The sequence below is a fragment of the Niallia sp. HCP3S3_B10 genome (assembly GCF_052064465.1).
Lineage (GTDB): Bacteria > Bacillota > Bacilli > Bacillales > Cytobacillaceae > Niallia > Niallia hominis.
Genome location: NZ_JBQHVO010000022.1, coordinates 1 through 57,671, shown reverse-complemented (window position 1 = coordinate 57,671; position 57,671 = coordinate 1). Strand labels below are relative to the sequence as shown.

At 34.0% G+C, this 57,671-nt stretch carries 49 protein-coding genes, 2 pseudogenes and 1 other annotated feature (1 of these 52 running past the window's edge); of the genes and pseudogenes, 38 read left to right on the top strand and 13 right to left on the bottom strand.

Annotated elements, in window-relative coordinates; genetic code table 11:
* The 6 genes from pepV to ACTNDN_RS11550 form a co-directional block, all read left to right on the top strand.
* A protein-coding gene (pepV, locus tag ACTNDN_RS11575; protein WP_031540499.1) for a dipeptidase PepV crosses the window boundary here: on the top strand, nucleotides 1–174 show its end. Its footprint begins 1,245 nt before the window's first position; 174 of the gene's 1,419 nt are visible here — the last part of the coding sequence; its start codon lies beyond the left edge, outside the window; it ends in the stop codon at nucleotides 172–174.
* A 26-nt stretch (nucleotides 175–200) separates the two neighbouring features.
* Nucleotides 201–1,061, top strand: coding sequence for a D-amino-acid transaminase (gene dat, locus ACTNDN_RS11570; RefSeq protein WP_031540500.1), 861 nt, complete (start codon nucleotides 201–203; stop codon nucleotides 1,059–1,061).
* 236 nt (nucleotides 1,062–1,297) lie between these two features.
* The gene (gene thpR / locus ACTNDN_RS11565) at nucleotides 1,298–1,864 is read left to right on the top strand and encodes an RNA 2',3'-cyclic phosphodiesterase (RefSeq protein WP_235251244.1); all 567 of its coding nucleotides are present in this window, start codon (nucleotides 1,298–1,300) and stop codon (nucleotides 1,862–1,864) included.
* A gap of 27 nt (nucleotides 1,865–1,891) precedes the next feature.
* Nucleotides 1,892–2,860, top strand: coding sequence for a nuclease-related domain-containing protein (locus ACTNDN_RS11560; RefSeq protein ID WP_031540502.1), 969 nt, complete (start codon nucleotides 1,892–1,894; stop codon nucleotides 2,858–2,860).
* Nucleotides 2,861–3,190: 330 nt separating this feature from the next.
* Nucleotides 3,191–5,338, top strand: coding sequence for a type I pullulanase (pulA, locus tag ACTNDN_RS11555; protein WP_268817835.1), 2,148 nt, complete (start codon nucleotides 3,191–3,193; stop codon nucleotides 5,336–5,338).
* A 633-nt stretch (nucleotides 5,339–5,971) separates the two neighbouring features.
* Entirely contained in the window at nucleotides 5,972–6,745 is a 774-nt protein-coding gene (locus tag ACTNDN_RS11550; RefSeq protein WP_031540504.1) for a phosphotransferase family protein, read from the top strand.
* A gap of 27 nt (nucleotides 6,746–6,772) precedes the next feature.
* Here the strand turns inward: ACTNDN_RS11550 and ACTNDN_RS11545 are convergent, their stop codons facing one another.
* On the bottom strand, nucleotides 6,773–7,051 hold the full coding sequence (locus ACTNDN_RS11545) for a YtzH-like family protein (protein WP_031540505.1): 279 nt from the start codon (nucleotides 7,049–7,051) through the stop codon (nucleotides 6,773–6,775).
* A gap of 228 nt (nucleotides 7,052–7,279) precedes the next feature.
* On the opposite strand from ACTNDN_RS11545, the gene trmB reads away from it, so the two are divergent.
* Nucleotides 7,280–7,918: a tRNA (guanosine(46)-N7)-methyltransferase TrmB gene (gene trmB, locus ACTNDN_RS11540; RefSeq protein WP_031540506.1), complete on the top strand. Its 639-nt coding sequence runs from the start codon at nucleotides 7,280–7,282 to the stop codon at nucleotides 7,916–7,918.
* 108 nt (nucleotides 7,919–8,026) lie between these two features.
* On the opposite strand, the gene ACTNDN_RS11535 is transcribed toward trmB, so the two are convergent.
* On the bottom strand, nucleotides 8,027–8,341 hold the full coding sequence (locus ACTNDN_RS11535; RefSeq protein WP_031540507.1) for a hypothetical protein: 315 nt from the start codon (nucleotides 8,339–8,341) through the stop codon (nucleotides 8,027–8,029).
* 409 nt (nucleotides 8,342–8,750) lie between these two features.
* Here ACTNDN_RS11535 and ACTNDN_RS11530 point away from each other — a divergent pair, with 409 nt between their 5' ends.
* Both ACTNDN_RS11530 and ACTNDN_RS11525 read left to right on the top strand, forming a co-directional pair.
* Entirely contained in the window at nucleotides 8,751–9,824 is a 1,074-nt protein-coding gene (locus tag ACTNDN_RS11530; protein ID WP_031540508.1) for a M42 family metallopeptidase, read from the top strand.
* A gap of 127 nt (nucleotides 9,825–9,951) precedes the next feature.
* Entirely contained in the window at nucleotides 9,952–10,470 is a 519-nt protein-coding gene (locus tag ACTNDN_RS11525) for a DUF84 family protein (RefSeq protein WP_031540509.1), read from the top strand.
* Nucleotides 10,471–10,559: 89 nt separating this feature from the next.
* Here the strand turns inward: ACTNDN_RS11525 and ACTNDN_RS11520 are convergent, their stop codons facing one another.
* Nucleotides 10,560–12,560: a methyl-accepting chemotaxis protein gene (locus ACTNDN_RS11520; protein ID WP_031540510.1), complete on the bottom strand. Its 2,001-nt coding sequence runs from the start codon at nucleotides 12,558–12,560 to the stop codon at nucleotides 10,560–10,562.
* 237 nt (nucleotides 12,561–12,797) lie between these two features.
* Between ACTNDN_RS11520 and ACTNDN_RS11515 the strand changes: the two genes are divergently transcribed.
* The 4 genes from ACTNDN_RS11515 (at nucleotide 12,798) to murC (ending at nucleotide 18,813) form a co-directional block, all read left to right on the top strand.
* Entirely contained in the window at nucleotides 12,798–13,112 is a 315-nt protein-coding gene (locus tag ACTNDN_RS11515) for a thioredoxin family protein (protein ID WP_031540511.1), read from the top strand.
* Between the two features lie 250 nt (nucleotides 13,113–13,362).
* Nucleotides 13,363–14,163, top strand: coding sequence for a DUF1444 domain-containing protein (locus tag ACTNDN_RS11510; protein WP_284561554.1), 801 nt, complete (start codon nucleotides 13,363–13,365; stop codon nucleotides 14,161–14,163).
* A gap of 381 nt (nucleotides 14,164–14,544) precedes the next feature.
* Nucleotides 14,545–17,058 carry a DNA translocase FtsK gene (locus tag ACTNDN_RS11505; protein WP_441131273.1) on the top strand — a complete coding sequence of 838 codons (2,514 nt, stop codon included), beginning with the start codon at nucleotides 14,545–14,547 and terminating at the stop codon, nucleotides 17,056–17,058.
* Nucleotides 17,059–17,514: 456 nt separating this feature from the next.
* On the top strand, nucleotides 17,515–18,813 hold the full coding sequence (gene murC, locus ACTNDN_RS11500; protein WP_031540514.1) for a UDP-N-acetylmuramate--L-alanine ligase: 1,299 nt from the start codon (nucleotides 17,515–17,517) through the stop codon (nucleotides 18,811–18,813).
* 124 nt (nucleotides 18,814–18,937) lie between these two features.
* Here the strand turns inward: murC and ACTNDN_RS11495 are convergent, their stop codons facing one another.
* A complete protein-coding gene (locus ACTNDN_RS11495) occupies nucleotides 18,938–20,053 on the bottom strand; it encodes an aminopeptidase (RefSeq protein ID WP_031540515.1) in 1,116 nt (371 codons plus the stop codon).
* Between the two features lie 270 nt (nucleotides 20,054–20,323).
* Here ACTNDN_RS11495 and ACTNDN_RS11490 point away from each other — a divergent pair, with 270 nt between their 5' ends.
* The 3 genes from ACTNDN_RS11490 (at nucleotide 20,324) to ytxJ (ending at nucleotide 21,789) form a co-directional block, all read left to right on the top strand.
* Nucleotides 20,324–20,767, top strand: coding sequence for a DUF948 domain-containing protein (locus tag ACTNDN_RS11490; protein ID WP_035416867.1), 444 nt, complete (start codon nucleotides 20,324–20,326; stop codon nucleotides 20,765–20,767).
* A 17-nt stretch (nucleotides 20,768–20,784) separates the two neighbouring features.
* On the top strand, nucleotides 20,785–21,252 hold the full coding sequence (locus ACTNDN_RS11485) for a YtxH domain-containing protein (protein WP_031540517.1): 468 nt from the start codon (nucleotides 20,785–20,787) through the stop codon (nucleotides 21,250–21,252).
* Between the two features lie 210 nt (nucleotides 21,253–21,462).
* On the top strand, nucleotides 21,463–21,789 hold the full coding sequence (ytxJ, locus tag ACTNDN_RS11480; protein ID WP_031540518.1) for a bacillithiol system redox-active protein YtxJ: 327 nt from the start codon (nucleotides 21,463–21,465) through the stop codon (nucleotides 21,787–21,789).
* A gap of 132 nt (nucleotides 21,790–21,921) precedes the next feature.
* Here the strand turns inward: ytxJ and pilM are convergent, their stop codons facing one another.
* A complete protein-coding gene (pilM, locus tag ACTNDN_RS11475; RefSeq protein WP_031540519.1) occupies nucleotides 21,922–24,081 on the bottom strand; it encodes a cell division protein FtsA in 2,160 nt (719 codons plus the stop codon).
* A 260-nt stretch (nucleotides 24,082–24,341) separates the two neighbouring features.
* Between pilM and ACTNDN_RS11470 the strand changes: the two genes are divergently transcribed.
* Both ACTNDN_RS11470 and ccpA read left to right on the top strand, forming a co-directional pair.
* Nucleotides 24,342–25,418, top strand: a complete 1,077-nt coding sequence (locus ACTNDN_RS11470; protein ID WP_031540520.1) for a bifunctional 3-deoxy-7-phosphoheptulonate synthase/chorismate mutase — start codon at nucleotides 24,342–24,344, stop codon at nucleotides 25,416–25,418.
* A gap of 386 nt (nucleotides 25,419–25,804) precedes the next feature.
* Nucleotides 25,805–26,803 (top strand): catabolite control protein A, encoded by a 999-nt coding sequence (gene ccpA, locus ACTNDN_RS11465; RefSeq protein ID WP_031540521.1) that lies wholly within the window; start codon nucleotides 25,805–25,807, stop codon nucleotides 26,801–26,803.
* A 139-nt stretch (nucleotides 26,804–26,942) separates the two neighbouring features.
* Here the strand turns inward: ccpA and ACTNDN_RS11460 are convergent, their stop codons facing one another.
* Nucleotides 26,943–29,795 (bottom strand): transglycosylase domain-containing protein, encoded by a 2,853-nt coding sequence (locus tag ACTNDN_RS11460; RefSeq protein WP_048718571.1) that lies wholly within the window; start codon nucleotides 29,793–29,795, stop codon nucleotides 26,943–26,945.
* A 146-nt stretch (nucleotides 29,796–29,941) separates the two neighbouring features.
* Nucleotides 29,942–30,173 (top strand) — a binding site (T-box leader).
* Nucleotides 30,174–30,262: 89 nt separating this feature from the next.
* Between ACTNDN_RS11460 and tyrS the strand changes: the two genes are divergently transcribed.
* Nucleotides 30,263–31,519, top strand: a complete 1,257-nt coding sequence (gene tyrS / locus ACTNDN_RS11455; RefSeq protein ID WP_031540523.1) for a tyrosine--tRNA ligase — start codon at nucleotides 30,263–30,265, stop codon at nucleotides 31,517–31,519.
* Nucleotides 31,520–31,881: 362 nt separating this feature from the next.
* On the top strand, nucleotides 31,882–32,574 hold the full coding sequence (locus ACTNDN_RS11450; protein ID WP_031540524.1) for a hypothetical protein: 693 nt from the start codon (nucleotides 31,882–31,884) through the stop codon (nucleotides 32,572–32,574).
* Nucleotides 32,575–32,772: 198 nt separating this feature from the next.
* On the opposite strand, the gene ACTNDN_RS11445 is transcribed toward ACTNDN_RS11450, so the two are convergent.
* Entirely contained in the window at nucleotides 32,773–33,918 is a 1,146-nt protein-coding gene (locus ACTNDN_RS11445) for a tyrosine-type recombinase/integrase (RefSeq protein WP_031540525.1), read from the bottom strand.
* 81 nt (nucleotides 33,919–33,999) lie between these two features.
* A complete protein-coding gene (locus ACTNDN_RS11440) occupies nucleotides 34,000–34,932 on the bottom strand; it encodes a hypothetical protein (protein ID WP_441131272.1) in 933 nt (310 codons plus the stop codon).
* A gap of 297 nt (nucleotides 34,933–35,229) precedes the next feature.
* Between ACTNDN_RS11440 and ACTNDN_RS11435 the strand changes: the two genes are divergently transcribed.
* The 4 genes from ACTNDN_RS11435 (at nucleotide 35,230) to ACTNDN_RS11420 (ending at nucleotide 39,531) form a co-directional block, all read left to right on the top strand.
* Nucleotides 35,230–35,502 carry a hypothetical protein gene (locus ACTNDN_RS11435; protein WP_031540527.1) on the top strand — a complete coding sequence of 91 codons (273 nt, stop codon included), beginning with the start codon at nucleotides 35,230–35,232 and terminating at the stop codon, nucleotides 35,500–35,502.
* Between the two features lie 300 nt (nucleotides 35,503–35,802).
* Entirely contained in the window at nucleotides 35,803–38,511 is a 2,709-nt protein-coding gene (locus ACTNDN_RS11430; RefSeq protein WP_051641038.1) for a DUF927 domain-containing protein, read from the top strand.
* 412 nt (nucleotides 38,512–38,923) lie between these two features.
* Complete coding sequence (locus ACTNDN_RS11425) at nucleotides 38,924–39,292, top strand: hypothetical protein (RefSeq protein ID WP_031540529.1); 369 nt, start codon at nucleotides 38,924–38,926, stop codon at nucleotides 39,290–39,292.
* Between the two features lie 101 nt (nucleotides 39,293–39,393).
* Nucleotides 39,394–39,531, top strand: a complete 138-nt coding sequence (locus ACTNDN_RS11420; protein WP_155986811.1) for a hypothetical protein — start codon at nucleotides 39,394–39,396, stop codon at nucleotides 39,529–39,531.
* 155 nt (nucleotides 39,532–39,686) lie between these two features.
* Here the strand turns inward: ACTNDN_RS11420 and ACTNDN_RS11415 are convergent, their stop codons facing one another.
* The 3 genes from ACTNDN_RS11415 to ACTNDN_RS11405 are packed head-to-tail and all read right to left on the bottom strand — an operon-like array spanning nucleotide 39,687 to nucleotide 41,355.
* Complete coding sequence (locus ACTNDN_RS11415; protein ID WP_311072218.1) at nucleotides 39,687–39,926, bottom strand: thioredoxin family protein; 240 nt, start codon at nucleotides 39,924–39,926, stop codon at nucleotides 39,687–39,689.
* Between the two features lie 39 nt (nucleotides 39,927–39,965).
* Nucleotides 39,966–40,973, bottom strand: a complete 1,008-nt coding sequence (locus ACTNDN_RS11410; RefSeq protein WP_031540531.1) for a permease — start codon at nucleotides 40,971–40,973, stop codon at nucleotides 39,966–39,968.
* A gap of 25 nt (nucleotides 40,974–40,998) precedes the next feature.
* On the bottom strand, nucleotides 40,999–41,355 hold the full coding sequence (locus tag ACTNDN_RS11405) for an ArsR/SmtB family transcription factor (protein ID WP_042354773.1): 357 nt from the start codon (nucleotides 41,353–41,355) through the stop codon (nucleotides 40,999–41,001).
* Between the two features lie 191 nt (nucleotides 41,356–41,546).
* On the opposite strand from ACTNDN_RS11405, the pseudogene merR1 reads away from it, so the two are divergent.
* Nucleotides 41,547–41,941: pseudogene (gene merR1 / locus ACTNDN_RS11400) on the top strand (mercury resistance transcriptional regulator MerR1).
* 56 nt (nucleotides 41,942–41,997) lie between these two features.
* Complete coding sequence (locus ACTNDN_RS11395; RefSeq protein ID WP_031540533.1) at nucleotides 41,998–42,456, top strand: putative iron-sulfur cluster-binding metallochaperone; 459 nt, start codon at nucleotides 41,998–42,000, stop codon at nucleotides 42,454–42,456.
* A gap of 111 nt (nucleotides 42,457–42,567) precedes the next feature.
* On the opposite strand, the gene ACTNDN_RS11390 is transcribed toward ACTNDN_RS11395, so the two are convergent.
* Nucleotides 42,568–43,524, bottom strand: coding sequence for an arsenic resistance protein (locus ACTNDN_RS11390; RefSeq protein ID WP_031540534.1), 957 nt, complete (start codon nucleotides 43,522–43,524; stop codon nucleotides 42,568–42,570).
* Between the two features lie 230 nt (nucleotides 43,525–43,754).
* On the opposite strand from ACTNDN_RS11390, the gene ACTNDN_RS11385 reads away from it, so the two are divergent.
* From ACTNDN_RS11385 to ACTNDN_RS11330, 12 genes and pseudogenes are all read left to right on the top strand, one after another.
* Nucleotides 43,755–44,099 (top strand): ArsR/SmtB family transcription factor, encoded by a 345-nt coding sequence (locus ACTNDN_RS11385; RefSeq protein ID WP_031540535.1) that lies wholly within the window; start codon nucleotides 43,755–43,757, stop codon nucleotides 44,097–44,099.
* Entirely contained in the window at nucleotides 44,099–45,409 is a 1,311-nt protein-coding gene (locus tag ACTNDN_RS11380; protein ID WP_031540536.1) for an arsenic transporter, read from the top strand. The genes ACTNDN_RS11385 and ACTNDN_RS11380 overlap by 1 nt, the downstream gene beginning before the upstream one ends.
* A gap of 15 nt (nucleotides 45,410–45,424) precedes the next feature.
* Nucleotides 45,425–45,844 carry an arsenate reductase (thioredoxin) gene (gene arsC, locus ACTNDN_RS11375; RefSeq protein WP_031540537.1) on the top strand — a complete coding sequence of 140 codons (420 nt, stop codon included), beginning with the start codon at nucleotides 45,425–45,427 and terminating at the stop codon, nucleotides 45,842–45,844.
* Between the two features lie 96 nt (nucleotides 45,845–45,940).
* Entirely contained in the window at nucleotides 45,941–46,303 is a 363-nt protein-coding gene (gene arsD, locus ACTNDN_RS11370; protein WP_031540538.1) for an arsenite efflux transporter metallochaperone ArsD, read from the top strand.
* A gap of 24 nt (nucleotides 46,304–46,327) precedes the next feature.
* The gene (gene arsA / locus ACTNDN_RS11365) at nucleotides 46,328–48,091 is read left to right on the top strand and encodes an arsenical pump-driving ATPase (RefSeq protein ID WP_031540539.1); all 1,764 of its coding nucleotides are present in this window, start codon (nucleotides 46,328–46,330) and stop codon (nucleotides 48,089–48,091) included.
* 18 nt (nucleotides 48,092–48,109) lie between these two features.
* Nucleotides 48,110–49,055 (top strand): annotated as a pseudogene (trxB, locus tag ACTNDN_RS11360) (thioredoxin-disulfide reductase).
* Nucleotides 49,056–49,068: 13 nt separating this feature from the next.
* Complete coding sequence (locus ACTNDN_RS11355) at nucleotides 49,069–49,497, top strand: protein-tyrosine phosphatase family protein (protein ID WP_031540540.1); 429 nt, start codon at nucleotides 49,069–49,071, stop codon at nucleotides 49,495–49,497.
* Between the two features lie 24 nt (nucleotides 49,498–49,521).
* The gene (locus ACTNDN_RS11350) at nucleotides 49,522–49,797 is read left to right on the top strand and encodes an adhesin (protein WP_031540541.1); all 276 of its coding nucleotides are present in this window, start codon (nucleotides 49,522–49,524) and stop codon (nucleotides 49,795–49,797) included.
* A 277-nt stretch (nucleotides 49,798–50,074) separates the two neighbouring features.
* Nucleotides 50,075–50,650 carry a recombinase family protein gene (locus ACTNDN_RS11345; RefSeq protein ID WP_031540542.1) on the top strand — a complete coding sequence of 192 codons (576 nt, stop codon included), beginning with the start codon at nucleotides 50,075–50,077 and terminating at the stop codon, nucleotides 50,648–50,650.
* 45 nt (nucleotides 50,651–50,695) lie between these two features.
* Nucleotides 50,696–52,474, top strand: a complete 1,779-nt coding sequence (locus tag ACTNDN_RS11340; protein WP_042354775.1) for a type I restriction-modification system subunit M — start codon at nucleotides 50,696–50,698, stop codon at nucleotides 52,472–52,474.
* Nucleotides 52,467–53,732 (top strand): restriction endonuclease subunit S, encoded by a 1,266-nt coding sequence (locus ACTNDN_RS11335; RefSeq protein ID WP_031539228.1) that lies wholly within the window; start codon nucleotides 52,467–52,469, stop codon nucleotides 53,730–53,732. Before ACTNDN_RS11340 ends, ACTNDN_RS11335 begins: the two co-directional genes overlap by 8 nt.
* Nucleotides 53,733–56,768, top strand: coding sequence for a type I restriction endonuclease subunit R (locus ACTNDN_RS11330; protein ID WP_031539229.1), 3,036 nt, complete (start codon nucleotides 53,733–53,735; stop codon nucleotides 56,766–56,768).
* A 113-nt stretch (nucleotides 56,769–56,881) separates the two neighbouring features.
* On the opposite strand, the gene ACTNDN_RS11325 is transcribed toward ACTNDN_RS11330, so the two are convergent.
* Nucleotides 56,882–57,592: a hypothetical protein gene (locus ACTNDN_RS11325; protein WP_441131271.1), complete on the bottom strand. Its 711-nt coding sequence runs from the start codon at nucleotides 57,590–57,592 to the stop codon at nucleotides 56,882–56,884.
* Between the last annotated feature and the right edge of the window lie 79 nt (nucleotides 57,593–57,671).

The following is a 57,671-nucleotide window of genomic DNA, read 5'->3' as shown; positions in this document are numbered from 1 at the left end:
TTATCCATAGGTGGAGGCACATATGCTAGGTCGCTAGAAAAAGGGGTTGCATTTGGACCACTATTTCCTGGAAGAGAAGATATTGCTCATAAAAAAGATGAATATATGTATATTGAGGATTTAATGAAAGCAACAGCAATTTATGCACAGGCTATCTATGAATTAGCGAAATAAAGATATAATCCAAAGGAGAAGAGAAAATGAGTACGGTGTTAATGAATGGGGAGTTTATACCAAGAGAAGAAGCAAAAGTAGATATAGAAGACAGAGGATATCAGTTTGGCGATGGAATTTACGAAGTAATCCGTGTGTACAATGGTAAAATGTTTATGGCGAAAGAACATCTTGAGCGTTTATCTGCAAGTAGCGAGAAAATAGGCATAGCTATTTCTTATTCCATCTCAGAATTAACCAATTTATTAGAAACGTTAATTTCGAAAAATTCATTAAGCACCGGTATCCTTTATATGCAATTCACTAGAGGAATAAGTCCGAGAAACCATGGCTTTCCAACAGATGATGTTACTCCAACATTTATAGCTTATACAAAAATAATGCAAAGACCATTAGATAATCTAGAAAATGGTGTGTCTGTCATTACTGTAGAAGATATTAGATGGTCAAGATGTGATATTAAAAGTTTAAATTTACTTGGAAATGTAATGGCAAAACAAAAAGCAGTAGAGGCAAGCTGCTATGAAAGCATTCAGTATAGAGAATTATCTGTAACAGAAGGTAGTTCTTCTAATATTTGGATTGTGAATGGGGAAAAGGTACAAACTCATGAGGCAAATCAATTCATTTTAAATGGAATTACCAGACAAAAAATTATTCAATTATGTAATGAAAATGGAATGGAACTAGAGGAAAAAGCATTTTCAATTGAAGACTTAATTGATGCAGATGAAGTTTTCTTATCCAGTACAACTTCTGAAGTAACACCAATTACTTCTGTCAATAATGTTCCCGTAAAAGAAGGGAAAGTAGGAGAAGTAACGAAAAAGTTACAAGGGTTGTTTATTGATGCAATCATCGCAGAATGCGGACAGTTAGCAAATTAATTTAAGGGAAAAACGCAAAATGGGGTTGTTTCAAACTAGTTATGGTCAATAGCTGGACTTGAGACAGCTCCTTTTCTTTTTTCAAAAGAAAATAGGGTATAGTAATTTATATGGATTTTCTAAAACATAGGTACAGATACGGTTAAAATTGATTCATTAGGTTATATAATAGAAATATAGTTAGAGATTAAGCTAATCATCGATACTGCATTAAAAAAGGTTAAAGGAAAAAGGATATGAATACAAAACCACATTATTTTCTAGGAGTTAAGCCAGATAGTCCTGTTATAAGCAAATTAGAAAAGATTAGGAAAGAGCTACAGTTAAGGTTCCCTTTTAAAAAGTGGGTACATCCTTTCGATTACCATATTACCCTTGCGTTTTTAGGGAGTGCTAATGATGATAAAAGGGAAATGTTACAAAATCTTTTAGAAGAATCATTTTTAGCTAGTAACCAATTTAAGCTACATATTGATCATTTAGGTGTTTTTGGTCAACCCAAAAGCCCTAGGATATTTTGGGCTGGGGTAAAAGAGGAGAAGAAACTATTTGATCTTAGAAATCAAGTCTTTCATATTTGTAGTCAGGCTGGTTTTCAGTTGGAAACTAGGCCGTTTCATCCACATCTAACGTTAGCAAGAAAATGGGATTCCGAAACTATATTTTCGGAGCAATTGCTAAAAGGATCCCTTTTCCCAAACGATTTGATTTTTGATGTGGACAGTATCCACCTATTTCAGACACATATGGAGAAAATACCTAAATATGAAATAATAAAAAGTTATTGCTTTAATGACCAATAGAAACATTGTAATTTAGGGGGAAAAAGCTTGGCGCAGTTAATAAAGTTGCAAGATTATGTGTCGCGTTATGAGCAAAACATTGTCTTGTATCCATCACGTTTTGTTCGGTTGAAGAAACAAAAGTGGCTCGGATTAAAAAGAGCATTTGAAACAAAGGATAGAAGTCTATTTTACCCGGAGAGTCCAATAGAAGAAGACTGGATAGTGGATAAACCTTCTTTTTTAGAACGATTTAAGAAATCAATTTGGCAGCAAAATAATTTTGAAGAAGTAGAATTGGAAAATGAAAGCGAAATAGTCAAAACGGAAGAAGATGATTTGAGTTTTGAGTACGATGCAAAACAATATAGCCGTCCACAAACTGTTGAGGAATTAAAACAGCAATTCCTAAATCAATTATTTGAATTTCAGCTGAAATGGGCCAGTTCAACGCTCACGGAAAAGTCTAACGTGAAAAAGACGCTTTATTATGATGAATTATTAAAGTACTACTTACAAAGATTTCCGGATACTTTCTTGGTACTTTATCAACCATTATTTCAACTGAAAAATGCTCCTGTTGAATTGGACACGATTATGATTACCCCAACTGATGTCTGGTGCATTCATGTGTTAGAAGCAGAGAATTCAGCAGTATATGTTGGTTCGAATGATAAATTTTGGGTCAAAAAAAAGGGGGATAAAGAGCAAAAGATTCTTAGCCCTGTCATATCTATAAATAGAACAGAAAAAATAGTGAAAAGTATTTTAGATAAATATGATATTACATTACCTGTTCAAAAGGTAATTCTTACTCGAAATGGATATATTGATTTTCCATCCGTGCCATATGATTTAAAAATTGTGGAAAAAAGAAATTATGAAGAGTGGTTTCAAAAAATGAGAAGTCATCATTCGCCAATTAAGGCTATTCAATTAAAAGCAGCAGAGAGCTTATTACAATATGGTTTGACGAACTCGAAAAGAAGGTATGAATGGGATACAGAAGAATCATAAAAAAAGGGGAAGAGTAGAAGGAGGGCACTGAAAAAGTCTAGTTCTCCAAATTAAATGAGGTTTTATTTATTTGAAAGCAAATAATAAGTTGGTTTGGAGAGGTGTCCGCTCGACTCCTACGGGAGATGCGAGAAAGTCCGAGACCCTGCAGGAGCGTAGCGACGAAGCGGCTCGGCGCTCGCCCCGTGGAAAGCGAGCGGTAAGCCTCGGAAAACAAAAGCCTACACTAAGTTAGAATGGTTTGGTAACTACCGATTCACCAGGTAATTCACTTTTTCAGTGGCCACGAGTAGAAGAGTTGTGTTTTCAAGAGATGAGGGAGTGAGAAATTTGATATCAATTCGAAGAAGTTTCTTTGCTTATTTAGATGAAATGTCATTAATAACTGTTCTACTTCCCTATTCCTATTATAACGGGGAATCTACTGCGTTTAGATTAAAAGGAGATAGCCATCCTATTAATCTTGTGATTGAGTCGAAGGAAAAAATGCAGCATTTTGTAAAGTACAAATGTCACTTAAACGAAACCATTCAAATCGGCCAAAAATATGAGGTAGAGGATGCAAATAAGGGAGTAACAGATTTACAAATAGGTGCAGTCATTAGAACAGCTTCATTTGATGAAGAATTTTATTATGATGGTCCTCTAGGTGTAGACTATTCATCCGAGAAAAGTATCTTTTATCTATGGGCACCTACTGCACAACAAGTGAAATTGGTACTTAAATCCTCTGATCCAGCTATTGAGGAACGAAGGATTTTGGAGATGGAAAGACAGGAAAAAGGGGTTTGGAAAACAATCTATCTTGAAGATCTAGAAGGATGGTACTACAGCTATTTAGTACTTATAAATTTAGAGTGGAAAGAAGCAATAGACCCATACGCTGTAGCGGTTTCTGTAAATGGAGAAACAGGGGTAATTGTAGATTTAAATAAAACAAAAAGACAAAAGCCGGTTTTACCAGCACTCGAGCATGCGGTAGATAGTGTGATATATGAAACTCATATTAGAGATTTAACGATTCATCCTGATAGTGGAATTCGGCAAAAAGGAAAATATTTAGGTGTAACAGAATTAAATACAAAAACGAAAAAAAACGAGCTATCAGGTCTTTCCTATATAAAAGATTTAGGGATAACACATATAGAGTTTCTCCCTGTTCATGACTTTGAAGAAGTTGATGAGCTAGAGGTGCTAAAAAAATATAATTGGGGATATAATCCTTCCCATTATAACGTGCCAGAGGGCAGTTATTCGACAAATCCTATTGATCCATATGTAAGAATTAACGAACTTAAAGAAATGATTCATGCTGTACAAGAGCAAGGTATCCGTGTCATATTGGATGTTGTATATAATCATGTCTATAAAAAAGAAGATTCTTCTTTTGAAAAAATTGTTCCAGGCTATTTCTTCCGCTATGATAAGTATGGAATGCCATCAAATGGTACAGGAGTAGGGAATGACATAGCTTCAGAAAGATCGATGGTGAGACGATTCATTGTTGATTCTGTCCGTTTTTGGATAAAAGAATATCAAATTGATGGATTGCGCTTTGATTTAATGGGAATTCTTGATTGCCAAACAATGAATGAAGTTCGTTCCGTGTGTAATAGTTTCGATAAGAGCATTTTAATTATTGGGGAAGGTTGGGATTTAGCAACCCCTTTAAACAAAGATAAGAAGGCTATTATTGCTAATCAGCATTTGCTTCCTAGGATCGGTCAGTTTAATGATCAATTTAGAGATAAATTAAAAGGGAGTACCTTTCAGTTATATGATCGAGGTTATGCGCTTGGAAATAAGCTTTATAAAGACGATATTCCTGAACTATTAGCTGGGAGTGTCGGTGTCTATAAGGAAAATGGAATGTTTATTGAACCAGGTCAATCTGTAAATTATGTGGAGTCTCATGATAATCATACGCTATGGGATAAAATTGAAATATGTTTTTCAAATGAATCAGAAGAGTGGAAGCAAAAGAAACAACGACTTGCAACGTCTCTTGTCCTTCTTAGCCAGGGAATCCCTTTTATTCATTCGGGTCAGGAATTTTTCCGCACGAAAAATGGTGTAGAAAATAGTTATCAATCGCCAGATGAAATTAATCAGTTAGACTGGGATAGAAAAGATCAATTTATAGGCAATGTGGAATATATAAAAGGATTAATTTCCCTAAGAAGAAATAACAGAGCGTTCCGATTACCATCAGTGGAAGCTATTCAAAAGCACCTTATCATTAATCAGCAATCGAATGACGTAATACAATATATTTTACATGATCTAAAAGAAATGGGAGAATGGGAATCGATTATCGTATTTATAAATGTGAATGATTCTCCTGAAGAAGGATTTTGTAAAGAAGAATGTTGGAATATTTTAGTTGAAGGCGATACAGTTTATCAGCGGGATTATCCAACCATTCACAGAGATCGGATAATGGTTAAGCCAGTAAGCATAACAATAATTGCCAAGTAATAGGAAACGATAGTAACATTCGAAAGATTTCCGTGATATTTAGCAGGAATGTGTCCTAATGATGGAACCGGAAAATTTTTTTGACAGGAAATCATTATTTTAACGAGAGATTCACTTGACTAAAAAAAGAAATAAGAGATAATATTTAAATGAGAAACTTTCTATAAGAAAAAGTATTTAGGTAAAATTTAATATAAAATGATTGGAAATCTTGGATACATAGTATAATGGTATGGATACTATGTCCTTTTCTTTTTTACAGTTAAGAAAGTATTAGTTTTCTAAAAGTTAATTTGGTGTCTAGCTAAAGCGCCTACTGTCTAGCAAACTTTAGGTCATTTCTTTTGCGTTAGATAACACGAAAAATGCGTGTATCCTTTCTCGAAAGAACAGGTCCTTTCCGGTTATAAGGCGGTGTACAAGGCGCTTGCGCTTTTCTTATATCATTAAACTTTAGGCAAATTTGTGCTAATTAAAGAATGATTGCAGTACGATGAGTATAAGTTTACTATAAATGGATGAATAGCTGATAACCATTTTTGTTTGTTCTTCCTACCAAATTAGGACAAAAAAGACTCAAACAGGAATTTCTCATCTTTTTTTTGGAGCATAATATATAGTAGGTGAACAATTTTGGAACATTTATTAGGGCAAGATTGGGAAATAACCCCTGCAGGTGGAGAAACAGGCGAAGCCTTTTTTGCACAAAATAATGGGCAGAAGCTTTTTTTAAAACGGAATTCTTCTCCGTTTTTAGCTGTGCTGTCAGCAGAAGGAATTGTCCCAAAACTTGTTTGGACAAAAAGATTTGAAAACGGAGATGTTTTTACTGCACAGCAATGGCTCATAGGGAGAGAATTTGGTCATTCGGATATGACGGATGAAAGAGTGACAATGTTGCTTAAAAAAATTCATACCTCGAAGCCTTTATTAGAGATGCTAAAAAGACTAGGTAAGACATCTTTTCATCCTGAGATGATATTGTCAGTCATAAAAGCAGAAATAGACGATGAGCTAAAAGAAAACGAGGATATTACTCGTTATATCCAATTCTTAGAAGATAATCTTCCGTTTATAAAAACAACAGAACATGTGGTATGCCATTGTGATGTTAATCATAACAACTGGCTGCTTTCTGAAGACAACCAGTTGTATCTCATTGATTGGGATGGAGCGATGATAGCAGACCCAGCCATTGATTTAGGAATGCTGCTTTATTGGTATATTCCAAAGGAAAATTGGAAAAATTGGTTACACACTTATGGTTATGAACTCACAGATAATTTATCTTTAAGAATGAAATGGTATGTTATTGCTCAAACCATTAACTCCATCCGCTGGTACAAGAAAAAAGGTCGTTTTAGTGAAATGGAAAGATGGATGAAGTTTTTACATGATATTGAATAACACCCATTTCAAAGTATTTCTGATAAATTATGATAAATTGTTAATGCCATCTACCCACTGAGACAATTGATTTTGATGTGAATGGATATGTGTGTCTAAATTTGAGGCAGTAACACCTTGTTCGCTGTAACGGTGAACTTCCTCCAAAATTGGAAGGATATTCTGATCGATTTGCTCATTGGATCTTAAGGATGTAATCAATCTTTCTATTTGCTCACATTCTGCTACAGATCCACAGCAGTCTGTTTGTTGATTACTGAGAATATCGGCTAGTAATGCTAGTTGATGCTCATGATTTATAGGCATACATAGAACACCCTTTCTATAGGTTCTAGTATGAAAAGAATAATACATTCTTTTCAAATACCAGTTAAGGAATTCACTTATAGGTTGTGAATTCTTTTTTTCTTTATACAATTGTTCCTAATGTAAATTTATCCTTATATAAATTCAAGTTGCCAATAAAAGAGTATTGCATCCATGTATAATGCATGATATTGTTTGAAACGATAGTTATTAATAAGGAGTGTCCACATGCGATTAAGACATAAACCATGGGCGAAAGATAAATTAAGTGCATATCCACAATATATTATCCAAAACCCTGTAGATTGGAAAGGAAAATGGGATCAAGCTTTTAGTCAAAAGGGTCCTATTCATATTGAAATTGGTACAGGTAAAGGTCGATTTATTACAGAAATGGCAAAAGCGAATCCTTCGATTAATTACATCGGCGTAGAACTTCAGGAAAGCGTCATTGTTTCTGCATTAGATCGCTTAATAGAGGCAGAGATTCCTAACTTGAAGTTAATGAATATAAATGCAGAAAAACTAAAGGAATATTTTGAAAAGGGAGAAATTGCAAGAGTTTATCTAAATTTCTCCGATCCTTGGCCAAAGACCAGACATGAAAAACGAAGACTTACTTATAAAACGTTCCTTGATTCGTATCAGTCTGTGCTTGTAAATCAAGGAGAAGTACACTTTAAAACAGATAATCAAGGTTTATTTGAATATTCTTTAAAGAGCTTTTCTGAATATGGCATGCTTTTAAAATATGTGAGTCTTGATTTGCATAATAGTGATTATGAAGGCAATATCATGACAGAGTATGAGGAAAAATTCTCAAATAGAGGAAATAGAATTTATCGTTGCGAAGTACAATTCAGATAATGTAAAAGAGCTGGGATATAAGTATTCCAACTATATAATAACCCGAACTATTTCACGTAGATGTTAAAAAACATGCGTATAATTGTTGTTCGGGTTATTATATAGGTCTCAGGTTAATTGATTCACATCAAGAATAGTTCCAGTCTCACAATCGGAAACAAATTCAAAAACCTCTTGTTTTTCACCATTCATTCGAGTAATACCACCTCTATAGACTGTGAGTGAAGATTCAGGAGTATGAAGTGTTTCTTTTTCCATATTGATCCACGATCCGTTAATCGGCCCCTTTTTTTTAAAGGCTGCTTTTGCTATATGTAAAACTTCATTACTTGATAGGTTATTGTTCTTTGTAATGGTTTTCTTCGCAAGATAACTTGCAGCCACTCCAACAACAACCCCTCCTAAACATTGTTTCCAATTCATAAACTTAGCTCCTTACGTTTTTTTTATTCAAAACAAGAATGTTTATCAAAAAGAAAGCCATCCTTTTAAACAGATAATGTTATTATATCTAATTTATATGCTAGAAGAAATGATAAGGTAATATTCTTCTTGCGAAGGTTGGTTTAATGAAATGGATTAATTGGCAGTAGTTAAAGGAAAGTAGTGGTATGTGTTTAAATATTTCGGTACAATAAATATATTATCCCCTTCTTAACGGACAGAAACTTCACCTGAAGCTTTAAGAGAAAAGCAAGGAAGCAAGGTGGGAGATCAACTATTCGTAAAGGTCTAAGATTGGTTCAACTAATCTTTAGTGGAGAGGAAGGGACCCTTACTGATGGAAGTTTCACTTTATCAAATACATAGTAATTAAAGGAGCTTTGCTATAATGGAACAACAAACTTTGGATATGTTTAGAACTTTAACAGAACTTCCTGGTGTAGCTGGGAATGAACATCAAGTTCGAAATTTTATGAAAGAACAATTAAGTCTTTATACAAATGAGATAGTGCAAGATAATCTTGGCAGTATATTTGGTGTAAAAAGAGGGCAAGAGGATGGCCCGACTGTAATGGTTGCTGGTCATATGGATGAAGTTGGATTTATGGTAACATCCATCACAGATAATGGAATGATTCGTTTTCAGCCAATAGGTGGATGGTGGAGTCAAGTGCTTCTAGCACAAAGAGTACAGATAATTACGAATAATGGTCCTGTAATAGGGGTTATTGGTTCTATTCCTCCACATCTATTGGATGAAGCATTAAGAAGTAAACCAATGGATATAAAAAATATGCTTATTGATATTGGTGCTGATGATAAAGAAGATGCCTTGAAAATTGGAATTAAACCAGGTCAGATGATTGTTCCAATTTGCCCATTTACTCCTCTTGCGAATGAAAAGAAAATTATGGCCAAAGCGTGGGATAATCGTTATGGCTGTGGGTTAGCAATTGAATTGTTGAAAAACCTTCAAGGAGAAGAGATACCAAATATCTTATATTCTGGTGCTACCGTACAAGAAGAAGTAGGTCTTAGAGGGGCTAGAACAGCAGCTAATATGATTAAGCCCGATGTATTCTATGCTTTAGATGCAAGTCCTGCAAATGATGCCTCAGGGGATAAAAATCAATTTGGCCAGCTTGGTAAAGGTGCCTTACTCCGTATTTATGATCGTACAATGGTTATGCATAAAGGAATGAGAGAATTTATTTTAGATACTGCTGAGTCTAATAAAATTGCCTATCAGTATTTTATTTCACCTGGTGGAACAGATGCGGGACAAGTTCATATTTCTAATGACGGGGTTCCAAGTGCTGTTATTGGAATATGTTCTCGATATATTCATACAAGTGCTTCTATTATTCATATCGATGATTATGCAGCTGCAAAGGAATTGCTTACTAAATTAGTAAAAACAACAGATAATACCACAATTGAAACACTGCGTGCTAATCAATAAATATAGTCAGATTTAGCGTAGATTTGCATTGTTTTGAACAAAGAAGAATTTTCTTCATAAAAGGTGTCTCAACTATAATTAGCTGAGATACCTTTTTCTGTAGAAATTTTGTTAGGAGAGAATAATCATGAAAGTTTGTATCGGTACAAATAATATGGCTAAAGTGAATGCCGTCAAAAATTGTCTAGGAAATGACAAACATATGGAATATGCTATGTTCAATGTTAGCTCTGGAGTCAGTGATCAACCATTTTCAGATGAAGAAACTATTAAAGGTGCAATTAATCGAGCCAAAGCTGCTTTACTAGAGGGAGAAGGGGAGATAGGGATTGGATTGGAAGGAGGAGTACATCACACAAATGATATCCTCTTTTTGAATAATTGGGGTGCATTAGTATTAAAGGATGGAACAACCTTTATCGCAAGTGGAGCAAGAATACCGTTACCGAAAGAAATTGAGACGGAGTTAGTTGCAGGGAAAGAATTAGGACCAGTTATGGATGAATATGCCCAAAAAGAAAATGTGCGCCATAACGAAGGTGCTATCGGGATATTTACAAGTGGGAGAATAAATAGAACCTCGATGTTTAAACATGTTGTCGAATTACTCATTGGACAAATGGAATTTCACCAAATAAATAAATAAAGCATAACTCTCATCCGACTTTTTCATAATAGAGGAGATGGCTTAAGTACACCATCTTCTCTATTATCTATATATAAGAGTTATTTTATTTAAAGCTGCTTTTCATCAGGAGGAGATAGCGTGAATTGATTTACTTCACTATGCAGATCTAAGGCGATTTGCTGAAGAAGAGAAGCGGAATCATTTACTTTAATAACAGCCTCTAATTGAACTTCACTAGAAGCAGAAACCTCCTGTGTGGAAGCAGCTGCATTTTGAGAAACATTGTATACCTCAAGAACATCCCCCTTTAAGGACTGATTTGCTTCCTTAATTTTCGTTACTGCTTTGTTGATTGTACCCACTTTTACATTGATATTGGCAATGGATTTCACTATATTTTCAAAAACTAATTTTGTCGTATAAACTGATTTTTCTTGATAACTCCTGTATTCGTTTAACTGTTCAGCATTTTCCTTCAGCTGATTCATTTCCTCTGTCATTTCAGAAACTAAGCAGTGGATGTCTTCTGCTTCCTTTTTTGATTTTTCTGCTAGATGACGAACTTCTGTTGCGACAACCGTAAATCCTTTTCCACTTTCTCCTGCTCTGGCAGCTTCAATAGCAGCATTTAAGGCAAGGAGATTTGTACTGTCTGCAATGGTTTGAATGGTATCAACAATCGAAGCGATTTTTTCCGAATAATAGGTAGCATGTACCACTTTTTTTGTTAGCATTTGTGTTAAGTGAAGAAAATGTGTAGATATATTTTCTAATTCCTTCACTGTTTGCAAGCCTATTTTACTTTCTTCGCTAGCTAAATGAACCTCTTTTGTAACCTGTTTATCAAGTGTCACTGCTTGCTCAATCGCTTCTTCCACATCTTTTATATTATGAAGACTGTTAAATAGACGATTAGACTGTTCTGAAGCTCCTAAAGCAATTTGCTGGATGCTTTGGTCCACTTCATTTGCTTGTGCAGTTGTCTCTTTTGAAATAGTACTTAACTCTTGGGACGAAGCATGTAATTGATCCCCTGAAGTAGAGATAAAGAGTAAACTATTTTGGACTTTTTCTGCCATCTGATTAAAAGCAGTTGCAAGAATACTCATTTCATCTTTAGTTGTTATAGGAACACGATAATAAAAATTTCCCTCACTAATTTTTTTTGCAGCGGAGATAAGTAATTGAATCGATTTATTAATCATTTTTAAAAGAAATAATCCAATGACAAATAGGAGTAAAATGATGAGAATACTGACAGAAAGGATGATGGCAGTATACATTCTATTTTTTTGAAGCAATTCTGTATTTAATCTGTTTTGTTCACTAGATAGGGCGTTTTCAAGTTCTTGAATGTTGGTTTGGATGGATTGAGATTGTGAATCAAAGGCTGTGATAAAATCAGTACTTCCTTCATAAGAACGGTTGATTTCTTTCAAAGCATCAAAATAATTATTGAAACTAGTTGTAATCGCCTGCTTTTGCTCAGCTGAAAGAGCGGTGTTATTATCTAATCTATCTGCATAGCCGGATGAAATCTCGAGGAAATTTTCATAAAATATCTTATTTTGTGTAGTAATATAATGTTCTTCATTAGTATGTAATTCCTCGAGTTCAGAAATAAGAATGCTATCGTTTGTATACTGTATAATCGATTGCAGTTCTTTAACAGAACTTTGAACGTTCCCCTTTAGTCCTTCATATGGTTCGTAACCAATCGTTTCATATTGGTTAGACAATGTATCAAATCCATCTAAATAATTATTCCCATCTGCAGCTATTTGTTTAAATTTTTGTTGTAGTTCTTTTGAAAGATTTTTATCTTCACTGTATTGCTCAGCTAGGTGGACTAATTTTGTCCCCTCAGCTTTTACACTTTCTGCTAATGCGTAGCTTGGTAATTGGAGATATTCCCCTTCGATATTTCGTGTCTCATAAATAATCGCTTTAATCTCTTTTCCATCCCCAATAGTAGATAATAGATGTAGTTCTTGTTGTTTACTTTCTGTTTGAGCATTATTAAGAACGAATATTGCGCCTAAAATAGAAATAAATCCACAAATTGCTAATCCTAAAATAAAATATAATTTCGATTTTATTGTTTTCATTCCATCACCTCTTTTTGAAAATTCTTAAAAAACTGAATATTATATAATTATAGATGGGAATGAAAAATAGGACAATAGTCATTTAAAGAATTTTATGAAATAGTTAAAATGACATGAAAAAAGAGAGGGGATTGGTTGATAAAATCCAATCAATAGGAAAGCATATTAGTAGTTAGGAAAAGGGAATTCTGATACTATTTAAAGAAAGTGGCATGAATTATTTAAGGGGGCTTTACAATGAAAGATTTACAATCAGTAGAAGAATTTACAGAGCTTAAAAATAGTCCGGAAAAACATATTTTTCTTTTTTCAGCACAATGGTGTGGAGACTGTCGATTTATTGAACCATTTATGCCAGAAGTAGAAGCTAAATATGATAACTATACATTTGTACATGTGGATCGAGATAAATTTATTGATACATGCATCGAATTAGACGTATTTGGCATTCCAAGCTTTATTGCTTTTGAAGGCGGAAAAGAACTAGGCAGATTTGTAAGCAAGGATCGAAAAACACAAGAAGAAATTGAAAAATTTATTGAGTCTTTATAAAGGAATGGTGCGTATTTATTACGTGCATAAGTGAGAAGCAGTTTAAGAAGATTTGTTTACGTTAAAAGGTTGTCTCCCATAAAAAATATAGCGTAGGAATAACATAGTTTCCTGCTATATTTTTCTATTTGAGATAACCTTTTTCCATTGATTTGAATAAAATTCATTATCAAAACGATGAATATAAGATGGGATAGAGTATAATAAAAAAAATGACACCTAATAGGACGGAAGTGAAGCAAGAATGAAAATGACCAGTAAAAAAATGAAGGACATGCTTAAACAACGAATTAATAACGAGGATCGGACATTTACTTTTGATAGTAAAAAAGATCTGGTACGCATAGAAAGCAAGCAGACAGGCAAGGGCGTTACGGTCTCTTTACCTGAAATAATTGCAAAATGGGAAACACAAAAAGAGAAAGCAGTAGATGAGATTGTTTATTATATTGAGCATGGATTAGGAGCAATTGAAAAAGATAGCAAAATAGATGGGAAAGAGAAAAAAATCTTTCCAGTTATACGTTCTACTTCTTTTCCACAGCAATCGAATGAAGAGATTCCATTTATAACAGATGAGCATACAGCAGAAACAAGAATATACTATGCCTTAGATATGGGAAACACGTATCGTCTCATCGACGAGAAATTAATGGAAAAGGAAAAGTGGACAAAGACAGCTATTAAAGAGATGGCTCTCTTTAACGTAAGGTCGCTACCAACTAGTGTAAAGACAGACAGTGTTGCAGGAAATATCTTTTATTTTATAAATAGTAATGATGGCTACGATGCAAGTAGGATATTAAATGATGCATTTTTAAAAGAAATGGATGAACAGATGGAAGGAACAATGACTGTTGCTGTGCCACATCAGGATGTCCTTATAATTGGAGATATTCGAAATGAAACAGGGTATGATATACTTGCCCAAATGACGATGAGCTTTTTTGCAAGTGGCAGAGTTCCAATTACTGCATTATCTTTTCTCTATGAAAATGGAGAATTAGAGCCAGTGTTTATATTAGGGAAAAATAAAAAGCGCGAAAAATAATCGTATGAATGTAATCAAATCGATGCATAAATTACTTTTGAATGACATCTAATTGAAATGTTTTTATATTAAAATAACATGCATGTAGGTTGAAAGATACCATGGAGAAGAGGAACACCATTTCCTTTGATGAAAACGGGGAAATTACCCCGTTTTACTTAATTAAAAAGAGAAACTTGATGAAAGGGCAATTAGGAATCAAAAAACTTTCAAATCGTTTCTCTTTTTTTGTAGATGACTCTCATTATACGAATCGATGTTTAATTTTTTGTTTAGTCTCTTCCTGAATAGGGAAAGGAAGAGATGTTAAAAAATAGTGCTCGAAATTCTGAACATAACTGTTAAAATAGTAATGAGATTTGAAAGAAAGAGTGATTAAGTGTGAATTGGTTCAAGAAAGTATTTAAACAGTTTGTTAGTGAAGAAGATGAGCTGAACCAAATTGAAGAAACGGTAGAGGTATACGATCAACCAAACAAGGAATCAACAGCATGGAAAAAAGAGATGGATTCCAAAGTTATTTATCAATATCCGAAAGGAAACTTTCGCTTTCCGTTAATTCCAGATGGGGATGAAGACGATAGGAAGGAAATAGAAAGGAAAACTAGAAGAGAGAAAGCAGGACAAACTTTCGCGGATGAAAGACAAGATAGCAATCAACCATTTAATCGTCCATTAAAAGAAGAGCCTAAAAGTAATCCGAGGGAAAATCAAACATCCAATACATATAGTTCTAATCGACCTTTTAAGCCGACAGAAACAATTTCTCCTATATATGGATATAATCGACCGGAACGAAAAGAAACGAGTATTACGATACAACAACCAAGAGTAAAAGAAGAGATTGAATCTCCGGTTGAATCGGCTACTATCCAGACAGAACAAAGGCAGAATGAGGAATTACTTGCATGGAATGAAATAGTGAATGATAAGATAGCTGTAGCTCAAGAACATCCTACATCCACTCAGGAAGTAATCGAGCCAATTAATGAGCAAGAGGAAATACTTTCTCTGTTTACAGAAGAATGGTTAGAGAGTGAGAAAAACTTGCAAAATAAGGATAGTGGGGATAGTTCACTAGAAGCGGAAGAAATAGTGTCACCTGAAATGGATGATGAAGTTATTACACAAACTGAAAGTTTAGTAGAAGAGCAAGAACAAAACGATCAGCCGATTTTGCTGAAAGATTTGGAAATTGGGGAAGAAAAAATTCCTGAGCAAAATAAGGAAGAAATCATTGGAGCAATTGAAGAAGAAGCGCGAGAGACAGAATTACAAGAAAAAGAAAACAAGAAAGCAACTGCTTCTAGAAAAGGTCCATTGCCTTTTAATGTATTGATGCTAAATAAAGATAGACAGTCATTGGCTAATAAAAAAGTCGAAAATAAAGCCTATGAGAAGCCGCTTCAGCAACCGAAGTTGGAAGAAGAAACCACTTCTATGCTAGAGAAGGATATGGAGAACCATCATGATTTACCATATTACGTTTTTCCAGAAGAAAATTTATTACATCCCCCTATTTTGCAAATAGAAAAGGACGGCTGGATTGAAGAGCAGACACTACTTTTAAATAATACATTTACTAACTTTAATGTTCATGCAAAGGTAGTAAATGTAACACAAGGACCCTCTGTGACACGATATGAAGTACAGCCTGAGCCAGGAGTTAAGGTTAGTAAAATTACAAACCTTTCGGATGATCTAAAATTAAGCTTAGCTGCTAAAGATATAAGAATTGAAGCACCAATTCCTGGAAAGCATACGGTAGGAATAGAGGTGCCAAATCAAAGTAGCCGACCTGTGCTAATAAGAGAAATTTTGGAAAGCGATGAATTTAAAAATTCATCTTCTCCTTTAACTGTAGCTATGGGATTAGATATTTCCGGTAAACCAATCGTAACAGATTTACGAAAAATGCCACATGGCTTAATCGCTGGGGCAACTGGTTCTGGGAAAAGCGTATGTATAAATACAATGCTTGTTAGCTTGCTGTATAAGGCAAAGCCAGAAGAATTAAAGCTATTGTTAGTGGATCCTAAAATGGTTGAGTTGGCACCATATAATTATGTGCCGCATTTAGCTAGTCCCGTTATTACAGATGTAAAGGCGGCAACGGCTGCATTAAAATGGGCTGTAGAAGAGATGGAAAGAAGATATGAGTTATTAGCACATGCCGGGGTTAGAGACATTACTAAGTTTAATCAACTAGCTGATGAACATAAAAGATACAGTGACAAATTGCCTTATTTAGTTATTGTGATTGATGAATTAGCGGATTTAATGATGATGGCACCAGCAGATGTAGAAGAAGCAATTAGCAGAATAGCTCAAAAAGCAAGAGCGTGTGGAATTCACCTTTTGATTGCCACACAGAGACCTTCAGTTGATGTTATTACCGGTTTGATTAAGGCAAATGTGCCGACACGAATCGCTTTCTCAGTCTCCTCTCAAATTGATTCACGAACCGTAATAGATATTAGTGGTGCCGAGAAGCTATTGGGTAAAGGAGATATGCTGTTTTTAGAAAATGGAACATCAAAGCCAGTACGATTGCAAGGTACCTTTGTATCAGATGAAGAAATTGATCAAGTAGTGGCCCACGTTAGAAAAGAAAGAAAACCTGAATATTTATTTGAACAAGAAGAGCTGTTAAAAAAGGTCCAAATGTCTGAAGAAGAAGATGAGCTATTTTATGAAGCATGTGAATTTATTATTGAACAAGGTGGTGCTTCAACATCTAGTCTTCAAAGGAACTTTAAAATTGGCTATAATCGGGCAGCAAGGCTGATTGATATGATGGAAAAGCAAGGGTTTATATCAGAAGCAAGAGGAACGAAGCCTAGAGAAGTATTAATCACAGAAAGTGAATTAATACAATTGCAGGACAGTGAATGAAAAAAGGCTGTTTTCTAAAGGATTGTACTTTTTTAATAAAAAAGAATTAGTTAAAAAATAGAGCAGCCGTTATACCTAGACTTAATGGGAGAGTAGCGATCCACTTTGAGACCCTGCAGAAGCGATTTTAGTGCGAGCCCTGCGGAAAGCGAAGTGTATTTTAGACTTGGGGATAGAGTAACATCTTTACGAAAAAGCTATAAGAAAAGGCATTTGGTTAAAAATGTCATACATTGGAAATGTATTGTTGCGTAGTTTTTCAACTTAAAAGATGATATAATGAATAAATGTGAAATAAAAAAGGAAAAAAAAGTTAATGTTTAGCGAGAACATGAATAAATGCTAAATGAGAAAAAATAAAATAAAATCAAAATTGCATACATATAAATGCAATTAGCAAATTGAATGAGGATATCATATACTGTTAAAAGATATGCGTAGTTGGAGGTTCTTTATATGACTATTTACCACTTCGTAGGTATAAAAGGGTCGGGAATGAGTGCATTAGCACAAATTTTACATGATATGGGTTTCGAAGTACAAGGATCAGATGTGGAGAAAACATTTTTCACTCAGGTTGCTTTAGAACAAGCAGGAATAAAAATTCTTCCTTTTCAACGAGAGAACATTAAACCAGGAATGAATGTGATTGTTGGGAATGCTTTTCCTGATACACATGAAGAAGTAGAAGAAGCAGTGAAGCTAGGACTTCCAGTTATTCGTTACCATCGTTTCCTTGGCGATTTTATGAAGCAATTTACAAGTATAGCCATAACGGGTGCGCATGGTAAAACATCGACGACTGGGTTACTTTCACACGTAATGAAAGGTGCTAAGCCTACTGCGTATTTAATTGGTGACGGAACGGGTAAAGGGGTAGTAGGAGCAGAATATTTTGCTTTTGAAGCTTGTGAATACAGAAGACATTTTCTTTCGTATTTCCCTGATTATGCTGTAATGACTAATATTGATTTTGATCACCCAGATTATTTTGCTAATGTGGATGATGTATTTTCTGCCTTTCAAGAAATGGCATGGCAAGTTAAAAAAGGAATTTTTGCTTGTGGAGATGATGAACATCTGCAAAAAATTCAAGCGAAAGTACCGGTAGTATTTTATGGATTTGGTGACGAAAATGACTTCCAAGCAAGGAATGTGGAGAAAACAACGGAAGGCACAACGTTTGAAGTGTATGTACGTAATACGTATTACAATACATTCTCTATCCCGACATTTGGTGATCATAATATCTTAAATGCTCTATCGGTGATCGCGCTTAGCCATTATGAAGAATTGGACGCAGAAGTCGTGAAAGAACGTTTAATGACATTTGAAGGTGTTAAACGAAGATTTACAGAAAAGACAATCGGTACACAGGTAATTATTGATGACTATGCCCACCATCCTACAGAAATCAAAGCAACGGTGGAAGCAGCACGTCAGAAATATCCTGATCGTGAAGTAGTTGCTGTATTCCAGCCACATACATTTTCGCGTACACAAGCGTTTCTTCAAGAATTTGCAGACAGTTTGAATTTGGCAGATTCTACCTATCTATGTGATATATTTGGTTCTGCCCGTGAAAATCACGGTAAGCTAAGCATAAAAGACTTAGCAGATAAAGTACCGGGAAGCAAAATCATTTCCGAAGAAACGATTTCTTCATTAAGTGAACATAATAACAGTGTCATCTTGTTTATGGGCGCAGGCGATATTCAAAAATATCAAAGTGCTTATGAAAAAACATTAGAATAGACAATAGGACTCTTAGCTTCATATTTAAGAGGGGAAAGAAAGGGATCAGAATGTTAATTCTGATCCCTTTTTTGACAATTTATACGGATATTTTAAAAACCAAATGTTTAGAATTTCAATATCATTACTTTAAATTCTCTGGATTCAATGCTTCTAATTCTGGAATGACAAACTTACCATCTTTTCTGATGAGCACATCGTCAAAGTAGATTTCTCCGCCACCATAATCAGGACGTTGAATATTTACCATATCCCAGTGGATATTGGAGTTATTGCCATTATAGGCGTTATCGTAAGCTTGTCCTGGTGTAAAGTGGAAGCTTCCATCGATTTTCTCATCGAATAAGATATCTTGCATCGGATGTAAAATATATGGGTTTACTCCAATAGCAAATTCACCAATATAACGAGCACCTTCATCTGTATCCAGAACTTTGTTCAATCTTTCTGTATCATTTGAAGTTGCTTCAACAATTTTTCCATCTTCGAACTTTAAGCTTACATTTTCAAAAGTAAAGCCCTGATATGGGGAAGGTGTGTTATATGTTAGTACTCCATTGATTGAATCTCGTACAGGAGCAGTATAGACTTCACCATCTGGGATATTCATTTGTCCAGAACATTTTATTGCAGGAATATCCTTAATAGAGAAGGTTAAGTCTGTGCCAGGACCAGCTAAACGAACTTTATCTGTACGATTCATTAACTCCACAAGGGCATCCATTGCTATATCCATTTTCCCGTAATCTAGATTACATACATCGAAATAGAAATCCTCAAATGCATCTGTGCTCATTCTCGCAAGCTGTGCCATGGATGCACTAGGATAACGTAGGACAACCCATCTAGTTTTTGGCACACGAATTTCTCTATGTACCTTTTTACCAATTGTCGATCCTTCAATCTTCATTCCCTCTGCTGGTACGTCTGCAAGTTCATTAATGTTATCGCCAGCACGAAGCCCAATGTATGCATCCATATTACGCATTACATTTGCTTCAAATTGTGCCATCATTTCATATTGCTCTTCTTGAGCTCCTAAAAGCAAGGAACGATTAATATCATTGTCTTTTAGGGAAACAAATGGGTAACCTCCAACAGCGTATGCTTCACGGACAAGGGCTTTTACAAGCTCCTTTTGAAGTCCAAAGTTTTCAATAAGTACTTTTTCTCCTTTTTGTAAACGAACAGAATAATTAATTAAATTTTTTGCTAGTTGATCAATGCGTGGATCTTTCATATGTACCTCCAAGTTTTATAAATGTGATAACTTTCTTATTGTACCCGAAAAAATTTTTTCCTTAAATATAAACGGTTATAAAAAATAAGAAATAAGAAAAAAATAATCAGAATCGGACTCTTTCTATTATTTTTCTCCACAAACATGGTCCCGTAGTAGAGGAATGGAAAGGAATCATTTGTTTCTGTAAGTTTTTCCAATTATAATAAAACTAAGGTTTTAGTCATAGCGATTGTGGGAAAAGACCAATAAAGTGGAGGTGCGATAAGGATGATAAATCTTTTATATTTAAGTGTAGCTTTAATAGCTATAGCATTTACAATTCTAGTCATTTATGTTGCTAGAACATTGAAATCACTACATATCACGCTTGATAGTGTTTCAAAAACACTTGTCGGGTTAGAAAGGCAATTAGATGGCGTTACAAGAGAAACAACAATTTTATTACAAAAAACGAATGATTTAGCTACAGATATTCAACAGAAATCGGAAAGTTTAAATTCAGTCGTAGATGCAGTCAAGGATGTAGGAACAAGTGTACAAGGTTTTAATCAGTCTGTTCAAACGATTACGCAAAATGTAGAAAATACACTTACGAAAAATCAAGATAAAATAGCTCAAATTGTTCAATATAGCAAAGTATTTATGAATATTAAAGATCAGTGGCAAGCTAGAAAGACAGAACAAAATCGAACGCGAGTAAGAAGTAATTAAAAGGAGGATGTTTAATAATGAAGCGAGAACAAGAAATAATCCATGCAAATGAAAACTCAAGTACGAAGGATTTTCTAGTCGGTGCCATTTTAGGTGGGGTTGTCGGTGCAGCTACCGCTTTATTTCTTGCTCCAAAGCCTGGAAAAGAATTGCTTCATGATTTGAACGGACAAGCAGGAGCTTGGAAGGATAAAGGAATTGAATTAACGGATACTGTAAAAGAAAAAGGCACAGAGTTCATTTCCATTGCGAAGGATAAAACAGACAAGATTAGTAATGTAGTAACAAAAACTTCTAGTGATATTATGGATAAGGTGAAAAGTACGAAAGCACAAGATAATACTTCTGATCATTTTGATGAACTGAAAGAAGAGGCATCTGATTTAAGTACTAGTTTAAAAAGCTCGGAATTTGATGAAATTCAACAAAAACTAGCAGAAACAAAAAAAGCATTTGATGAAACAGAAAGTAAATACAATCATTGATAAGGACGATTTGTATAAAATATCGTTAAAGTTTGCAGTCTATATTACCATTCGCTTTCTACGCTAAAAAGAGACAGTCTTTTAAGTTAAGCTACATGCAGAAAGCCAATAGGTATATAGGCTGTTTTAAGTAGATTGATTCCTTTCTAGAACCCTTTCGATTAGTTAAAGAGTCTTAGGAAAGCTATTTAAGATAAAGGATGGTTAGAAATGAAAAAAATAGACACTGTTGAAAAATTTGAAGGTCTTGTTCAAAGTAAAGAGATATTTTGGTTGGTTAAGCATAGCTTGACATGTCCAATTAGTGCGAATGCTTTTGATGAATATAAACAATATGCGGAAGATAATAAAGAAATCGCTACATACTATTTAGCTGTACAAGAATCAAGAGCATTATCTAACTATATTGCAGAAAATTATCAAGTAAGGCATGAATCTCCGCAAGCGTTACTTTTTGAAAACAATCATATTGTTTGGCATACATCACATGGAAAAATAACGGTAGATTCTTTACAAAAAGCTGTGATAGAAAGATAATGTAGGGTAGTCCTAGCGATTCAGCTAAAGATAAGTAAAAATCAAATTTTACATAAAAAGGAAGTCGGAAGATGGTAGTCTGACTTCCTTTTGTAATGTTAAATGATTTATAACCGTTTATTTGTCTTTATTCTAACTTCCTGTTTTAACAGGCCAAACGATTGAAAGCTTATCGTCTTTTTTTATAGGGGTTAAAAAGGTTGCACGTTCTCCGTTTCGTAAAAGCTGAAAAGATCCCCCGCCGTTTTGAGGCATATTAATATTTACAAAAGCGAATAAATCTTGAAATAAAAACCCCTCAAATGGTTTTTGCTCTATTCTAATGTCATCTCCACTGTATAAAAGATCATCCAGTTGTAGAATTTGTCCCTTTCTTTGTATTTGTGCTAATTGTTTTGTAAGGGTTATTTTTTTGTCATTAAAATAGACAGGAAGTATTTGGTACATTAAAATTTGTTTTTTTTCTGTTAATTCTTGAACAGTTGGTGTTTTTCTTTGTTCTAATATAATTTCATCATTATGTTCAAAATACTGACTTATACGACAAGGCAAACCATTCTTAATAATTTTTCCAGAAAAAGCAGGAAGAATCGTTTCTTTTCCGTTTATTAAAAGTTGGAATGGCTGAAGTTCATCAATAAGATGGGTTAAATTTAGTGATTTTAATGCCTCATGAATGGTGGTATCTGCGTGATACACGATGATATCTTTATCTTCTACTTGGTAATCACTTGAAACAGCTTCTCCATTGCATACAATCTTAGAATGAATCGTATAGCTTTTATTATTAATCATAATATTTTTGTCTGCTTCTGTATCAATTAAGTCCTTTATTTGAACAATTGCTTGTTCTCCATCCTTCCCACAGTAAACGGTTAATGCTTCTCCATCCTCCACTGTATCTTCTAATGAGCAAGGTATTTCATTTCTTAAAATAGTTGGTCCTTTGCCATGACTTCCTGGAATAGTTATTTTTTGATTATTTATCGTAACAATCATAGCATTGCCTGGTTTTCCATATAGCTGGGTCATCTTTATGCCAGATGCCAAAAGACAATCTCCAACGGTTAATTTATTTACTTCAAATAATCTGACAGGTTGTTCATTAATATAAACCGTTTTATATTGGACTGGCATTTTTTCAGCTGTAATAGCGATTCCAATTGGTGTTACAAGCTCTGGTCCAAAGTGGAAGGACTTTTCAAAGGTTAGTTGGGTGATAGCATCGATTCCTCTTATTGCAACTCTATTAGCAGGCAAATTTAGCATTTCTGCAATCTTCAACTGTAATGCCGGCGTTTGGCTTCCGCCACCAACTAGCATTACTGCTTTAGGTGATTTGTGATTATTTAACGAAAGAATTTCCCTACAGATGGTATCTGCCAATTTATCTAGTGCTGGCTCGATTTCTTTAATAACCTCTTCTTTATGTAATTCAGTCGTGAATCCAAGGATATCTGAAATCTCAATATGATCATTTTGAGATAATTCTCTTTTCGCCTTCTCTGCCAGTGGAAAGTCTAATAAATATGCATCACTTAGTGCCTCGGTTATTTCATCTCCCGCAACGGGGACCATTCCATAGGCAATAACAGTACCAGAATCAGTAATTGCTATATCGGATGTTCCAGCCCCAATGTCTACTAAAGCAACATTTAATCTTCTCATGGAGGGGGGTATAAGTACATTGATGGCTGCAATTGGTTCAAGCGTTAAAGCTTGCATTTCTAAATCTGCTCTATGTAAAGCAGCTATCAGGGATTCGACAACAACCTTAGGTAAAAAAGTAGCGATAATTTCTACTTTTGCAATTAAACCTTGCTGGTCAATTAAGCTACCCATTTCTTGATCATCAAGAGAATAGTGGAGAACAGAATAGCCAACACAATAATAAAATTGTCCTTTATCACGTTCATTTTTTTCTGCAACAGAGCTTTGAGCTTGCTGCACAGCAGTCAATTCCAAATGTAATATATCTTCTTTTGTAATTAACGGTTTTCTTTCTATGTTCATTTCATAAGATGCTCGTTCTGTCTTTAAAGCTCTTCCAGCAGCTGCAACACTAACTTTTTCCAGAGGGCCATGTTTTATTTCTAATTGATTTTTAATTTCTTTAATAATTTTAGATACGGCTAATACGTCATGAATTTGACCATCTAACATTGCTCTTTCTGTATGTTCAATGGCTAAAAGGTCAGAAACATGATATTTGTCTTCTTTCTTTTCTAAGATAATACCGACAACGGAGCGAGTACCAATATCTAATGCAAACAGTTTTTCATTATTTTGCACAGAAAAACACCTTCTTTTTTATTTAAATATAAACTCTTGTTCAAGGCAGAATCATTTATTAACATATTAATTATAACGCTTTAACGCTTAAAAGCGTTTAATTATTAAAGAAAAATAGTGACAAGGCGATAAATTTGATTTATAATTAATCCAATTAAAAGAAATGTAACATATTTTTGTATTTGTATAAAGAATCTAGGCAAATTGTATAATGGAATTATACGGTTTTGGTCTTTTTTAATGAAGGGATGAGGATGATTGTGAGCAATAAGGAATTGGAAGAATTACGTAATCGTGTAGATGAGCTAAACTTAGAAATTTTAGAAAAAATTAATGAGCGTGCAAGCCTTGTTCAAAAAATTGCGCAAACAAAAGATACCCACGGTGTACATCGATATGATCCAGTCCGTGAAAGAAAGATGCTTGATCATATTTTAAATAAAAATAATGGTCCATTTGATAATGGAACTATTTCTCATTTATTTAAGCAGATTTTTAAAATGGGCTTACAATTACAACAAGAAGATGATAGTAAAGCATTATTAGTATCACGTAAGAAAAAGGCAGAGGATACAATTGTTGATATTAAAGGAACAAAAATTGGTGATGGTACGCCAAAATTTGTGTTTGGTCCTTGTTCAGTTGAATCTTATGAGCAAGTAGCTCAAGTTGCTGCATCGGTGCAAGCAAAAGGGCTAAAGCTTCTTCGTGGTGGTGCATTTAAGCCGAGAACATCTCCTTATGATTTCCAAGGCCTAGGTGTAGAAGGTTTAAAAATATTAAAAAGAGTAGCAGATGAATATGATTTAGCAGTAATCAGTGAGATTGTGAGTACGGAGCATATCGAAACAGCTCTAGATTATATTGATGTCATTCAAATTGGTGCACGTAATATGCAAAACTTTGAATTATTAAAAGCAGCTGGTAGTGTGAAAAAACCAATTCTATTAAAACGTGGATTAGCGGCAACGATAGAAGAATTTATAAATGCTGCAGAATATATCATGTCCCAAGGGAATGACCAAATTATCCTTTGCGAACGTGGTATTCGTACGTATGAGCGTGCAACAAGAAATACATTAGATATCTCTGCGGTTCCTATCTTAAAACAGGAAACGCATCTGCCAGTCTTTGTTGATGTAACACATTCGACAGGAAGAAAAGATTTGTTATTACCTTGTGCAAAGGCAGCTTTAGCAATTGGAGCAGATGGAGTAATGGCAGAAGTTCATCCTGATCCTGCAGTAGCATTATCTGATTCTGCACAGCAAATGGACATTGAACAATTTGATGAATTTTACCGAGCAATACAATCTACACCGTATGTAAGAGTTTAAAGCTCTAGTAGAATAGGTAAAGAGTCCCGTTCGTGTTAAACTAACATGAACGGGTTTTTTATCTTTTAAACGGGTAAAGAAAAACTATGTAATATAAATGATTACTTATACATCAATAGGATAATTATTTATATTTTTCTCGTTTTTATGGTAAACTGAATGGAAGAATGCTCAAATAAGGTTTTATTTTACTAAATGACGAAAAAAAGTCGATTTTTTTGAAAAAAAATGAAAGCTTGTCATTGCGGCTTTTGCGACGATATCGTATCATTAGTACATAATTAGACAAGATTAGCTAAATAAAAATCGATTATGATTAGGAAGTAGCTTCTTGCCGTAAAATAATAGAAAGAAATTAGTTCGACTAAAAGGAGTGCAAAATAACAATGAATATAACAATATATGACGTTGCAAGAGAAGCGAGTGTTTCTATGGCAACCGTTTCCCGTGTTGTTAATGGAAATCCGAACGTAAAGCCAACAACAAGAAAAAAGGTTCTAGAAGTTATCGATCGATTAGGATATCGTCCCAATGCAGTAGCGAGAGGGCTTGCAAGTAAGAAAACAACAACTGTTGGAGTAATTATTCCAGATATATCAAGTACTTTCTTTGCAGAATTAGCTAGAGGGATTGAAGATATTGCTACAATGTATAAATATAATATTATTTTAAGTAACTCTGATCAAAATAAAGATAAAGAGCTACATTTATTAAACACGATGTTAGGAAAACAAGTGGATGGTATTGTATTTATGGGTGGTAATATAACAGAGGAACATGTTACTGAGTTTGAGAAGTCTCCTGTGCCAATCGTTCTTGCTGCTAGTATAGAGGAAAGCAAGAAGATTTCTTCTGTTAATATTGATTATGCTCAGGCTGCATATGATGTGGTGACTAGCTTTGTGGAGAAGGGTCATAAGTCTATTGCAATTGTTCTAGGATCCTTAGAAGAGCCAATCAATAAAAATGAGAAATTAGGCGGTTATAAGAAGGCTTTAGAGGCAGCTGGGATTGCTTATAATGAAGATTTAGTAATTGAAGGAGATTATACCTATGAATCTGGTATGGAATCTTTTGATAAATTAATGGAAATTGATAATAAACCAACCGCTATCTTTGTTGGTTCAGATGAAATGGCTTTAGGGGTAATTCATGGAGCTGAAGATAAGGGATATAAAGTTCCGGAAGATTTTGAAATTGTGACATCTGATAATACGAAATTAACTTTAATGGTACGTCCACAACTAACAACTGTTGTACAACCTTTATATGATATAGGGGCAGTAGCAATGAGATTGCTGACCAAATATATGAATAAAGAAACGGTGGAAGATCATATTGTAACACTTCCACACCGTATTGAATCTCGTAAATCAACAAAATAATGATTTATTAAAAACCAAAGCTGGAGAAAATTCTAGCTTTGGTTTTTTGTATGGGAAAATGATTAAGGTTTTGGGATGGTGTTTGTAATAAGGATAAAAAGAAGAGAGAATCAATGATGATTCTCCCCTCAAATATGCTTTAATTATTCTCTTTCTCACCATCATCCTTGGTTTGTTCTGCATTGTTTTGCTGGTTCTCTTGTTTCGTGTTTTCTTCATTATTTTCTTTTTTATTGTCGGATTTTTCTTCTTTTTGTTCTTCTTGCACTTTTCCTATAACAATTTCATTTGATGCTTTTGATTCTTTCCCCGCAATATCAACAGCCTTAACGATAAAGGTTCCATTACTTGCTTTAAAGCTCAATGTATTGCCTGCTTTTATGCTTTGTACCTTTTTTCCATCCTTATATACACGATAGCCAATAACATCTTTTTCATTATGTTTGCTCCATGTAATCGTATCACCTTTTTGACTTATTTTCAGTGCATTAGGTGCCTTACCATTGTCTTCAATCTTATTATTTGGAATGATAAGATTCTTCAGCTTTGGATTATTTTCGCTTAATATACTTGAATCACTAATGCGTATACCAAATAATTTTTCAATGTAATCTGGATTTAACATTAATCCTTCTTCGGCAAATTCACTTGGTGTTGAATCTAAGGCCATGTATTTTTTATTGTTAATCTCAACATATTTACCAGCAACTAAGCTATCATCCTTTTTGGATGGAACAGTACCAGATTTAAATAAATCGGTAGTAACTAACCCAGCTTTGGAGCAGCCCTCAGAAGGAAGTAGTCCAGAAATAGAACAAACAGATTGTCTTACGATTCCACCAGGCATTTTAAAGGTTTCTGAAGGATCAATGAGCTCAGGTGCTATGTCGTATGCAGCGTTCAATAAATCTGCCCATAAATAATTATTACGTTTACTGTATGATAAGCCAGATGTTTCTAATGATTTTGGTGTATCATAGCCGGTCCATACTCCGAATGTAACATTCGGATTGGTGGCAATTAACCAAGAATCATTTAAATCCTGTGTTGTACCAGTTTTTCCAGCCCAATCTGAGTGGAATTTTAAGCGGCCATTTACAGCAGCTGCTGTTCCTTGATTAATAACATCTCTCATCATATCTAATGTTAAATATGCAGTTTGTGGACTAAATACATCCACGGGCTGTACTTCATGTTGATAAATAATATTTCCATCTTTATCTTCAATTTTTTCAATCATATATGCATCAATATGTTTACCGCTATTAGCAAATGTAGAAAATGCATTTGTATTTTCTTCAACAGTTAACCCATATGAAAGCCCTCCGATAGCGGCAGATCTTGTAGAATAATCTTGTTCATCTAAAGTAGTAATACCCATTTTTTCTAGATATTTCATTGGGTTTTGCGGCATGATATCAATATATGCCTTAACAGCAGGAACGTTATAGGATTGTTGCAATGCATATCTTGCTGTTACCAACCCATGGAACCGAAAATCATAGTTGTTTGGCCATACTTTTCCTGGTGTACTAGGGTTTAACTTTAATGGTAAGTCTGGAAGAACACTACCTGGTGATAATGTGCCTAGTTCAATGGCAGGAGCATATACTAGTAGTGGTTTCATTGTTGATCCATTTGGTCTAACACTGCTTGTAGCATGGTTTGTCGCTTCTCGATTATAATCACGTCCCCCAACAAAGCTGATAATCGCTCCGGTTTTATTTTCTATTAGAATTGCTCCCGTTTCTACTGGTTCCATAATGGTTACTTTTTCATTCGTTTCTGGATCAATCACTTGTTGTGGCTTGTCTGGACCAAATAGTTGAGAGTTTTTAACCGTTTCTTGTTGAATATCATAAATTTTCTTATTAATAGTGCTATGAATTTTATAGCCATTTTGATGGATTTGACGGTCTGCAATTATGTTGTACTGTTCTGCTAATATGTCATCTGCTTGTAAGTCTTCTTTTGTATATCCGTCTTCTTTTGCTAACAGCTCAGCAATAATTTCTATACTTCTTTGTTGTATCTCAATAGTTAAAGCAGGATATTCTTCAATTGGACTTTTTTTAGGACCAATAAAATCCTCCGTTATATCATATGCTATAGCAGCTTCATATTCTTTTTTAGAAATTTTTTCTTGATCATACATTCGGTTTAAAACGGTTTTCATTCGATTTAAACCAGGTTCTAAGTTCTTTTTTAGCTTTCCTTCTTGGGTAAAAGGAGTATAACCAAATGGACTTTGCGGGAGTCCTGCAATAAATGCAGCCTGCGGCAATGTTAAGTCTTTAGCTTCCACTCCAAAGATTCCGTTTGCTGCTGCTTGTACACCAGCAATGTTTCTGCCAGAAGAATTTCTTCCAAAAGTTGAAACATTTAAGTATGCTTCTAATATTTCATCCTTGTCAAAAAATTTCTCTAGCCTCAGCGCTAGTAATATTTCCTTAGCTTTTCTTTCAAAAGATACTTCATTTGTTAAGATTTGATTCTTTATCAATTGTTGTGTTAACGTACTTCCTCCTGATTGAGTGGAAGTGTTAGCAACTTCTTGAAATAATGCACGGAAAATTGCTTTTGGGACTACTCCGTTATGGGTATAGAAATTTTCATCCTCTGTAGCAATCACAGCATCCTTTAAATAGGATGAAACATCTTTAATTTTTACTTCTTCTCTTTCAAGGTCAGTAGGAACTTTTCCTAGAAAATCATTGTTGGCAAAGTATAGTTCGGATGTTTCTTCATAATTGTAAATTTCTTTTTGCATGGAAGCATAAGGACGAATTGGCTCATCTTTAACAAGTGATGCAAAGTATCCTGCACCAATTCCGAGGCCAAATGCCCCGCCTATCACGATAATAATGATAAACAGCAAGGTAACATTCCATGTTACCTCATAGGTTACACGGGCTCCTTTTATTGTTCTTTTATTGGTGAAGAAGTTTTTAAAATGGTTTAATGCATTTTTCCACTTCGGCCTTTCATTCATGTATCATTCCCCCTAAAATCACATACATTATAGCATAAAGAAGAAGGGAATATAGACAGAGTTCGGTATTTTTCCTCTTTTTTCGAATAATTGTTTGACATTAATAGCTTTACTATGGTAAAAATAAGCTAACTATATATTGATTCGTTATTGCTTTGAAGGGAAGAAGTAGTTCTTTTATCACTAGAAACAGAGAGCCATTGGTTGGTGGAAAATGGTATAAATAAAAGGATGAATTACCTCCTGGAGCTTTCACTGGGAAAATTGCGCATATTTGTGTATTAGTAGCAGTGAACGGTAGAAACCGTTATTCTAATTAAAGTGGAGAATCATTTTCTCAAGTTTTGGGTGGTACCGCGCTAATTTGGCGTCCCTGCATTTAATTGCAGGGACTTTTTTGCGTTACCTATCAACAATAACGAAAAATATGATAAGTACAACTACTTATAATTAATGGAGGAATATAAATGAACTTACTAGAAGATCTTCAGTGGAGAGGGATTATTTATCAACAAACAGACGAAGATGGCTTGAAAGAGCAATTAGCAAAAGGAATGACTAGTTTGTATTGTGGAGTGGATCCAACTGCTGATAGTATGCATATTGGCCATTTACTGCCATTTCTAACATTAAGACGTTTTCAAAATGCTGGGCATCGACCAATTGTATTAGTCGGTGGGGCAACTGGTTTAATTGGAGACCCAAGTGGAAAAAGCGAAGAAAGAAAGCTGCAAACATTAGACGTTATTGGACACAATGTGAAATGCTTGCAATCTCAATTAGAAAGAATCTTTGATTTTGATGGAGCAAATGGTGCAGTAATGGTTAATAACTATGACTGGGCAGGGAAGATGGATATTGTAACCTTCCTACGTGATTATGGAAAGCATATTGGTATCAATTATATGTTAGCAAAAGATACGATTGCGAATCGTTTGGAAACAGGAATTTCCTTTACAGAATTCACGTATACGATATTACAAGCATTGGACTTTTTACATTTATATGAAAACCATGATTGCAAATTGCAAATTGGCGGCAGCGACCAATGGGGAAATATTACAACTGGATTAGAATTAATTAGAAAGAATATGCCAGAAGGTGCAAAGGCCTACGGGTTAACGATACCTCTTGTAACAAAAGCAGATGGCACTAAGTTTGGGAAAACGGAAAGTGGAGCAGTTTGGTTAGATCCTGAAAAAACAACTCCATATGAGTTTTATCAATTTTGGATTAATACTGCCGATGCAGATGTAATTAAATATCTAAAATTCTTTACTTTCCTTTCAAAAGAAGAAATAGAAGCATTAGAAAAATCGGTACAAGAGGAAGCACATCTACGTAAGGCACAAAAAACATTGGCAGAAGAAATGACAAAATTAATTCATGGCGAAGTGGCACTTGAACAAGCACAAAAGATAACTGCAGCATTGTTTAGCGGTGATATAAAAAACTTAACTGCAGAAGAAATAAAACAAGGTTTTAAAGATGTGCCGACATATGAACATAAAGAGGGAGAAGCCCTTCTTGTAGATTTACTTGTAGCAGCAGGGATTGTATCTTCGAAAAGACAAGCGCGTGAAGATATAACTAATGGAGCTGTCTATATTAATGGGGAACGGAAACAGGCATTAGATTATGTCCTGACAGAGGAAGATCGGATTGAAGGACAGTTTACTGTCATTCGACGTGGAAAGAAAAAATATTATTTAATTAAGTTTTAAAGGGAAATGCCTCAAAAGGATTACTTTTGAGGCATTTTTTTTATGAAAGGGAGAAACTGTATATGCTCAAGCTAAATATTCAATTGTGAAGGTTCTATCTTATTGCTTCCTCTTTTTCTAATGGCAACATTTTGTTACAAAATATTGTCTAAAATGTGAAAAAGATATATTTTCTTCCAATTGCAATCTGTTTATTCTATAAAATGATTTATACTTATAGACATAAACAATTAATTAAGGGAGGGAGAAACGGGTAGATGTAGAATAGATTTACCTCTCCTGTATAAGCGATGAAATTAAACAGTGAAGTATTAAATGTACCGTCTCCTTTTTTAGAGTATATAGTAATGCGGATGTTTATGATGAAGTATTATGAAAAAGACCATTACTCCATTGCCTTCCAGTACCCTTTAAGCCATTTTGAAAGCAGTTATGTAATACCGGAATTTCAAATGCTTTTCGATAAAGTAAGATGGAAAAATAATGTTGTGACTCTAACTAATTTGCGTCAAGAAATATACGATCAAATAGTAACAAAAGTAAAACGCCGGGATATTCGTTCCTCTTATTTTGCGATAATAAATTATATAGAGAAACAGATGAAAGTCGAGGATCGAATGGATGTCTTTCCGACAATCCTAACTGGTGATCTCGTTTCGCCAGAATGGAGTCTAGGTGTTCAAAATGAGGGAGTTATAGAGTTATTCAAGAATCCAAGGGTTTTAGGTGAGAGGGAGAGCTATACTTGTGAAAAGAACAATATAGAATTTCAAAAGATAATATCTCAAGTAGTGCATGAATACTGGCTAGTGTATGAACAAAAACGGGATAAAACGGTTATTCAAATTAGTCTGCCAAACATTAAATACACAAGGGACTTAGAGATTAGAATAAAAGAATTGTTCTTTCCGTTTTTTCATCAAGTCCAAGTAGCGACATTTTTTTATGAGGAAGGACTTTATATTAATAATATCCTTGTGAGAAGGCCGCGAAAAAAAGAGAAGATTGATTGGGGAGCGCTGCTTTTCCCAATGGGAGAAGAAAGAGAGTTTTAATAAAAGCATCGAATAATAAATAATTCTTTTTAAGCATCTTCACTAAAATAGAAAATCCCTGATTCCATATGGAATCAGGGATTTTCTAAATATAACAATTCTATTAACGAGAGTAGAACTCAATAGTCCTACAAACCCTAGTGTTTTCAAGGCTTGAGGCGGTTATATTGAAAACCTCCCCCAAAACCTCCCCCAATATTAGAAATGTAATGCTTGGCTGAATGCAATAACTGATTCTTCTTCCATCTCTTTAAAGATGTGACCGTAAGTATCCCAAATCATTTGGGGTGTATTACCTAACCGATCAGCAATAACATTAACAGGTTGTTTCTGGCTAATCAAAATAGTTGCATGGGTATGACGTAATCCATGTGGAGTAATTCGTTTTAACTTCGTTTTTTTGATGATTCGGTCAAAACTATATTTTAATGTGTTTTCTCCGGTTGGAGTACCAGATTGATATGAGATAAAAACAAAGTCATCGTCTGAAATGTGTTTACCGAATGATAGCTTTGTCATCTTGCACCAAGTACGGTACAGTTTTAATTGGCTTACTAAAATATTATCAACTCTGATAGTCCGGTAACTATTTTTCGTTTTAGGAGTACGGGCCCCTTTTTTATCTCTAGTACGTTCAACGGTAATTTTATTATTTTCTAAGTCTATATTATTCCACTTTAACCCTAAAGCTTCACCTTTCCTCACACCTGTATATGCTAAAAGTAAGATGAGTGTGTAATTAGTAATATTCTCTAATTCCTTAGCAGCTTTAAGAAATTCATTCAATTCCTTAGCTGTGAGAAAGTTATCGTTTACCTCTTCAACTGGAATGGTTATTTTCTTGAAACGATTGCGTGGAATAATTTCATCATCCACTGCTGCGTTAATCGCAACCTTAAAGAGCCGATGAAATAATTGTACTGTACTAGGTTCATAATAATCCAAAAGTTTATTAATATATACTCGTTTATAGGTGGTCTTGTCTAATTCGGCTAACTTATATTTTCCAAGCATCGGCTTCATTTGATATTTAATAGCATTTTCTCGTTGCAATTGTGTTGTAATTTCCCAGTCATTTTTATGAGTTTCAAACCAAATATCCAGCCACTCTGAGACTGTTAAATTCGAATTCTCCACTTGCTTTACTTCACCATTGAGAATACTAGCCTTTACTTCAAGTAAGGCACGGTATGCAACTTTTTCGGACTTTAATCCCTGTTGAGACTTTTCTCTCCTTTTTCCGAGAGCATCATAATATCGATAACGGTATCCCCATAATTTTTCATTTTTAACATTAAAGTAATAGTATAAATCATTATCTTTTTTGGACTTGTATTTTTTCATGAATATCTTCCCTTTCAAACGTGGACAGACGCTTATGGGGGATTGATATTAAACGGCATCACCTCCTAAAATTTAATAATGTCATTCAAAACCATTTTCATTAACTTTTAGATTAATGGCTTTAATAGCATTTTCAATTATATTTATTATGTTTTCTGCGGTCTTTTTTTCTGTTTTAGCTAAAGGGTTAGCAGGTTGCTTCCTTAGTTTAATAATGTTCACTAAATCCGTATAAAATGATTCAGCAGTAATATCATAACCTAAATGTATTTTTAGATCAGACTCAAGCTTTTCTCTTAATGAAAGACCTTCAATGTATTCTGTAGCCCATTCAGGTTCAGCACCGTTTCTTATTATAGAGTTTGCTATTATTTGGTCTAATCTTAATTCAAGGGCATGAAAGGCTTCTGTACATACATTAAAGAATGTAACATCATCTAGTAGTTGGTCAGGAGTTTTATTTATAGTTTTCTTAGCATGATCTAGATAAGCCTCATATAGATTAATTTGAATAACTTTTCCCTTTTCTAATGGTGGTTCTTCTTTATATATTTCCTCATATTCCTCTTTTGATATAGGGTTTTGATTCTCTTTTTCTATGCCTTCAATAAAAGCTCCAAATAAATCGTAAAACTGCTTAAACTCTTCGGAATACATAATCTCTTTGGTAAGATTACTACCTTTATATTTACCCTCTAAAAATCCGGGGAATTTTTCTTCTACTTTTAATAGAGAAAACATTAATGGATTTTCTACTAAAGTAAAGAACCTTTTAACATCTTCTGGCGCCTTTTCAACAAATGAGGCCCACTGTAACTTTTTGGCATCTCCATCTGTGATTTCTGCAAGTGCCTGATTCAATTTATCACTTGCTGGAGGGGTTTTTCCATTTTGAAGTTTACTTAAATAAGGTTTTGTTGCTGCTATTCCTTGTTGTCTAAGTTTTAATGATATTTCATCTAAAGTTAATCTTGATTTTTTAATATAACATCTTAATAAATCTGCATAATTCATATCCCCACCTCTTTGATAATTATTATCTAATATTGATATAAAAATAGCAACTTTAAATGTTTGAAAAATTTCCGAGGGTTATTTTTTGCCTGATAAAACAAAGTGTTGTTATTATAAGTTTAACAAAAGTTTGATTTGTTTGTTTAATAATTAACGAATGCATTAAAAATCAATCAGAATGTTAAACAAACTATATTAACTTACGAATATGAAACAAATTAAGTCCATTTAAAGTTTTACGAGAAAATGGAGAAATAATTTGTTTTAACAAAAAAACAAAAAGCGGAGGAAGATTACATGCAAATGGCACAGATAAAAGTTGATGTTAATCAAGATGAGGTTAGAAATTATATTAATCAAAAACTAGAAGAGTCTATAGAAGAAGCGTTATTTATTTGGGATGTTGATCAAATGTCTAAACGAACATGTATGAGTAGATCAACCTTAGAAGTTGAGTTTTTACGTGATCCACGAATGAAATTATTGGAAAGAAGAAAAGAAAAAGGTAAGAGGTACTGGTTTTATGAAGAATCGAAACGTGTGATAAGAGAAATTATGAACGAATGGTAAAAAGAAGTATAGACAACTAGTTATAGAGGTAAATAGATAAATAAAAAAATAGTAGTGGACAGACGCTTAATCTATTTGCTAGTTTCAACCATTTATACTGAAAAATAAACTAAGTTTTTAACCGAATTTAATTAATTGTAATCAAGCAGAACAACAGATTATTACAAAGGTCGAATTCAATGCTCCAACATTGATTTTTAAAAATTAATACACTACCAATATATCAAAAGACCATAATTTTGATCTAGAAAATTTAAGTAGATTTTAACAATTAATACTGTACGAAATGATGGTGATATTATGAATGAAAGCCAAAGCATAAAACTAGCAAGTGATTTTTTTAATGCTTTATATGGCAAAATTAATAATGGTTTTCTTTCTTTGTGGACTTCTGAAAATAAAGAAACTAAATGGTATGAAGTTAAGGAAATAGAAACAGCTGCTTTTGATTCAACGATGTTAGCTAAGGAATATAACGTATATATTGGTGTGGGTTTACGAAAAGAACGACTTGGTAAGTATGAGAGAGGTAGAAACACGGATATTTTATATTTACCCGGTGTGTGGGTGGAAATTGATATAAAGGGTGGAAAACATGCAGCTAAGAACCTTCCAAATGAACAAGAAGCAAAAGTTATATTAGATACATTTCCTTTAGAGCCGTCTATTATGATTAATAGTGGTGGTGGATGGCATTGTTATTGGTTGTTTGATGAAGCAGTACGTATATTAACGGAAAATGATCGTGAAAGTGCTGATAGAATGCTGAAGAGATTTCAATCAGTATTCATTCGATTAGCAAAAGAAAAAGGACTTCACATTGATAATACAAGTGACTTAGCAAGGGTTTTGAGGGTTCCGGGTACATATAATCGTAAGGAACAACCGAAGTTAGTAAGCACCTTGAAAATGTCTGATCACCGCTATTCATTAATGGAATTGCGCAATGCAATCGAAGAATTGGAAATAAAAAACCCTTCAAATAACAATCATGGGATAAAAGATAGAAAGCCTCAACTGCCAGATGCAAAAGTTAAACCCATTATAGAAGGTTGTAATTTCATTCAATCTTACTTAGATAACAAAGAGAGTGCTACATATTCCGAATGGATGGCTGCACTTTCAATCGGCGCTTATTGTGAAAGTTATGAAAAGATTTGTCATGAATGGAGTGTGGGACATCCAAGTTACACAGAAAGTGAAACGAATCGAAAAATAACAGAAATTCGCTCAAAAATGAAACCAAGAACCTGCAGTTCAATTAACGAAGAGTTTGGTGTATGTAACGGTTGTAAATATTCTAATATCATTAACAGTCCTATCGCAATCGGAATGAAAAATAATATCGCTGATGCACATTCTTCCAATACAATGGTCCCATTACCTTATTTCATAGCTGGTAACAAGCTATTTAAGACTGTGACCAGAAAAGTAAAAGGGGTGGAAGTTGAAGAAGAGGTAATAGTTTCACGTATGGCTCCAAAGATAATAAAAGAGTTTTCAAATATCGAAAGAAACAGCGTTCATTATGAGATAACGTGGATGAATCGGGGGCAAGAAAAACATGAAATTGTACCGGCCAGTACTCTATCCACTAGAAAAGAACTACTAACATTAGCAGATAAAGGTTTTTCTGTAAACGATATAAATTACAAAGATTTGATTAACTATTTTGATAAGTATTTATCATTCAATGGGTTGGAACATTGCCATATGGTTGAGAGGTTAGGCCGTATTAAGAATAACTTTATTCATCCATTAGAGTCTTGTGGTGTGGAGATTGTACCTAACGACATTGGAGAACGCCAGTTACTTGAAGGGTTCGAAATAAAAGGGACTCCAGAAACTTGGAAAAATGAAGTATTGGATCGAATTAAGGCGTACCCCAAAGTGCTATTTATTGTTTTGGCTTCTTTTGCATCAGTTATTTTACACGATTTAGAAGTAAGTCCTTTTATTATAGACCTATCCGGGCCAACTTCACAGGGGAAGTCAACATCCTTACAGGTTGCTAGAAGTGTTTGGGGCAGTGAGAGCTTAATAAACGAATGGAATGCAACCAGAGTTTCCATAGAGCGTAAGGCTGGGTTCTTAAATAGTTTTCCTTTATTTATGGACGATACTCGAAAGGCTGATGAACGAATATTACAATCAGTTATTTATATGTTTAGCGGTGGTCGCTCTAAAGGTAGAGGAAGTCTAAAGGGATCACAAAGAGAAGCGACTTGGAACAATATTTTGATAAGTACTGGTGAAGTTTCCTTAGCGGATTACGCTGCAAAGGCGGGGGGTGCGGCGGCAAGGATTATCTCAATTGTAGATCAACCGTTTGTTAAAGTCGATCATCAATTTTTTTCGGATATATATAAGGCAATGAACGAAAATCATGGGGCTATTGGTGTTGAATTTATAAAATATTGGCGGGAGAAAAGGAACATTTTCATTCGCGAGTTTTATAAATTCAAAGAATTATATATGAAAAAATCGAAGGATAACGAAGTTTTAACAAGGTTAAGTCTATACTATGCATCTGTTCATTTTACAGGTTCAGTTTTAAATAAAGGTTTTAATTTTGATATAGATTTAAATACACTAGTCTGCCTTTTTGATGAAATAGCAAAGGAAAATCATGCACTGGATAAGCCTAAAGAGATACTTGAACAAATGTTATATGAGTTAGATAGTACAAGAAATGATATCTATTATGATAATCTACCTAATGATATAAAGGCCGTTTATCATCACAACACGATTTGCTTGATGCCAAGTTTCTTAAAGAAATTTCTTGGACCTGAAGAAAAAATGATTAGGCGTGAGTGGGCAAAGAGAGGGTATACCCAACAGTTTACACGAAATGAAAAAGTTGTTGATTATAAACAAATCAAGCATGGTAATAATAAATTCACTGCAGTTGTTTTGAATCCGTCTTGTATTAAGGAGTTAGGGTTTGATTTTACAATTGAAAATCCTTGCAGTACCCAAAGTACGCAAATGATTCAACAAAGTTAGATTCTGTGTACTGCAATAGATGTTGATAAATAAAGTATTTAAACATATTGGTACTCAAAGTACTCAAAGTACTCTAAATAATAATGTACATGTAATTCTCCGGAAAATGTTCTAATAAAATAATATTTTTTTATTTAGTAGAGTGATAATTAAATTAGAGTACTCTGGGTACTTTCTGTACTTTGACGAAGAAAGACTGTAACAAAAGGGTTTCATAATACTAAAATAATAAATGACTGTGTACTTTTGTGTACTCAATAGTGAATTTTAATTATTCCCAGAGAAAGTGTAATGGTAGTTTGTGGATAATTAATAGAATTGTAGCAAAGTCATTTTTATATAGAAGAAATGAATTGATATTTTTGTTGTCGGTAGTAGTTATCTTATTTTTGAATAAAGGAAGGGGAATAATATGTATTTTGCTAACGATGAACATTTAGAAAATTATAAATGGCTGATGCAATTATATGCTTTAAGCCACGGTAAAGATTTAGAGTATGAAGCAAATATTTATATCGCTTCATACCCCGAAGTATTTAAATGTTTTTGTAAGGATAATATTGATCTAAGCTGTGGTCCCCTTGCTGATATTTTTGACGATGAACGTGGTCATAATGCTGCTGCGTTGACAGGTTCAACCATAAGAATGGTTGATTTAGGAATGTCTCTTTATAATGATTATAAGGTTTCGGTAGCGGAAATCATTTGTGCTGTGAACGATGAAAAGTTAGTAGATGTATGTATTGAGGCTATACGTATTAGAGCAGGAAAGTATCGATAATGACTTTATAACAAGGAATATTAATAAAGCTTTTTATATAAAAAGTAAGCGAGATTTAGAGACACGTTTTGAAAACTTTATGATTAAGGAGTTGTTTTAAAATGATTGTTATTGTTGATAAAATTGGAACTGGTTCTGAATGTGATCCAATCAGACCAGACACAACTGCTTCTGATTGGCAAGTTGTTGAAGAGCTTGAGACAAAATTTGTTATTGAAATATTAGATGATAACGTCTGACTAACGGATTTCATTATAAGAGGGGGTTAATTATGCCTTGTGTAAGCTTAGCTCATTACAGAATCACAATTACTCCCCCAGACCATTTACTCATTAGAAGGATAAAAAAGGATCGGTTGTTTATTTTTACGAATAACCGATCCTTTTATTTAAATCTATTGTAGATACTTTTTTATTTCCTCAGATTTAGGCACTTTTCCTGAAACTATTAACTGTTCGTCAACAACGAGTGCAGGTGTACTCATAACCCCATATTTTGCAATTTCCTTAAAATCTGTTACTTTTTCAATAGCAGCATCTATACCAAGTTCTTCAATTGCTACTTCTACATTGTTTGCTAATCTTTTACAATTTGCACAACCGGGTCCTAATACTTTAATAATCAATTTAAGCATCTCCTTAACAATATAATATGGTGAAAAATATGGTAATCCCTATGAAAATAGGAAATCCAGCGAATTAAATGTGTAACCAATAATAATAATTCCTAAAGCACATATAGCGATAAAAGTAGCTAATAATTTTGGCTTCACTACTTTACTTAACATAATTAGAGAAGGCAGGGATAAAGCTGTAACGGCCATCATAAAAGAAAGGATGGTTCCTATTTCTACACCTTTTCCAAATAAAGCTTCTGCAATTGGTAAAGTTCCAAAAATATCAGCATAAATAGGTATGCCAACAAGGGTTGCAATTAAAACAGCAAATGGGTTGTTCTCTCCGATAACTGTTTCAATAACCGATTGTGGAATCCAATTATGAATCAATGCACCAATTCCAACACCAATAAGAATGGCGTACCAAACCTTTTTATAGATGGACTTTACCTGTTCAACAGAATAGTTGATTCTGTCCTTATAAGTTAACTCTTCTATTTGTCCATCTATGTTGCTGTGTCCTGATGTTACAAAGGATTCTACCTGATTTCCTAAATTCAATTTATCAATAAGTGTACCGCCAATTACGGCAAGGATTAAACCAACAATTACGTAAATGGCAGCGATTTTCACTCCGAAGAATGACGTTAATAAAAGAAAAGAAGCAAGGTCTACCATCGGTGAAGAAATTAAAAAAGAAAAAGTGACACCTAATGGTAAACCTGCAGATGTAAAACCGATAAAGATGGGTATACTGGAACAACTACAGAAGGGAGTAATCGTTCCAAGTAATGCACCGAGAATATTTCCTTTTATCCCTTTGATCCCGCCCAAAAGTTTTTTTGTCCTTTCAGGTGGAAAATAACTTTGGATATAGGATATGAAAAAGATTAAAACAGTCATTAAAATAAAAATTTTAATGGTGTCATAGATAAAAAAATGTATACTTCCTCCGAGTCTTTCTTCAATAGGAAGTTGAAAAACTCTTTGCACAAGCAATTTGACTAGATCAGAAAGCCATTCCATTTTGAGAAGCTGGTCATTCAGCCACGAAAATATCTCCATAATATTTTCCTTCTTTCTATTGTTCTTACCTTAAATAAGGAAGAACCTTTTCTCTTTGCAGACGATAGACGGTGAAACGTCCTTCTTTCCGAGACCTAATCACATTTCCTCTTTCTAGGAGTTTCAAATGATGTGAAACAGTAGAGGTTGGAATATCCAAACCAGATACTATTTCACACATACATAAGTCATCAATCGCTAACATCCCAATAATTCTTAATCGCGTCTCATCCCCCAACGCTTTGAAAAACTCTGCTTTTTCCATTCGTTTATCATTTTCTTTTAAAAATGGTAGTTCTTCTTCAGATTGATTTACAATGTTTTTTGTTTCTTGATTATCTTTTACAGTTGTTTTTGTTGAAAGTGGTATTTCCATATGCATATGTTTCAACCTCCTACTATAAGTATAAAACTAGTTTTATAGTTTTGTTGTTTTTTATTATTAACTTTTTGTGAACAATAATTAGGTTTATTGAAAAATAGCAGTTGGAAGTGGTCGATACTATAGTAAATAGAACTTCCCTTGACCCTGTACTATGGTACAGGGTTTATAATATATTTGAGGTGAGATAGATGCGATATCGTATTGGGGGACTAGCTGAAAAGTGTGGTGTTAACAAGGAGACTATTCGGTATTATGAGCGTTTAGGTTTAATTCCAGTGCCAAATCGTACCGAAAAAGGATACAGAATGTATTCTCCACAAACGGTTGATCGATTACATTTCATAAAACGGATGCAGGAATTGGGTTTTACCTTAAATGAAATTGACAAATTGCTAGGGGTTGTTGATCACAACGAAACAAAGTGCCGTGACATATATGATTTCACTGTTCTTAAATTAGGGGACATCCAGCGTAAAATTGAAGATCTAAAAAAAATGAACAAATGTTGATAGACCTTAAAGAAAGATGTCCTGAAAACAAAAATATTTACGAATGTCCTATTATCGAGGCTTTAATGAATTAAGAAAAGAAAACAGTAGAAAATTTACGAAATAATAAATTTTTAAAGGTAGAAGTATTATGGGGGATTGTTGTAGTAACGTCAAAGAAATAAAAGTTGAAAATAATGGTAGTTGTCCATCATGCAAAAATAAGGCTAAGAATGTAAAGTTAATTACACTAAAATCATTACTTAAACCATCTGCATTAGAAACATTAAATGCTAAAGAAAATCATTATTTTTGTTCAAATAAAGTCTGTGATGTAGTCTATTTTGATACGAATAATAAAAAGTACCTTGTATCTGACTTGAAGGTAGCTGTACATCAAAAAGATGAATCAGCAACTACACCAATTTGTTATTGTTTTGATTGGACAAAAGAAAAAATTAAACAATATGTGGAAAATGGACTTACTCCTAAACCAGTAGAACATATTCGCGAAAACATAAAAGAAAACCGATGTGGCTGTGAGGTAAACAATCCACAAGGTAGTTGTTGTTTAGGGAATGTTACAACTTATATAAAAAACATATCTTAATAAAAAGAGCTAGATATAAATTTTCACTGCTTTCGTTTTCAACAAATAAAACAAGATGCAGTAATAAAACATAAAGCACACATCTATTTAAAATGATATGTGCTTTTATGATTATGATGTTTGTTTATCTTTGGAAATAAATAGTAAAAGCTGAGTAACAATAGCAAGAATAGGCAACTCTAACAGAGGACCAATAACGAGTGTTAAAGCAATTAAAGGTTGGTCTGGGAATGCAGTCATGGCAATTGCTAAAGCGATTGGAGAATTTCTTGCTAGAGTAGTTAAACCCAGACTTGCTCTGTCCTTGTATGGAAACTTCATAAGCTGTCCAACCTTTTGGCCAACAACAAAATTAATGATGAAAAATAAAAGGATCGGAATGGTGATTTGCCACATTAAATCTAGGTTATCAAGCAATAGTTGTCCTTGCGAAGCAAACATCGCAACGATAGCAAGACTAAGAAAAATAATAGGTAACACGCTGAGGTTAGAGATAAGGTTGTCTCTTAACTGTTGTTTGTTTCTCAAGACCATTTTTGTTAGAAAAGCTAAAACTAAAGGTAAGAATAGAGCAATTAAAATACTATCCATCAGAAATGAAAATTCTATAACCCCTGTTGTTCCCCCAAAAATAAGAAGATAAATAGGCAACAAAATGACCTGTAAGATTAAGTTTAGAGGTAAGATAGCTGTTGATAATGCAACATTTCCTTTTGCGATCCCTGTGAAGATTAAGTACCAATCAGTACATGGTGTAACCATCAGCATAATGAATCCAATATATAATGCTGGATTGTCACCTAAAAAACCTAATGCTAGTAGCCATGCTAAAATAGGTGTCCAAACAAAGTTTATAATGATTGAAGTATATGTAAACTTAATGTTTTTAAAAGCTATCCATATTTCTTCAATAGGAATTTGTAAGAAAGTAATATACAACATAGCTACTAGTATAGGGACAATAAAACTTTCCGCATTAGCTCGTATTAGTTCTACTTGTCCTATGCTTAAACCAATAATTACAGCTAAAAAAATAATAAAAGTATATAACTTTTCGATTAAATTCATTGTAATCTCCTAACAATAATAAATAAAATACAATCGTTACTTTATCATAAATTGATGCGTATAAGAATTAATTGTTTTGATATTACAAAGGTTTTTGTTTTCATTTTTTCTTAATAAATTAATAAAAAAACAGTTGCAAAACATATATAAGTGAAATATTATATAAGTAAATTATTATATAAGCGAATTGTTATTTGTTTATATTTAGGTCAATGTGGGAGGTGTACATCTTGCAATTAGCCACGGTAGAGATTGAAAAAGTTGCAGCTATCTTAAAGCTCTTAGGTGATAAGACAAGATTAACGATGGTAAAAATGCTGGCCACGAATGATTATTGTGTTTGCGAATTTGTTGAAATTTTTAAAGTGAGCCAACCTGCTATTAGTCAGCATGTTCGTAAATTGAAGGATCTTGGAATTGTTACGGAAACTAGAAAAGGGCAATGGATTATTTACTCATTGAATAAAGATAGTGACTATTATCCATTAATCACAGATTTACTGCAACGTCTTCCCAATCAAGATTATAAACTACAGGAATTAGAGGAACAGGGGTTACGTATCTCGTGTGACTAATGGAGGTAAGGAATTTGATAACTGCAATATTAGCATCAGTCATTTTTTTGGCAACACTCATTTTAGTTATTTGGCAGCCTAAAGGATTGAATATCGGTTGGTCTGCCTGTGGTGGAGCCATCCTAGCTTTACTAGTGGGTGTAGTCGGTTTTAACGATGTGTTCGAAGTTATCGGCATTACTTGGAACGCAACATTATCTTTTGTCGCTATTATCATTATTTCATTAATCTTAGATGAGATTGGATTATTTGAATGGGCCGCACTGCATATGGCAAGAGCTGCTAAAGGTAATGGAGTAAAAATGTTTGTCTATGTCAGTATTTTAGGAGCGATTGTTGCTGCATTATTTGCTAATGATGGCGCTGCCTTAATCCTGACACCGATTGTCCTAGCGATGGTGCGTAATTTGAATTTTAAAGAAAAACTAGTGTTTCCTTTTATTATGGCAAGTGGATTTATCGCAGATACAACTTCATTGCCATTTGTTGTCAGTAACTTAGTTAACATTGTATCTGCCGATTTCTTTGGAATTGGGTTCGTAGAATATGCTTTTAGGATGGTTATACCGAACTTATTCTCATTGCTTGCAACGATTACGGTGTTATTAGTGTATTTTAGAAAAAACATTTCAAAAACGTATGATTTATCTAAATTAAGACAACCGATAGATGCCATTAAAGATCCAAAAATGTTTCGTCTCTCATGGGTTGTTTTGGGGATATTACTAATTGGATACTTTTCAAGTGAATTCATTAATATTCCTGTTTCAATTGTGGCAGGGATAATTGCTATTGTCTTTTTATTGGTGGCTCGAAGGAGTAAAGTCGTTAATACAAAAGCAGTTATTAAAGGCGCTCCGTGGAATATCGTGTTTTTCTCAATTGGAATGTACATTGTTGTATATGGTCTAGGAAATGCATGGCTAACCAATTCATTAGCTAGTGTTATTCAGGCAACTGCCGAGCAAGGGTTATTTGTTGCGACGATAGGAATGGGCTTTATTGCAGCTTTCCTATCATCCATCATGAATAATATGCCAACGGTTATGATTGATGCATTAGCCATTGCTGAAACCAATACTTCAGGTGTTATCCGAGAGGCGCTGATTTATGCGAATATCATTGGATCTGATTTAGGTCCAAAGATTACACCAATTGGTTCTCTTGCAACTTTAGTGTGGCTCCATGTTCTATCTCAAAAAGGGGTTAAAATTTCATGGGGAACTTATTTCAAGACGGGTATTGTTTTAACAATCCCAATCTTATTTATCACTTTACTAGGTCTGTTTTTAACTTTATTAATTATCTAAAAGGAGAATGATATTATGTCTAAAAAAACAATTTATTTCTTATGTACAGGTAATTCATGCCGTAGCCAGATGGCAGAAGGATGGGCTAAAAAGCATCTCAGTGATGAATGGGAAGTAAAAAGTGCCGGAATTGAAGCACATGGATTAAATCCAAATGCTGTTAAAGCCATGAGTGAAGTAGGTATTGACATTTCAAATCAAACTTCAGACATTATAGATCCTGAAATTCTAAATAATGCGGACTTTGTTGTAACTTTATGTGGAGATGCTGCGGATAAATGTCCGATGACACCACCACACGTAAAACGTGATCATTGGGGCTTTGATGATCCCGCAAAAGCAGAAGGTACAGAGGAAGAAAAGTGGGCTGTATTCCAACGTGTTCGTGATGAAATTGGTGAAAGAATCCAACGCTTTGCGGAAACGGGAGAATAAGCAGACAATAGAATAACCAAGAGGATTTCCTCTTGGTTTTCTTTAAATAAACAAATAAGTAAATGCTTATTTAATAATATATTGGGAGGCTTTTACATGAATAAAGTTGAGATTTTTGATCCTGCAATGTGTTGTTCCACGGGAGTATGTGGACCAAGTGTTGATCCAGAGTTAACTAGAGTAGCGTCTGCTGTTTATTCATTAGAGTCAAAGGGCTTTAATATTAAACGATACCAACTAACAAGTGATCCTGATAAGTTTGCGGAAAATGAAGAAATAAACCGTGTATTTATAGAAAAAGGACCGAATGCCTTACCAGTGGTTTTAGTTAATGACAAGTTAGTAAAAGTGGGAAGCTACCCTACAAATGAAGAATTTGCAGAATGGTTTGGAGTAAAACCAGAAGAATTATATGAAAAACCAAAATCACGAATTTCGTTTAATTTAAATCAACTATAATCCATTCGAAAGAAGGCAAAAGATATGTATCCATTATTTAGTCCGAATCATGTTGATACTCAATTTTTATTTTTAACAGGAAAAGGCGGAGTAGGAAAAACATCGACAGCTTGTGCAACAGCAGTAGCATTGGCGGATAGTGGAAAAAGTGTATTGTTAATAAGTACAGATCCTGCTTCTAATCTGCAAGATGTATTTGGAATCGAACTTACAAGCACCCCAAAAGCAGTGCCAGCCGTTGAAAATTTATTTGCAAGCAATATTGACCCAGAAGCATCCGCAAAAGCTTACCGTGAAAGTGTGGTTGGTCCATATCGTGATAAATTTCCAGAAGCAGTAGTGGCTACGATGGAAGAACAATTGTCAGGTGCTTGTACGGTTGAAATTGCTGCATTTGATGAGTTTACGGGTTTTCTTACAAATAGTGAAATTACAGATCAATATGACCATATTATTTTTGATACAGCGCCAACTGGTCATACGTTACGCCTTTTACAACTCCCAACAGCTTGGAATGGATTTTTAGAAGAAAGTACGCATGGCGCATCCTGTTTAGGCCCTTTATCTGGGTTAGCAGATAAAAAGAGTCTTTATTCAAACGCAGTATCTGCCCTTTCTAACCCTTCTAAAACGACGCTTATATTGGTAACCAGACCAGATGTTTCATCTCTTTTAGAAGCAGATCGTGCTTCAAAGGAACTGAAAGAAATTGGAATTAAAAACCAAATGCTCATTATAAATGGCCTTCTTCAAAATCACAATGAGAACGATGAAATCTCATCTGCTTTTTATCATCGACAAAGAGATGCGTTAAAACAAATTCCGGATAATTTACATGAGACTATTACGTACTCGTTACCGTATGTTTCCTATTCTTTAACAGGTGTAGAAAACCTTCGAAACTTGTTTAAACCATCCAAAGTTTTAGCAACTTTGAATGAAGAAATTCCATCCGTAAATCTTCCGGGATTACAAGCTGTCATTGATGACTTTTCAGTAAAAGGTACAAAGTTGATTTTTACAATGGGTAAAGGTGGTGTTGGAAAAACAACTGTTGCATCAGCTATCGCAGTTGGCTTAGTTGAAAAAGGACATCAGGTCCATTTAACCACTACAGATCCGGCAGCACATTTGGACTATCAATTCCAAAGTGGTCATCTAAATCAAAACCTAACCATTAGCAGCATTAGTCCGAAAAAAGAGGTTGAAAAGTACAAAGCTGAAGTGCTTTCGAAATCGAGTAAGGATTTAGATGAAGCTGGACTTGCTTATTTAAGAGAAGATTTAGAATCACCATGTACAGAAGAAATTGCCGTTTTCCAAGCCTTTGCAGAAGTTGTAGCTAAATCGGAAAATGAGATTGTCGTCATTGATACAGCACCCACAGGGCATACCTTACTATTATTAGATGCCTCAGAGTCTTATAGTAAAGAAATCGAAAGGTCAACAGGAGAAGTGCCAGAAAGTGCAAGAAAACTGTTGCCACAAATTCGAAATCCAAAAGAAACATCTGTAGTGATTGTCACACTGGCAGAAGCGACACCTGTTTTAGAAGCATCTAGATTACAAGACGATTTAAGACGGGCAAGTATAAATCCAAAATGGTGGGTCATTAATCAAAGTTTATCTGCCACTAATACAAACGATCCTATTTTAAAAGGGAAAGCATTGGCAGAAAAAGAATGGATTCAAGAAGTGAGGGATAACAAGTCTGAAAAGTGTGCCGTTATTCCGTGGTTACCAGAAGAAAAAATTGGGTACAACAAGCTAAAAGATTATATTCATTAATCAGTGGGGGAATCGAGTATGGAAAAAGTGGTGATTTTAGGAACAGGTCCAGCAGGGTTAACAGCTGCTATTTATCTTGCAAGAGCAAATATGAAACCAGTTGTGATTGAAGGTGATCAACCGGGCGGACAGTTGACTCTTACAACAGAGGTTGAAAACTTTCCGGGTTTTCCTAACGGAATCATGGGACCAGAATTAATGGAGAATATGAGAAAGCAAGCAGAGCGTTTTGGGGCTGAATTTAAAAGAGGCTGGGTTACAAATATAGATTTATCAAAGAAACCATTTTGCTTAGATGTTAACGGTATTGGTGAAATTGAAACGGAATCACTTATCCTTTCAACAGGTGCTTCCGCAAAACTTTTAAATATACCGGGAGAGAGAGAACATAGGTCGCGGAGTTAGTACATGTGCCACTTGTGATGGGTTTTTCTTTCGCGGTAAAAAAGTGATTATCGTTGGCGGTGGGGATTCTGCTATGGAAGAAGCGAATTTTCTAACAAAGTTTGCAAGTGAAGTCATCATTGTCCATAGAAGAGATGAACTCCGAGCTTCAAAAATTATGCAGGATCGTGCGAGAGAAAATGCAAAAATATCTTGGAAACTTAATAAAACACCACTAGAAGTAATGGCAGGAGAAAATGGTGTTACAGGGTTAAAAGTGAAAAATAATGAGACCAATGAAGAAGAGATTATTGAAACGGATGGGATTTTTGTCGCTATCGGACATAAACCAAATACATCATTTTTGAATGGTCAGATAGATACAGATGAAACAGGGTATATCAATGTTGTACCCGGTACTACTGAAACCAATGTTCCGGGGGTATTTGCTTGTGGGGATGTACAAGACAAAAAATACCGTCAAGCGATTACTGCCGCCGGTACGGGATGTATGGCAGCACTAGATGCGGAAAGATATTTAGAAGGAAATGCAGTTCATGATTGGAGTAAATCATCATAGCAGGAGGGAAAACATGACAACAAAGAATTATCAAGAATTAGTAAAGGAACGTATTTACATCGGTGGTGCAGATGATGTAGAAGATATGATGAAAAATGAAAAAGTAGATGTCATCTTTGATTTAAGAGCAGAATCTCCAAAGGCTAGCTCTAATTATAATCGTATACACAGCCCTATTGTGGACGATGCTGAACGCCAAGATGAATCTGTTAAGAAATCCATTGAACAGGTTGTGAATGCGTATAATGAAGGGAAAAACGTTTATTTCCACTGTCAAGGTGGGAGTAACCGTACAGGTACTGTTGCAATCGGTACATTATTGGCTTTGGGAAATGCAAGTACAATCGAAGAAGCAGAAGAGATGGCTAAGAACGTACGGCCAAAAATTAGTGTGAAACCAGAGATGAAAGAGACACTGAGAAGAATTTATCCAAATGCATAGTAAATATAAAGGGAGAGAAATAAAATGAAAATTACAGATGGGGCTAAACAACTGTTAGAGAACTTTTTACAAGAAAAAGGAGCAGAAGGAATTCGTCTTTCTACTGTTGCGGGATGTTGTGGCCCGCAATTTACGATCACCTTAGATCCACCGATAGAATCGGATAAGATCGAAACGATTAATGGAATTAAAGTAGCCTTCGATTCAAAAGTTACGGGTACTGAAGAATTAACATTAGATATAGAGGAAAATCAAAATGGTGCTGGATTAGTTTTAATCGGTGCTAGCAGCTGTTGTTAAAGGAAAAAAATTAGAGTGGCAAAATAATAATAGTCGAAGCTGTCATTAGGCAGCTTTTTTTTGTTGTAATTACAGTTTCAGTACCTCGTCATTTTACGACGAGGTACTTCTCTATATAAATAAAGTGACAATTTCATGGATAAGTTCAAGTTGAAAGATTGTCAAAACTTCAAAGTATTGAACATGATACCATAGTACTATAAAATAGGGGTATCAAGCTTAATCAATACTTATGTTCATAAATATATCTCAAATTTTAATGAAAAGGGGTGGTTATTTGAAATATGGGTATGCAAGAGTAAGTACGATGCATCAGGATTTACAGGTTCAACTGAAACAGTTAGAGAATGAAAACTGTGACAAAATATACTCAGAAAAATATTCAGGGACAAACAAAAAGCGACCTGAATTTCAGAAGTTGATTGATATGTTACAAGAAGGAGATACGTTGGTTGTTACAAAACTAGACCGTTTTGCTCGGAGTACACAAGATGCTCTTGAAATCATTAAAGATTTATTTGAACGGAATATTAAAGTTCATGTATTGAATATGGGAGTTATCGAAAATACACCCACTGGAAGGTTAATTTTCACGATTTTCTCAGCGTTTGCAGAGTTTGAACGAGATATGATTGTAGAACGAACTCAAGAAGGGAAAATGTTGGCAAAGCAGAATCCTGACTTCCGAGAGGGGAGGCCAAAAAAATTTTCAAGGCAGCAAATTAATCATGCATTATCATTACTAGATAATCATTCGTATAAACAAGTGGAAGATATGACTGGGATTTCGGTATCTACGCTTGTTAGGGCTAAAAAGAAAAATAAAGCCGAGCAAATCAGAACAAAGATATAATAAATAATAGAAGCATAATGGATTATATATATGGAGGATAAATCAATGAATGAAGAATTAAGACATATTCAAACAGGCACAAATATACAGGAAAAAGCAAATTTAATCTGGAGCATTGCTGATGCTCTAAGAGGCTTATACAAGCCACATGAGTATGGCGAAGTGATTTTACCAATGACAGTAATTAAACGCTTTCATGACACTTTATTACCTACGAGGGATAAAGTTTTGGAGACATATGAAAAGGTGAAACACTTAGAAGTAAAAGGTGGATTTTTACAAAAAGCATCTGGTTATGTTTTTTATAATATCAGCAATTATACATTTGAAAATTTATTATCGGATCCGAACAATATTGAAGAAAATTTCCTTGCTTACTTACATGGGTTTTCCGAAAACGTACAGGATGTTTTGAAGAACTTTGACTTTGAAAGAGAAATCACAAAATTAGCTAATAATGATAAGTTATTTTTTATTATTCAAGAATTCAATTCAGAAAAAGCCTATATGGGACCAGACAAAATAACAAGCACGGACATGGGGTATATCTTTGAAGAACTAATTAAGAAATTCTCAGAGAGCTATGATGAAGAAGCTGGTTCCCACTTTACAAGTAGGGATATTATATATCTCATGACAGACCTACTTATTGCAGAAGAAAAAGACGTTCTTATTGATGAGGGTGTTGCTAAGACAGTATATGACCAAACAATGGGTACATCTCAGATGTTAAGTGCTATGGAAGAGCGATTAAAAGCATTAGATGCAGAAGCAGAAGTGACTACTTTCGGTCAAGAAATAAACGAACAAACTTATGCTATTGCAAAAGCAGATATAATGGTTCGGGGTGGTAATCCGGAGAATATGAAATTAGGAAATACATTAAGTAATGACATGTTTGAAGGTTTTACTTTTGATTATTGTATTTCGAACCCTCCATTTGGAACAGATTGGAAATCGGAATATAAAAAAGTTAAGGAAGAGCATGATAAGGGTAAACATGGCCGTTTTGGAGTAGGTTTGCCGAAAAAAAATGATGGACAACTCCTATTTTTATTAAACGGTCTTAGTAAATTAAAGAATACTGGTAGAATGGCAATAATTCATAATGCTTCGGCTCTATTTACAGGTGCTGCTGGCAGTGGAGAAAGTGAAATTCGTCGTTACGTTATTGAGAACGATTGGCTTGAAGCAATAATACAATTACCGAATGATTCATTTTACAATACTGGAATTGCAACGTATATTTGGATACTGACGAAAAATAAACCAAAGCATCGAATCGGAAAAATTCAATTGATAGATGCATCTAATATGTATATGTTGAGACGTAAAAGAATTGGGAGTAAACGAGTTGACATTACTCCTGAATGTAGAGAAATTATAGTTCATGCATATGGAGAATTCTTAAATAAAAAGTATTATCTCAACGAGAAATCTGTAGAGTCGAAAATTCTTGATAATATTGAATTTGGATACTATAAGGTCACTGTAGAGACACCTCAGTATGATGATTTTAGTAATTTAATCATGAAAAATGGAAAAAAAGTACCTGACCCTACAAAAAGAGATACTGAAGAAATACCATTAAAAGAGGATATAAAAACTTATTTTGAAAAGGAAATAAAACCTTTTAACTTAGATGCTTGGATTGATGAAAAGAAAACGAAAATTGGTTATGAGATACCTTTCACTAGATTGTTTTATAAATTTACTCAGCCTGAAAAAACAGAGGATATAGCTACAAGAATTAAACAACTAGAAGAAGAAATACATAAAGACTTCGAGATATTGTCTGGTCAGGAGGTGGTAATAGATGAGTAGACCAACGAAAGATAGTCGAATAGAGTGGATTGGTGAGATTCCCGTACATTGGGAGGTAGGTAAGGTAAAACATTTATTCTTTAGAAGTAAAGAAATAAATAATGAGAACAATCCTAAAGTACTTTCTCTTGCAAGAAGTGGTATTAAAGAGAGAAATATTTCAAATAATGAAGGCCAACTAGCTGCTAGTTATGACAACTACAGTATAGTAAAAGAAGGCGATTTATTGTTAAACCCTATGGATTTAACAAGTGGAGCTAATTGTAATTACTCATTTATAGAAGGCGTTATTAGTCCTGCATATATCAATTTAAGAAGCAAAAATGAATGTTCTAGTAAATATTATGATTACTATTTTAAGTTACAATACTGGTCTTTAGTTTTCTTTGCACATGGAAAAGGGGTTTCATTTGAACATAGATGGACATTAAATAATGAAACTTTAATGAACTTTGCTATTCCAATTCCACCAGTGGAAGAACAGGTTAAGATATCAAATTACTTAGATAATAAGGTTTCTCAAGTTGAGAACCTAATTGACAAAACCAAACTTTCTATTATTGAATTAAAAAAATACATGCAATCACTTATAATCGAAGCTGTTACTAAAGGGTTAACTCCAAATGTGGAAATGAAAGAGACTGGTGTGGAATGGCTAGGTAGCATTCCATTTCATTGGAAAGTTAGTAAGTTGAAAAACATCTTTGAAATAAAAAAAATTATTGCAAATGATTTAGGTTATGATGTTCTATCAGTAACCCAAAAGGGATTGAAAATCAAAGATATTCAAAGTAATGAGGGTCAGCTTTCCTCTGATTACAGTAAATACCAAATTGTAGAGATCAATGATTTTGTTATGAATCATATGGACTTATTAACTGGTTGGGTTGATTGTTCTAAGTATATTGGTGTAACAAGTCCTGATTATCGCGTGTTTAGATTTAAAAACAATATTGATTTTAATCATGAGTATTTTAAATACTTGTTACAGGGCTGTTACTTAAATAAAACCTTCTATGGATTTGGTCAAGGAGTGTCAAATCATGGTAGATGGAGATTGCCGACAGATGAGTTTTTGAATTTTTATTTTCCTATTCCTAGTATTGAAGAGCAAAATCAAATCGTTAATTTTTTAACAAGGAAAATACAAAAAATTGATGAACTCATTGATAGTAAAGAAGAGCTTCTTAACGAAATGGAACAATTTAAGAGGTCACTCATTTATGAATATGTCACAGGTAAAAAGGAGGTCATTTAATTGACTATCCAAGATAATGAAAAACGTTTTGAAGAAGATATAGAGTCATATCTCTTAAATAAAGGTGGATACATAAAGGGAAATCAAGTAAATTACAGTAAAGAAAAAGCGATTGATATAAGTCAGTTATTAGAGTATATCAGGGAAACACAAGAGAGAGCTTGGACACGGTATGAAAAAATTTATAAGGATGAAACAGAGAAAAAGCTATACAAGCGACTTAATGATGAAATAGAAACCAATGGGTTACTTCATGTTCTTAGATATGGAATTACCGATCGTGGAGTTAAGCTTAAAGTAGCTTCATTTCGACCTGAATCAACCTTAAACGAGAAGATAATTAAAGATTATAATTCAAATCGATTAACAGTAACACGTCAATTTGCTTATTCAACTGAGAATAATAATACATTGGACATGGTCCTATCTTTAAATGGAATTCCAGTTGTAGCTTTAGAATTGAAGAATCAGATTAAAGGACAATCTGTAGAAAATGCTAAAAAACAATTTATGTATGACCGGGATCCACGTGAACAAATTTTTCAATTCAATAAACGTGTGTTGGTATATTTCGCGGTAGATTTGTATGAGGTATGGATGACAACTAAATTAAACGGTAAAGATACTTTCTTTTTGCCGTTTAATCAGGGTTCTAACGGTGCAGGTGAAGTGGGTGGAGCTGGAAACCCTGTTAACCCGGAAGGATACGCAACAGCATATTTATGGGAAAAGGTTCTCGCAAAAGATAGTTTGATGGATATTTTGCAAAGATTTATGCATTTGGATGTAGAAAAGAAAAAGGTAATAAAGAATGGAAAAGAAACAACTAAAATCTCTTCAAAACTAATTTTCCCACGATTTCATCAGTTGGATGTTGTAAGGAAATTAGTGAATCATGTTCGTATAAATGGTAGTGGTGAAAATTATTTAATCCAGCATAGTGCAGGTTCAGGAAAGTCAAATAGTATTGCTTGGCTGGCTTATCATTTATCAAGTTTGCACAATGAAGAGAATAAGTCTATTTTTTCTTCGGTAATTGTTGTGACTGATAGAACCGTATTAGACAGACAGTTACAAGATACAATTTCAAGCTTTGACCATGTTACCGGGCTTGTAGAGACTATCGGTGAAAATAAATCCTCAAAGGATTTAAAAAATGCAATTAACGATGGGAAAAGAATAATCATTACTACTCTTCAAAAGTTCCCTGTTATTTATGAAGAGGTTGAAGTAAATAAAGGTAATAACTTTGCCATTATCGTTGATGAGGCCCACTCTTCTCAAACAGGGACAAGTGCTAAAAAGTTAAAGTCAGCATTAGCTGATACTGAAGAAGCATTAAGAGAATATGCGGAGATTGAGGGAGAACTAGAAGCCAATCAATTGGATCAAGAAGATAAACTTGTTAAAGAATTGTTAACACATGGAAAACATAGTAATCTTAGCTTCTTTGCCTTTACTGCTACGCCGAAAGAAAAAACATTAGAGATGTTTGGCACAAAACAATCGGATGGTTCATTTAAACCATTTCATATCTATAGCATGAGACAAGCTATAGAAGAAGAATTTATTTTGGATGTCCTACAAAACTATATGACTTATAAAACATCATTTAGAATTGCTAAAGATGCACCAGATAATCCAGAACTCCCGGCTTCACAGGGGGTTAAAGCAATTCGTAGATATGAATCATTGCATCCACATAATTTGCAGCAAAAAACCGCGATTATGATTGAGCAATTTCGTGACGTAACGAGAAATAAAATTAAGGGAAGAGCAAAAGCAATGGTTGTTACAGCCTCCCGATTACATGCAGTACGTTACTTTCACGAGTTTAAAAATTATATAAAGAAAAAAGGCTACACTGATATGGATGTTTTAGTGGCATTTTCAGGTGTAGTTAATGATAGAGATGAAGAGTTCCGAGAGTCTAGCTTGAATAAAACCAAAGATGGAAAAAGAATTTCTGAAAACCAGCTAAAAGAAGAGTTTCATACTGACAGCTTTAATGTGTTGATTGTTGCTGAGAAATATCAGACAGGCTTTGATGAACCATTACTGCACACGATGTTTGTTGATAAAAAGTTATCGGGAGTAAAGGCTGTTCAAACATTGTCCAGATTAAATAGAATGCATCCTGATAAAGAGGATACCTTTATTTTGGATTTTGTTAATGAAGCGGAGGATATTAAAAAAGCCTTTGAGCCGTACTATGAAGTAACTTCTTTAGATAAAGAAATTGATGTTAACTTGATTTATGACACTAAAACGAAATTACGTAATTTCAAGGTTTATAATGATCAAGATATACAGCAATTAGTAAAGATGTATTTTAAAGAGGGGAAACAAACAGATACGGATTTAGGAAAAATGGCAAGTGCTTTAAAGCCGATCATTAATCGTTATCAGGAGCTTGATGATGAAACTCAGTATACATTTAGAGTAACTGTCCGTAATTTTAATAAGTGGTATTCCTATATTACACAATTAACTCGTATGTTCGATAAAGAATTACATGAAGAATACGTATTTACTTCTTACTTAATTAAATTTATTCCTAAGAATAAACGGGAAAATATAAATATTGAGGATAAGTTAAAACTTGAGTATTACAAATTGGAACGGACTTTCGAAGGTAACATTGCGTTAGAAAAAAATGCTGGTTATAATGTATTGAAAAATCCTGAATCCATTGACACTGGGGTAAAGCCTCTAGAAGAAGATGAGCTATTGGAAAATATAATTAAACGTGTGAATGAGCGATTTGAAGGTAAATTTACAGATTCCGATAGGGTTATAGTAGAAGGAATTTACAAAAAAGCGGTTAGAGAAAACAAGAAGCTAAAACGATTTGCACAAAATAATGATGCAGAGATATTTGAAAAAAGTATTTTTCCAGATGTATTCGAAAGAGTGGCTCAGGAATTATATTTAGAACAAATGGGATCATATTCAAAACTTTTTGAGAACCGTTCATTTTACAATACTGTATTAGAAGAAGTGGCTAAAGAGGCCTATAAAGAGTTGAGAAAATGATCTGGAAAGTATGAAAAAAGCCCCGATACACAAGGTATATTTATTGCGTATTGGGGCTTTTCAATATTCAACAATTAACAAATAGAAATGATAAATTAATGTTACTGTTAATTTTATTTCCCAATTAAAATATCTTGATAAAGAAACTGTTTATGTTTGAAGGATTCGACCCCACCTTCAAGTAAATTTACAATGTGTAATAAAATTGATTTTTCGGTAGGATATCCAGTTGCTTCTACCCAGCCATTAGTGTTATTTGATGCCATGACAATTACCTGTTCCGCTTTGGAATTTGTAACAATTGTAGAGTTATGTGTTGCGATTATTACCTGCCGTTTTGATTTGGCTTTCCTTAAATCGCTTACCAAATTTTTATAGATATATCTATTATCTAAATTGTCTTCTGGCTGATCAATAATTAGTGGCGTATAATCATTTGAAAAATCACTGTAAGATAAAATGAATGATAACATAGCAACCACTTTTTGGCCTAAAGATAATTCTTTAACGCTTTTAAACATCTTTCCAACTGACCTGTTTGTTTCCATGTTATTTATATTAAATTCTAAATCAAATTCATCAATATCCAGTAAGTAGTTTTTTATTAGTTCGACTGCATGAGGTAATCCGTTTTCCAGTACTCTTCGGCGTATAATATCAAAAAATGTTGTTACATTATTACTCGATATATCAATAATTCCCTCGTCTACTTGTTTTTTAGATAGGGAAGAAGTATGTTTTTTGATATTCTCCAAATCTAATATTTTATTATAATTCTTTTCGCTAAGTAATAAAAAAACATTAATAGGATCAGATTGAGTCAAGTTTTTGTGGGAGTTTTTTTTAGCTCCCTTTTTATAAAGTAAAACTTCTAATTTTGTATCCGTTTTCTAAATGTTTTCT

What these genes read in the sequence shown, in the direction of transcription:
- ACTNDN_RS11525 (WP_031540509.1), top strand. Translation starts at nt 9,952, where the DNA reads ATGAAAGTTTGTATCGGTACAAATAATATGGCTAAAGTGAATGCCGTC.
- ACTNDN_RS11390 (WP_031540534.1), bottom strand. Translation starts at nt 43,524, where the DNA reads ATGAATTTAATCGAAAAGTTATATACTTTTATTATTTTTTTAGCTGTA.
- ACTNDN_RS11515 (WP_031540511.1), top strand. Translation starts at nt 12,798, where the DNA reads ATGAAAGATTTACAATCAGTAGAAGAATTTACAGAGCTTAAAAATAGT.
- ACTNDN_RS11395 (WP_031540533.1), top strand. Translation starts at nt 41,998, where the DNA reads ATGGGGGATTGTTGTAGTAACGTCAAAGAAATAAAAGTTGAAAATAAT.
- ACTNDN_RS11335 (WP_031539228.1), top strand. Translation starts at nt 52,467, where the DNA reads ATGAGTAGACCAACGAAAGATAGTCGAATAGAGTGGATTGGTGAGATT.
- ACTNDN_RS11445 (WP_031540525.1), bottom strand. Translation starts at nt 33,918, where the DNA reads ATGAAAAAATACAAGTCCAAAAAAGATAATGATTTATACTATTACTTT.
- ACTNDN_RS11510 (WP_284561554.1), top strand. Translation starts at nt 13,363, where the DNA reads ATGACCAGTAAAAAAATGAAGGACATGCTTAAACAACGAATTAATAAC.
- ACTNDN_RS11405 (WP_042354773.1), bottom strand. Translation starts at nt 41,355, where the DNA reads ATGCATATGGAAATACCACTTTCAACAAAAACAACTGTAAAAGATAAT.
- ACTNDN_RS11485 (WP_031540517.1), top strand. Translation starts at nt 20,785, where the DNA reads ATGAAGCGAGAACAAGAAATAATCCATGCAAATGAAAACTCAAGTACG.
- ACTNDN_RS11425 (WP_031540529.1), top strand. Translation starts at nt 38,924, where the DNA reads ATGTATTTTGCTAACGATGAACATTTAGAAAATTATAAATGGCTGATG.
- ACTNDN_RS11420 (WP_155986811.1), top strand. Translation starts at nt 39,394, where the DNA reads ATGATTGTTATTGTTGATAAAATTGGAACTGGTTCTGAATGTGATCCA.
- ACTNDN_RS11530 (WP_031540508.1), top strand. Translation starts at nt 8,751, where the DNA reads ATGGAACAACAAACTTTGGATATGTTTAGAACTTTAACAGAACTTCCT.
- murC (WP_031540514.1), top strand. Translation starts at nt 17,515, where the DNA reads ATGACTATTTACCACTTCGTAGGTATAAAAGGGTCGGGAATGAGTGCA.
- ACTNDN_RS11350 (WP_031540541.1), top strand. Translation starts at nt 49,522, where the DNA reads ATGAAAATTACAGATGGGGCTAAACAACTGTTAGAGAACTTTTTACAA.
- ACTNDN_RS11545 (WP_031540505.1), bottom strand. Translation starts at nt 7,051, where the DNA reads ATGCCTATAAATCATGAGCATCAACTAGCATTACTAGCCGATATTCTC.
- arsD (WP_031540538.1), top strand. Translation starts at nt 45,941, where the DNA reads ATGAATAAAGTTGAGATTTTTGATCCTGCAATGTGTTGTTCCACGGGA.
- ccpA (WP_031540521.1), top strand. Translation starts at nt 25,805, where the DNA reads ATGAATATAACAATATATGACGTTGCAAGAGAAGCGAGTGTTTCTATG.
- ACTNDN_RS11520 (WP_031540510.1), bottom strand. Translation starts at nt 12,560, where the DNA reads ATGAAAACAATAAAATCGAAATTATATTTTATTTTAGGATTAGCAATT.
- ACTNDN_RS11435 (WP_031540527.1), top strand. Translation starts at nt 35,230, where the DNA reads ATGCAAATGGCACAGATAAAAGTTGATGTTAATCAAGATGAGGTTAGA.
- arsA (WP_031540539.1), top strand. Translation starts at nt 46,328, where the DNA reads ATGTATCCATTATTTAGTCCGAATCATGTTGATACTCAATTTTTATTT.
- ACTNDN_RS11495 (WP_031540515.1), bottom strand. Translation starts at nt 20,053, where the DNA reads ATGAAAGATCCACGCATTGATCAACTAGCAAAAAATTTAATTAATTAT.
- ACTNDN_RS11535 (WP_031540507.1), bottom strand. Translation starts at nt 8,341, where the DNA reads ATGAATTGGAAACAATGTTTAGGAGGGGTTGTTGTTGGAGTGGCTGCA.
- ACTNDN_RS11490 (WP_035416867.1), top strand. Translation starts at nt 20,324, where the DNA reads ATGATAAATCTTTTATATTTAAGTGTAGCTTTAATAGCTATAGCATTT.
- dat (WP_031540500.1), top strand. Translation starts at nt 201, where the DNA reads ATGAGTACGGTGTTAATGAATGGGGAGTTTATACCAAGAGAAGAAGCA.
- ACTNDN_RS11340 (WP_042354775.1), top strand. Translation starts at nt 50,696, where the DNA reads ATGAATGAAGAATTAAGACATATTCAAACAGGCACAAATATACAGGAA.
- ACTNDN_RS11430 (WP_051641038.1), top strand. Translation starts at nt 35,803, where the DNA reads ATGAATGAAAGCCAAAGCATAAAACTAGCAAGTGATTTTTTTAATGCT.
- ACTNDN_RS11460 (WP_048718571.1), bottom strand. Translation starts at nt 29,795, where the DNA reads ATGAATGAAAGGCCGAAGTGGAAAAATGCATTAAACCATTTTAAAAAC.
- tyrS (WP_031540523.1), top strand. Translation starts at nt 30,263, where the DNA reads ATGAACTTACTAGAAGATCTTCAGTGGAGAGGGATTATTTATCAACAA.
- ACTNDN_RS11415 (WP_311072218.1), bottom strand. Translation starts at nt 39,926, where the DNA reads ATGCTTAAATTGATTATTAAAGTATTAGGACCCGGTTGTGCAAATTGT.
- thpR (WP_235251244.1), top strand. Translation starts at nt 1,298, where the DNA reads ATGAATACAAAACCACATTATTTTCTAGGAGTTAAGCCAGATAGTCCT.
- ACTNDN_RS11410 (WP_031540531.1), bottom strand. Translation starts at nt 40,973, where the DNA reads ATGGAGATATTTTCGTGGCTGAATGACCAGCTTCTCAAAATGGAATGG.
- trmB (WP_031540506.1), top strand. Translation starts at nt 7,280, where the DNA reads ATGCGATTAAGACATAAACCATGGGCGAAAGATAAATTAAGTGCATAT.
- ACTNDN_RS11440 (WP_441131272.1), bottom strand. Translation starts at nt 34,932, where the DNA reads ATGAATTATGCAGATTTATTAAGATGTTATATTAAAAAATCAAGATTA.
- arsC (WP_031540537.1), top strand. Translation starts at nt 45,425, where the DNA reads ATGTCTAAAAAAACAATTTATTTCTTATGTACAGGTAATTCATGCCGT.
- ACTNDN_RS11380 (WP_031540536.1), top strand. Translation starts at nt 44,099, where the DNA reads ATGGAGGTAAGGAATTTGATAACTGCAATATTAGCATCAGTCATTTTT.
- ACTNDN_RS11450 (WP_031540524.1), top strand. Translation starts at nt 31,882, where the DNA reads ATGAAGTATTATGAAAAAGACCATTACTCCATTGCCTTCCAGTACCCT.
- ytxJ (WP_031540518.1), top strand. Translation starts at nt 21,463, where the DNA reads ATGAAAAAAATAGACACTGTTGAAAAATTTGAAGGTCTTGTTCAAAGT.
- ACTNDN_RS11355 (WP_031540540.1), top strand. Translation starts at nt 49,069, where the DNA reads ATGACAACAAAGAATTATCAAGAATTAGTAAAGGAACGTATTTACATC.